Here is a 57,671-nt window from a genome sequence, read left to right on the forward strand (position 1 = left end):
CTAATATTTTGCGGAGAGTCAGGGATTCGAACCCCGGGACCTGTTACAGTCAACAGTTTTCAAGACTGCCGCAATCGACCGCTCTGCCAACTCTCCAGTGGAGTGCAAAAGTATAAAAGTGATTGTAAATCAAAAAATTTTTTTTCACTTTTTTCTTTAAACCCCTAAAAAGTTGAGACTCACGACCTACGGATCTAAGCGAATATCTATTTCCTGGCTTTCGATCTGGGCTATCCGGTTAATATTCCATGCTTTTACCCTTAGATCCGTAGTTCGCAGTCTTCTTTTTTATTTCCAACCGCCGCCCAAGGCCCTGTAGAAGTCTACCATCGCGCTTAAACGTTGACGGTCGATATCCGCCAGGGATAATTCGGCTTGTAAAGCCCTTCCCTGTGCCGTAATTACTTCCAAATAGGTGGCCATACCGCTTTTAAACAACATCTGCGCCTGCTGGATGGCTGTTTGGGCGGTTTGAACCTGGCGACGGGCAATTTCCTGCTGCGATTTCACTTTATCAAGCCGGATCAGGGCATCGCTCACTTCCCCGATCGCCTGGAGGGCCGACTGGCGGAAAGAGAGCACAGCCGATTCGCGGCGGATCTTAGCCACTTCCAACTGGGTTTTTAACTGCCTGCGCTGGAAAATTGGCTGGGTAAGACTACCTGCCGCGGTTCCGAACAGCGACGCCGGCATAGTGAACCAACTGCTGGCTTTAAAGGCATTTAAACCTCCGCTAGCGGTGATAGAGAGGCTGGGGTACATGCTACCCTGGGCAACTCCTACCCTCGCATTAGCGGCTACCAGGGCCATTTCCTGGGCCCTTACATCGGGGCGGCGACTGATCAGTTCAGCAGGAACCCCGGAAGGCAGGAAATCAGGAACGTTATAGTTGCTTAACTGGCTGGTACGGGCAACCGGGCCAGGCAACTCGCCCGTTAAAATACGGAGCGCATTTTCCTGGATAGCTATTCCCTGCTCTAACTGGGGAACCAATAATTCGGCCTGCTGGCGCTGGCTGATAGCCTGTTGAACGCCCAATTCTGTTACTTCGCCCGCAGCTTTCTGCAGCTGTATCATTTTTACAACGGTATCGCTAAGGGCTAAGTTCTTTTTTGCGATCTGCAACTGGTTATCCAGCATTAACAGGTTGAAATAACTGTTAGCTACCGAAGCAACCAACCCTGTCTGAACAGCATGCTGCCCTTCATAGGTTTGCAGGTAATCGGCCAATGCGGCTTCTTTCTGACGGCGTATCTTTCCCCATACATCTATCTCCCAGGAAAGACCTGCGCCCAGGTTAAAATCTTCCAGGTGATCGCCCAGGTTGTTAGCCGCCAGGTTAATTCCTGTGAAACTGTTCTTGGACGGGAAATTGGTACTTGCAGATGCAGTTCCGGTAATGGAAGGCAACCAGGCAGCTTTTGCCTGACGTAAGAACGATTGAGCCTCTTCTACCCTTTTAACTGCAATCAGCAAATCATAGTTGCTTGTCAGTGCCTTACCTATTAACTGTTGCAGCGTTGCATCGGTAAAGAACTGGTTCCAGGCAATACTGGCAATGCTACTATCTGATGGTGCTGTTGTGTTGTTATACTGTTCGGGTAGTGCCACCGGGGGCCGCTCATAATTGCGGCCAACCCGGCATGCTGCTAACCCTACAACTAAGGAGAACAACAAAAAGTAAAATGAGCTATATCTTGTTTTCATTTGTCTTTTTTCTAATTCTGGTAATGGATAATGCTAATATTTTAGTGTACCAGCTCTGCCTCATGTCCTGCTTTCACTTCCACCATTGGCTTACGGCTGATCTTCTCTTGCAGGAACTGGAAAATCACAAACAGCACAGGTATGATGAATACCCCCAGGATTACCCCGGTAAACATGCCACCTACAGTACTCCAGCCAATTGAATGGTTACCTTTGGCAGATGCGCCTTGTGTAAAGATCAATGGTAACATACCAACAATAAAGGCAAAGGAAGTCATCAATATCGGACGAAGACGAAGCTGTGCTGCTTCCAATGCTGCCTGAACAAGCTTATAGCCTGCCTTCCGCCGTTGTACGGCAAACTCCACGATCAGGATCGCATTCTTAGCCAATAATCCTATCAGCATGATCATACCTATTTGTACGTAGATATTACCCTCTATGCCGCTAAAGCCAATGAAACTATATACGCCCAATATACCTGTAGGTACAGTAAGAATTACTGCCAGCGGCAGGATATAGCTTTCGTACTGTGCAGCCAGCAGGAAGAACACGAACAATACGCTCAATAAAAACACGAACGCAGTTTGGTTACCCGCTCTTATCTCTTCCCTCGTAATACCAGTAAACTCATAGGCATATCCTTGTGGCAATGCTTTTTTCGATACTTCCGCAATGGCTTTAATTACGTCACCGGTACTATAACCTGGTTTGGGTGTAGCATTAATGGTAACAGCACTATACAGGTTGTTCCGCGTAACTGTTTCCGGGCCATATACACGTGTGAATTTGGCCACTGTGCTTACCGGTACCATTGTACCCAGGTTGTTCTTTACATAAATAGCATCCAACGAACTTTTATCCATCCGGTATGAAATATCAGCCTGCGCCATTACGCGGCTATATTTCCCGAAACGGTTAAAGTCTGAAACGAAACTACTACCGTAATAGGTTTGCAGCGTATTCAACAAATCGCCAACTGATACACCCAATTGTTTCACTTTCACATCATCTATATCAATTGTGTATTGTGGGTTACCTGTATTAAAAGTAGTGAACGCGCTTGCCACTTCCGGGCGCTGAGTTAATGCGCCAACAAAACCCCATGCCGTTCCCGCTAATTTTTCCAGCGATCCGTTTGTTCTGTCCTGCAACATCATTTCTACCCCGCTCACGTTACCGAAGCCCTGTATTGTTGGGAATCCAACAAAGAAAGTGAGGGCGTCATGTACTTGCGTTGATTTGCCTAACAAACCGCCTGCAATGGCAGTAGGGTCTTTTACAACGCCTCTCTCTTTACGATCTTTTAACCTTACAAATATTGCGGCATTAGGGGAAGCGTTCGCATTTGTTACGAAGTTCATCCCGTTTGCAGCCCATACATCGCTCACACCCTCATCGGTCATCGTAATTTTACTGATCTGGCTCGTTGCATTCTCCGTTCTGCTAAGTGAGCTACCTGGAGGTGTTTGAGTTATACCAACTACGAATCCCTGGTCCTCATCCGGAATAAACCCGGTAGGTGTTTTTTTGATCAGCCAAACTGTAGCCACCACCACCAGCAATAATCCGGTGATAGCCACCCACCTGTTCTTCAGCAGGAATCTGACGCTACGTATATACCTTGCCGTCATGGCATTGAAAGCGGTATTAAACGCATAGAAGAAGCGGTCGCCAAAGCCTTTTTTCTTTCCGCCTTCGCCTATATGCTGGTTCTTTAAGAATAAAGCACACAAGGCCGGGCTTAGCGTTAACGCATTTATCGCAGAAATAAAGATTGCAATGGCCAGTGTAAAGGCGAATTGTTTATAGAATACGCCCGCCGGACCTTGTACAAAGCTCACTGGTATAAATACGGCTGCCATTACCAACGTGATCGAAACAATCGCACCCGATATCTCACTCATCGTTTTAACTGTTGCCTCTCTTGCCGGCAAGTGCTCTCGTTCCATCGTCGAGTGTACGGCCTCTACAACCACAATCGCATCATCCACCACAATACCAATAGCCAGTACCAATGCGAACAAGGTAAGCAGGTTAATGCTAAAGCCGAATAATTGTAAGAAGAAGAAGGTACCTATAATCGAAACAGGAACGGCAATTACCGGGATCAATGTTGAGCGCAGGTCTTGCAGGAAAACAAAAACCACGATAGCCACCAGGATGAACGCAATGATCAGTGTTTCTTTTACCTGGTCTATAGATGCATCCAGAAACTCTTTCGAGTTGTACATTATCTTAAACTTCATACCCTCGGGTAACGCCTTGTCAAATTCGTCTATCTGTCGTTCCAGTTCGGTGAGAATTTCATTGGCATTGGAACCCGGTGTTTGCACGATACCAAAACCGGTAGCCGGTTTGCCATTGAGCAAATTCGAGGCAGTATAAGTATAGCCGCCAAGTTCAACCCTGGCCAAATCTTTAAGGCGAAGAACAGAACCATCGGTATTCGCCTTAATCACCATATTTTCATACTCTTCAGGCTTATTTAACTTTCCCTTGTACTTGATAATATACTCGAAAGATTCTTTACTACTTTGTCCCAAACGCCCTGGTGCAGCTTCTACGTTCTGATCTTTGATCGCATTCATCACTTCTGTTGTAGAAAGATTATTAGCAACAAGCCTGTCGGGCTTCAACCAGATACGCATTGAATAATCTTTTGCACCAAATGGCTGTACCTGTGCCACCCCTGGTATACGTTGTAACTGAGGGATGATATTAATTCTTGCGTAGTTGTTTAAGAACAGTTCGTTATATTTAACGCTATCCTCACTATATATCGCCACAAACATCAGGAAGCTGCTCTGTACTTTCTGTGTAGAAAGCCCTGCTTGTAATACTTCCGGGGGCAGCTGGCTATTAGCTTTTGATACGCGGTTTTGTACGTTTACTGCCGCAATATCAGGGTCCGTTCCCTGTTTAAAATAAACTGTGAGGATGTAGCTACCGTCGTTGTTGGAATTGGAGGTCATGTACGTCATGTTCTCCACACCGTTTACCGATTCTTCTATCGGGGTAGCAACTGTACGGGCTATCACCTCCCCGTTGGCGCCGGGGTAATTGGCTATCACCTGTACAGATGGCGGCGCAATCTCGGGAAATAAAGCCGTAGGCAGGGAGAATAAAGACAACCCTCCCAGTATAACCAATATAATAGAAATAACCGTAGATAACACCGGCCTTTCAATAAATCGTTTTAACATAAATAACAATTATGGGTTGCGGTATGCCCGCACGAACACAAACAGTGCATGTGTGTAACAACAACACTGCCTGCGTCGCGATTTGAATAATGTTTTGTGTAAACGTTTGTTCTTAGCGCCAGCGCGCTTTCCTGCTTAATTATATCAAAGCAGCGGCTTGGCTTTCAACAAACTATCTATAGATACCATTTGTGGCTGGATAACAACGCCATCTTTTAAACCGCCCATCATCAGGGTAGATTGAGAAGATAATACGATCTTATCCCCCACCTTTACGCCATCAGTAACAAAATAGTAATTAGGCGTTTTGCCGGAAATGGTGAGTGGTTTGGTAACGATTTTATTACTATCGGCCACTGTATAAACGAACACTTTGTCCTGCAGTTCGAATGTGGCTTCCTGGGGAACTACCAATGCTGCATCATGTAAAGTAGGTACTCTGACTTTACCGGTGCTACCGCTTCTGAGTATTCCCTGAGCATTAGGAAAGCTGGCACGTAAGCTGATTGCACCAATAGTTTTATCAAACTGTCCTTCCACTATTTCAACTTTTCCTTTTTCAGGATAAACGCTTCCATCTGCCAGGATTAATTCTACCGGTGGCATTCCTTTTACTTTTTCAGCAATGCTGTTACCCGGATATTTTTCCTTGAATTTGAGGAAATCGGTTTCACTCAAAGAAAAATAAACACGCATATCCTTTACTTCAGAGAGAGTAGTCAACGCGCCTGTCATTCCCCTGCTAACAAGGCTTCCTGTTTTAAAGGGGATACTACCTACATAACCATCGCTGGGTGCGGTAATATTTGTGAACCCAAGGTTGATACGGGCGGCTTCTACCTGGGCCTGTGCCTGGGCAACATTGGCTTTCGCTGAATTGTAATTTGCTTCGGCGGATTTTAACTGAACATCCGATACCACGTTATTACTAAGCAGCGGTTTCAATTTGTCGACGTTGATCTGTGCATTCTCCAATGCCGCTGTTGCAGCTTGTAAATTTGCGGTGGCATTGTTGAGTTGCTCTACATAAGGCCTTCTGTCGATAGTGAAAAGTGTTTGACCTTTTCTAACGTACTCACCTTCGTCTACTGAAATGCTCGTCAGGTAGCCGTCGACCTGCGGTCTGATTTCCACATCACGGGTTCCCTCTATGGAAGCAGGGAAATCCTGGAACGTTGTGGCAGGAATTACAGACGCCTTAATTACAGGTAAAGCTGCCAGTGGCGGCGCTTCAGTTTTAGCCTGGGATGCACTGCATCCTGACAGTACAGCGAGGATGATTGCGCTATAGAGTATGCCTGCTGGCAATTTTGTTAATGTTGATCTCAATGAATTCATACTACTTTTTTTAAAACATCTGAAACAATAAAAACCCAGATACGATTCATATACGGTTCAAAACGTGCATGTATCGCAGCAATCAATAAGTGACAGCAGTTGGGTGTTGTAAGAACGGAACGACAGTAGTTGATACGATACGCAACTACGGTATAATGTTACAGCACATTATACGTACAGGTATACTACTTTGTTACTTCCGTAAAAAAGAAATAGAAGATTTGCGGTTGGCCGCTAAAAAATTCTCATCGGTTTTCAATTTTTTAATGATGCACGGGCAGCATCATTAAATTAAATACAATGCAAAAATAGATATTTAAAGTTAACGGACGTTTAAATTATTACGGGTTTAATTGTACTTTTCACGGATACTCTTTTGAAAAGATGCGGGAGTATATCCTGAATGCTTTTTAAAGAAACGATTGAAGTAAGCATCATCCTCAAAATTCAACCTTGCAGCGATCTGCTTCACTGAATGCTCGCCCCAGTACAGCAGGCGTTTTGCTTCCATAATCCGTTTCTCGTCTATAAGAAATTTCGCATTCCTTCCAAGCAATTCTTTCACCGTATCATTTAAATGGCCAGGCGATACATACAACATTTCCGCATAATCAGAGACCTGTGTTTTCTCGTGATAATGGCGATCTACCAACATTTTAAACTGGCGTACCATATTGTGCCGGGTGCTTTCGCCTGCCATCCATTCGCCGGATGGTTCCCCGATGCGGGCCACTACAACAACAAATGCAGAGAGTAAAGAACGGATCACTACATCTCTTTTAAGATTATTGTTGTCTGATTCCCGCATCATCAACCGGGCATACGACAATACTTCTTCCAGTTGTGCATTGTTCAAAGGGATAATGCCGGAGGCAAACACACAACGCCAGCAGGAAATAACTCCCGCCATTTCAGGCACCATGAACTCTTCTTCAAAATAAATATCTATCAGTTCAACGCCCGGCTCCATCGTGTGCTGATGCACCTGGTTAGGCTCCATTAATATCAACGCCGGCGCTTTCACTTCATATTGTTTGAAGTCGAGCGTCTGCCTCATCTTTCCTTTTATCAGTATACCAATACTATAACCATTATGACGATGGGGTACATTCATTTCATTGGCGCTCAACTCACACCCTTGCCATTCTGAAACCAGGAACGGGGCGCCATCTGCATAGTCACAATTATAAACCTGTGTATCCGAAATACGCGTTGCAACACTCACTTCCTCTATCATGGGTGTATAACTTTTTGGGTAATTTAATGAGTAAAGTTAGCCGATATAATTATTCATACCATCTATAAGTATATAAATAATACTTATCCCTTCTGTTCATCCGCTTTTTCTACCGGTCTTTCTTTTACCTGTACAAGGTCGCTTAATTTCACGTTGATAGGAATGTTCCCGATCTTGACGATAGCGCGCTTGTCGCGCAATTCCAACACTGTTCCTACCTGGCGGTTGGTTTTGATCTTCACCTGCATGCCAACGGCAATATCGCCCGCTACTTCTTCAAACTTCTCCTGTACCTTTTTATTCAACTGTTCATTCTGCTGTTTCTCTCTTCGCCTGAAAAGCAGGATCTCAGCCAGTTTGATCACTTTGTTCTTATCGTCGTTGCGTTTCCATTCGACCACTATCTGTTTCAACTTGCGTTCCATGTCCTTCAGGTACTGAAGGTCATCTTCCTTGATCTTATTCTGCAATTTCAATAAAGTGTACTGCTGGTGCTTCCTTTCTTTATCGGCCAGTACTTCGTACTCTTTCTTCAGCCTTTCATTTTCTTTCAGCAGTTTTTGCAGTTCTTTTTCTTTCTGCTCAACAGCCTGCAGGTCCTGTTCTGCTTTGTTGAGTAGCTTATCCAGCTGGAAATGTCCTTCATCCACGAGTTTCTTTGCACGTGCGATGAGAGCTGGATGCAAGCCTATGCGTTCGGCGATGGAGAAGGTATACGAGCTGCCTGGTTTACCAACCATCAGTTTATACATTGGCATGAGTGTCTTTTCATCGAAGCCCATTGCGCCGTTGACGATACCTTTCACCTTATTGGCCATCACTTTCAGGTTCAGGTAGTGGGTTGTTACCACACCTACGGCGTGTTTCTTCGCCAGTTCTTCCATGATCACCTCTGCAAAGGCCCCTCCGAGATTAGGATCGGAACCGCTACCCAGTTCATCGATGAAGAAAAGCGTACGCCCGTTAGCGTTCTCCATGAAATACTTCATGTTCTTCAGGTGAGAACTGTAAGTACTTAGTTCGAATTCCAACGATTGTGTATCGCCTATATGGATCATTAACTGTTTGAAGATGCCTATCTGGGAGGTTGGATGAACGGGCACCAGCAACCCGGCCTGCACCATTAATTGTATCAGGCCTATTGTTTTCAGGGTAACCGTTTTACCGCCGGCGTTAGGTCCGCTGATCACGAGAATATGCGCGTCTTTGTTGAGGGTCACGCTTACCGGGATCGTTGGTTTCTGGTTCTTGCGGTTGTACAACAACAGCAAAGGATGGTAGGCCTGTACCAGGTTCAGTTCCGAATTCGCTACCAGGTTAGGATAATGCGCATCCATATCCAGGGCTAATTTAGCTTTACCCCTGATGAAGTCGAAAGTGCCGAGGATGTTGTAGTAACTGTTCAGCAAACCTGAATAGCTGCTGAGCTGCGCGGTCATTGCCTTGAGGATGCGGTATACTTCACGGTTCTCGTCACGTTCCAGCGATTGTATATCATTGTTCAGGTCAATGGTTTCTTCCGGTTCCAGGAAAGCAGTTTTGCGGGTATCGGATTCGCCGTGGATGATCCCCTTCACCATGCGTTTGTTTTCGGCGTAGATAGCCACTACCCTGCGGCCGTTGAGAAATGCTTCTTCCTGGTCGGCCAGGTAGTTGAGCTTCTGCAGCTTTTGCAGGATGCGGTCAAATACGCGGCGCAATTCCGTGCGTTTGCGGAAAAGGGAGATACGGATACGCGCCAGTTCCTGGGAAGCGTTATCCCTTACCTGTCCTATTTCGTCCAACACCTCATCAATAGTAGCGGTGATCTTTTTCTCGTAGTGGGTTTCTTTGATCACTTCATACAAACCGGCGTATTGCACGCGGCGGTCATGATCAAAGAACCGTACAATGGCATGCATGCTTTCTGCCAGTTTCCGGATCTGCATAGCCTGCTCACCGGTTAATACAGCTCCTTCAATTTCCAGTAACCTTAACTCTTTTTTCAGGTTAAGAATATGATCATTAGGGAAATTCTCCTGCAGGAGGGTGAGCTGTTTATATTCGTGCGCCTGTTGAAGGCTGCTTTTAACATAGTCTATATGCGTATGCAGGCGCAGGGATGCGGCCATCTCCTTGCCTAATTCTGTTTTGCAATGCTCTTGCAGCAATGCCTGAACTTTATCGAATTCCAACTGCATTAACGCAGACTCAGGAAAATATTTCAAGTTGATATTATTTAATGTAATACACACACCGCTGGGGTGTTGTTGTGCCAAGGTAATATTTGTTTACTATCAGGCGTGCGACGCCGTTGCCAACTCTGATTGGCGGGGAAGTAAATGCTGGAATGCGTTTCTTAATTCTTCATCGTTTTGTCATTATGTTTTTCAAACATATCCGTTTTACCGGTTTGTCTTATTGCTCCTGCTGCTGTGCTGATGTATTTTTTTGGCGGCTCCAGTTGCCTTTGGGTTCCTTCAAACTGCAAAAGAACGTTAAAGTTACTAACTTGTCTGCTCTTTTGCCTCATTTATTACGTAAATTATAAGTAAGAAAAATAGGACAAAGTACATTTAATCCTCTGCAATGTAGCCACAGTATTGAATTTGAACAGAAATGGACAGCCGTATTTTTTTTAAAATTAATTTTATGAGAAAGTATTTCATCTTTATGAGCCTGATCGCAATGGCATTATTTGCCTGCGCTCAGCAGAGCGACAAAGTACCAGACGATATGGAAGCAAAAGGAAAAACGGCAACGGCAGTATTCGGAGGAGGGTGTTTCTGGTGTACAGAAGCCCAGTTCCAGAGCCTCGACGGCGTATTGAAGGTAGAGTCAGGGTTCGCGGGCGGAAATGTTCCCAATCCAACCTACGAGCAGGTTTGTACCGGCACAACCGGGCATGCGGAAGTGATCCGTGTGACCTACGATCCGGATAAGATCAGCTATAACGAGCTATTGCAGGCATTTTACCTGAGCCACGACCCAACCCAGCTTAACAGGCAGGGCAACGACGTAGGTACCCAGTACAGGAGCGTGATCTTCTACGCCAATAAAGAACAAAAAGAGGAAGCCGAGTTCTATACAAAGAAACTGGACGAATCAAAAGCCTACGATAAACCTATCGTTACCCAGATCGCGCCGCTGGATAAATTTTATGTAGCGGAAGATTACCACCAGAACTATTACAATCAAAACGGTTCGCAACCTTATTGTATGATGGTGATCCGCCCGAAGCTGGAGAAATTCAGGAAGGCTTTTGCCAGCCATCTTAAAAAATAACAACCGTTTAAAGAGTGCAAAAATTTAATATAAAAGTATTTTATATTCGATTTTTGCACTCTTTTAATAGAATATGTCAGAATAGGGACTTTTTATGTTTATTCCGCCAATTTCCCGAATGTTTTTGTTAACTTATAGGCTGTTATAAAAAGTTCCACATATTAATGAGCACTGAACAATCATGCCCCTGGTGCGGCAGCGAAACATATTCCACACCCGGTACCAACGTACTTACAACTTCCTCTGTCTGCCCAACATGCAAAAGGGATCTCAGCAGCCTGACCGGCCCCGTTGCCGGCAAAATCGCCTCTACCCGGAAATCTATAGAAGAAAACACTATCCAGCTTTGTATCAATTCAGGCAAGATCAGCGCTATAAAATACTATCGCACAGAAATGAATAAGCTCCCAGGCGTCAATGTTTCCCTGAAAGAGGCTAAAGAAACCGTCGAATCCCTGCTGAAATCCAGGAACCTCGTTGCCCTGGTACGACCGCCCGGCCGGAATGGTTATGTAATAGCCCTATTCCTCCTGGCGCTTATCATTGCCAGCATCATCTATTTCTTTACGCATCGGTAATTTTTCAGTACCTTTGTACTGTAATAAAGTAAATTACAGTATGAACAACGGTCGGTTTCCCATATCCCTGCACATCCTCACGTTACTGGCAAGCGACGATAATGGCCTGAAATCGTCCGATTACCTGGCAGGAAGCATTAACATCAACCCTGTACTGGTACGGAAAGAACTCAGCAACCTGCGCAAACATGGTATAATCGAAAGCAAGGAAGGAAAGAACGGCGGCGCAACCCTGGCCCGGCCGGCAGGAAAGATATTGCTCTCCGAAGTTTACCATGCCGTTCAACAATCCTCCCTGCTGGGAAACAGCAAGAACAAACCTAACCCCGAATGTCCCATCGGCCGGCAGATCAACCAACACCTCGATAATCTCTACGATGAGCTGGAAGGCGTACTGTTGCAGAAACTGGCTGATATGACCCTGGAAGATTTTGTGAAACAGTTTGATAATAAGGACTAGTTATGCAGCTAAGCGATCTGAAAAACATTACCAGCGATTATAAAAGCACTGATGAAATGCCCGTGATGTTCATAGGTCATGGCAACCCTATGAACGGGATCAGTGATAATGCTTTCACCAGGGCCCTGGGCCAGATGGGAAAAAATGTTTCCCGGCGCCCAACCGCTATACTGGTGATCTCCGCCCACTGGCTCACCCGCGGCACCCATGTACTCGTATCTCCATACCCTCCTACCATACACGATTTCGGCGGCTTCCCCGAAGCCTTGTATGCCGTGCAATACCCGGCGCCAGGTTCCCCGGAACTGGCCAGGGAAACCAAAAACCTGATCACGTCTGTAAATGTTGTGGAAGATGAGAAATGGGGACTGGATCATGGCGCCTGGACGGTGCTCCGGCATATGTACCCGAACGCGGATATTCCTGTGTTCCAATTGAGCATCGATTTTTACCAATCGCCCGAGTACCACTTTAAACTGGCTGCAGAATTGAAAGCTCTCCGGAAAAAAGGCGTGCTCATAATAGGCAGCGGCAATATTGTACATAACCTCCGGCAGGTGGTATTTGCAGACAATGCCAAACCATACGACTGGGCCATCGCTTTTGACCAGACGGTTAAAGAGAAGTTATCTGAACATGCGTTCCACGACCTGGTCAATTACCAGCAACTGGGAAAAGAAGCGATGCTGTCGATCCCTACCAACGATCACTACCTGCCAATGATCTATACTTTAGGCCTGGTTAATAAAGGAGAAGATATTCAATTCACGTATGAAGAGATACAGAATGGCAGTATCAGTATGCGGTGTTTTCAAACCCTGTGATGCTTCGCCCGGGAACTCCCGCCAGGCAAGGTAAATGATCAACGCCGCAACTATTTAAAGTCATTGCTATATTTCTTCGGCTTCTTGCCTATATGTTTCTCGAACACCCGGGTAAAATGACCCAGGTTTTCAAATCCCATCCGGTAGCCGGCTTCAGATACTGACAACTTCTCCTCGCGCAAAAGCCGGGCAGCCTCTTTCATGCGTAAATGCTGGTAATAGTCATAGATCCCCATTCCGAAAACCTGCGTGAAGATCCTGCGCAGCTTAAGTTCGTTCATCCCCGCAATTCTTTTCAATTCATCAATGCTGGTAGGCTCACTCAATGAGGAAACCATTTTATCGCGTACCTGGTATACAGCTTTTATTTCCCGCTCGCTTAGCGGTTGGTGTGCAGCTTCCTCCCGCTTCCGCAGGCTTTCGAACAGGTAGAAAAGCAATTCCATCGCCTTCATCTTATAGTAATAACTTTTCAACGCACCTGGTTCCTCTTTTTTTACAATGTCGTTGACGGTGCGCAGGATGTCGTCGGTCATTAGTTCCTCCACCAGGAAGTTGTTGGTGCTGTCGAACAGGAACCGGAAGTATTCCGTTTCTTCTTTCAGGAAACTTTTCAGATAATCTGCACTGATGCTGATCGAAACATGCGTTACCCTGGCGTTCCTGACAAATTGGATCTTTTGGCTGATGGAAAATGGAAATATGCGTACAAAAGGCGGATCAGCTGGCGGCCTGGCTTTCTGCTTATCGGCCGCAGAGGGAGCGTTATCTTCAAAGATGTTGTAGAACAGGAATCCTATACTGTTATCAATGGCCGATGCACCCGTTTGGCGTACAAAATTCTTTTTCACAATAAAAGAACCGAAGTGCATAGCCATATCCGGGAAAAAGGTGAAGGCGTTAAAGAAGTTGACATCTAAATATTGCAACTCTTTTTCCAGCGACAATCCCACTCTGCCTGCATATCGAAGGATCCTTGGATCCATTTTCCTGCCCATGTTTTCCGACTATTTTTATTAGTTAATCGAATATTTTATTCATAAAACTACAACTACTTTTACATCATCATGGATTTTTTTACAGTTAAGCGCTAAAAAATGTAAAGCGATGAAAAAACAAGTGTTGATATCAGGTGCAAGTTTCGCGGGGTTGACGCTAGCCTGCTGGTTAAACAAATTCGGCTACCAGGTAACGGTTACAGAGTTAGGGAAAGAACTGAGAAAAGGAGGCTCTCCTATCGACGTTCGCGGCGAAGCCCTGGATATTGTCCGGGAACTTGGTATATACGACAAGATCAAGGCCGGTGAATTTGTGCATACCGATGAAATTGTAGATGCCAACGATAAAACATTAACCACGTTCTCATTAAATAAACAGGCAGAATACCTGGGCGATATCGAAATTCACCGGGGCGACCTGCTGGACATCCTTTATGATATTGTGCCGAAGGAGGAAGTCAGGTTTATTTTCGGCAACAGCATCGCCACGCTGGTTCAGCATAAAGACCAGGTAGAAGTTGGTTTTGAAAATGGAGAACGGGGTAGTTTTGATTTTGTGATCGGCGCAGATGGTACGCATTCCATCGTCCGGGAGCTTGTTTTTGGCCCTGAAGAAAATTTCAAAAAATTCTTCGGCGTTTACTTTGCTTTTGCCAAAGCCGATCATATTCAAACGGGCAGGCCAAAGAACACAGGATTAATATACCGGGAACTGGGAAAACAGGCAGTGATCTATCAATTCAAGGACGCAGCAAATGCCATACTGGTTTTCAGGGCGCCGAAACTGGATTGGAATTACCGGGATCATGAACAACACAAACAGATCCTGGAACAATACTTTTCCGGTAATACGAACTGGAAGATCCCTGAGATTTTAGATACCATGAGACACTCAGAGAACCTGTATTTCGATGAAGCCTGCCAGATCCATATGCCAACATGGACTAAGGGCCGTGTGGCCCTGGTTGGCGATGCCGCGCATGCCCCGAGCTTTTTCACCGGAATGGGTACCAGCCTGGCATTGCAGGGCGCAACACTCCTCGCAAAGGAAATGCAGGCCAACGAGGATTATAACATTGCGTTTGAAAAATATAACGAAACATTCAGGCCATTTGCAGAAAACATACAAGCCCGTATTCACCGGGGATTAAAAGTCCATCTGCCAGAAACAGAAGAGGAGTTGCAGGCCTCCATTGAGCGGTGGACCAACAACGACAAGTGAATTTGTGCCAACCCGGTTGATTGCAAGAGCGCATTAAAAAAAGCAGTCTGGCGTTTTAATCACCAGGCTGTTTCTTTTTATGCTTTGAGGAATTCTCCTTCTTCTGTTAATCTCTTTTCTTCTATACAATTATCAATCGTCTTCCCTATCTCCTCTTTAATATCTTCTGTTACCCTGTTAAAACCAAACATCCGGGCAGTCATTGTTATAGCGTCGTCCCGGTGAATAGCGATAGCATCTTTCACGATCCGCTCAAGCGCCAGGGCCATTTCTTCTGAAGCGATATAACCGATCTTCCTGGCAGCAGCCGGCAACTGGCTGCGGTTGCGGATAACCGGCGGGCGCTGGGCATTATCCCACAGGAACTGCCCTTTGATCTTGATCCTTTTACTGGCATCCGCATGGCGCACTGCATGACGCAATATCTCGCGGATCCTTGGCCCTACCCTGGTGATGCCTGCCGCTTCTACCATCCTCCGGGTCACTTCATCGAAATGCACCGGGCTTTCTACCGCCACCACCTGTTGCACCCAATCGCACAACTGCCCTATGCTATGCTGGTGAAATTCCTGCAGGCCGATCGCCGGGGGCAATATAGCGGTTTCATAAACCGGGATCGGGTCTTCATCGCTGAGCACCGTTTCCCTGGTGATATTTGCGATCTGTTCTTCCTCTATCGGCTGATCTTTAGTTTCATTGCTTTGTTGCCGCTCTGTTTCTATTGCGGCAACCAATTGTTGCAACGCCCTCACCGGGTCGCGCAGCCAATCGGCGCTCCATACCTGGTAGAGCTTCCATCCCATGGCGGTTAACACCTGGTGACGCAACCGGTCCCTGTCCCTCGCCGACCTCGCAGCATCATAGGCCGCTCCATCGCACAATATGCCAATAAGATATTTATCCGGATGCAATGGATCTACAACAGCCAGGTCTATATAAAAACCTTTGGAGCCTAACTGCCGCCTCACCGTATACCCCATTGCTTCCAGCTTGGCTGCAACATGCGATTCAAATGGCAGGCTATCGGCCTTTATACTGTCTTCCGATTCAAATAATTTTCCATGCTGGGCAAAGTAGAGAAAACTCTTCAGGGCCTTTATACCTTCGCTTTGGGTTTTACCCAGGTCAATATCATCTGCGGTAATGTTGGTGAACACAACGCAGCGGCTTTTTGCCCTTGTGATCAGTACGTTCAGCCGTCTTTCTCCTCCTTCATTGTTCAGCGGACCGAACGACATGGAAACATTTCCCGTTTCCGTACGCCCGTAACCGATAGAAATGAAGATAACATCCCTTTCATCTCCCTGCACATTTTCGAGGTTCTTTACGAAGAATGGCTCATCAGCATGTGCGGCAAAATAAGGTTCCAGCTCGGGTTGAGCCCTGCGCCGTTCTTCCAGCGCATCGGTGATGGCCTGTCGTTGTGCGGTACTGAAGGCTACTACTCCCAAACTCTGTTGCGGATATTTCTTTGCATGCTCCATCACCGCATCTGCCACAATCTCTGCTTCTTTAGGATTGGAGCGGGTTTTACCCCTGTCGTATATGGTATCTTTCAGGTGCCTGAACAGCAAACCTTTCTGATCGTTCGAGCCCGGACCTGGGAAGATCACCAGTTTTCCATCATAGAACTGCTGGTTGGAAAGCGCGATCAGCGATTCGTGCCGGCTGCGGTAATGCCAGCGCAGCATTCGTTGTGGCGCTCCTTGTGCATCGCAAAGCCCCAGGATGCTCTGCATATCTGCCGTTACGTTTTCCTCGTCATCTGTTTCCCGGGTAAGTGAATCAAAGAAGCTGGTTGGCGGCAACTGTTTATTATCGCCTACCACTATCAGTTGTTTCCCCCGCAAAATGGCGCCCAATGCGTCTACCGGCTTTACCTGGCTGGCCTCATCAAATACTACCAGGTCAAACTCCAGGGCTGCCGGCGGCAGGAAATTGGCAATAGACAAGGGGCTCATCATAAACACCGGTTTGATGGCCTGTATAGCCAGCCCCGCTTCCTGCATCAGCCTGCGGATAGGCATATGGCGGGCTTTCTTGTTAAATTCTGTACGCAGGATGTTCACCTGGCCGCCTGCGTCCATTGGCGGCAGCTCTTCCCAGTGTTTGAGAGCGGCGCGGGCGCGGTTGTATTGCAGGTTCAACTGGTCCAGTTTCCTGAATTCTGCGATCACGGATTCATGACTGCCTTTTTCGAATTGCCGCAATGGCGATTTTGTTTTAACTGCCGACTCAACCAGGTATTCATACCAGGTTTTCAGCAAAAGTGTTTTTAGCCTTTCCGCTGCTGCATTCCAGGACTCTGCAATATCGATCAGGAAGCCGCACTGTTCATTGAGCGCTGTTTCTTTCACATTGTTCCATGAAATGACATGGTGTATTTCCGGGAGCCTGTGTATCCATTTTTGCAGCAGCTGTTGCTGGGCCTCGAATGGTTTCGGGAAATCGGCAACCGGGAATTGCATGGCATTTAAAGCCGTTGCAAACGCCTCCTGGTATTGCCCCAGCATTTGTTGCAGTAATTGTATATCGGCAACCTGGATAATAGAAACCGGGTACCGGTTCATATAGGCGATCAGCGCTTCGGGGAACTGGCCCTCCCTGATCTGCTTATAGGTATCCAGGACATATGTTGCTGTTTGAAGCAATATTGCCCAATCGGTTTGCGATGGCTGGTATTTGCCGCCAAATAATGAACGGCCCAGGGCTTCCTGCGCTTTAACAGTTTTGTCGTGGCGCCTGAATTCCATGATCGCATCTACATACTGCAATTTCTCTTCATTGCTTTTAGGAAGTTTTTCTTTGCAGTAAGCAGCCAGCCTGCGGTTACTGCGCTTATAGGCTCCTATCAGGAATTTATACCATTTTTCGCCATGCGCCAGCAGGTCCTGGCGGATCTCCATCACATCCTGGTCCCAGGCTTCGGGGATAAAGATCTCTGCATATTGTTGCTGGATTGCAGCAGCAGCCTGACCGGCCTGCAGCCATTCCATCAGTTCCGCTTCCTGCAGTTTCCAGGCTTTATGGGTTACATCAATTTCCCGCAGGTCGGGTTGTTTGGCAAGCCAGTCGCAGATCTGCATCAGTTCATTCACGCCGTCTTCGCTCGCCGGTGCAGGAATGCCTATCTTCTCGCTGATGCCGGCGGATGTATCCAGCAACTGTTGCAGTTGCACGGCAAATGTTGCCAGTTTCTTTGCCAGCTGTTCCTGTTCATGAGGTAGAAGTACCGTCAGGTTACTACCCTTGAACAGGAGTGCATTGGGCAATCCTGTCTGTTGCAGGCAGGATTGTATGCGTTGGGCCATGGCAGCTGCTTTGGCCATAGTGGCCGAATTATAGGATTCGATCTGCGGGATGACCATCACCGGCATGGCAACGCCGGCAATTTCTTCGTTTAGCCGTAACAGGTACCCGATCAGTTGATGAACCGTTAAACCGCTGTCGGCTACCGGCCCGTTCACAGCCATGCAATAGTTGTTTAGCTCCGTTCTCAGGCTGTCCAGCAATTGCACTTCTTCCTTCAGTTGCTGGATAGTCGGTTTCCCCAGTTCCAGCACCCTTCGCAGCTCCTGGTGCAGTTCTTTTTTATTCGCCTTATGGCTGTGAAGCTCCAGGCAGGCGTCGCCCAGCTGGATGTTGTCGAGACGGCGTTTTACCACTTCCAGCGCCGCCAGCTTTTCGGCAACGAACAATACTTTTTTACCGCGGCCAATGGCATCGGCTATGATGTTGGTAATAGTTTGTGATTTTCCTGTTCCGGGAGGGCCCTGTATGATCAGGTTGCGGCCTTCCTGTACGGCCAGCATAGCCTGGATCTGCGAGCTGTCGGCATCCACTACCTGGAATAATTCATTTGCATGGGTGCTGTCCAGGAAAGCGTTTTCAGGAACGGCAGGCAACTGGTCTGCAAACCCGTCTCCAAAGAGGCCCTGCATAACAGGATGTGTAAGCACATCGCGGTCGTCTTGCCAGTTCTCGATTTCAAGATCGTTATAGATAAGGAATTTGCCGAACGAGAAAAATCCCAGTTCTATTGCATCCGGTTCTACTTTCCAGCGAGGCATGCCGTGAATAACGGCGGCAATCTGGTTGAAGTAGCCGGTGATATCCAGGTCTTCAGTTTCAGGAAGATCCGGTAACTGAAGATTAAAAGTTGATTTCATTTTTGCCTGTAAAGAAATATTGGCGCCTACCTCTTCCTGCGAGTATTTCAGCCGGAAACGGGTACGGGCATCAGATCTTTCCAGGGTAACGGGGATCAGCAGCAAAGGCGCCTGCCGAAGTTCCCTGCTATTATCTTCTTCATACCAATGCAGCATCCCCAGGGTCAGGTAAAGGATATTCACCCCCTGTTCCTCTATGCTCATCCTGGCGGCATAATAGGTATTCAGCAAACGGGTATGCAACCCTGTTTGAAGTTCGTTCGTCTGTAAACGTGTATCTGTTAAAGCTTCTTTTGTTACTGGTTCGTTGTAGGGCACAGTATCTTTTTCATCTGGTTTGGAAACCGGACGACCTAAAAAAGACATGGTTTTGTTTTCCCGTACAAGTATATCGTAAATCGCGGCAGCTTGCTCATCTACAATATGTAAACCCTTGCTGGCAGGTAACTTATAGTTTAACAATGGATTCCTAAGCCCCAGATCCAGCAACTCTTTACGAGAGGACTCGAGCCTGGCCAATATGGATGCATTCATAATTGAACTGATAAAAACGGCACAAATATACCCTTATAAACGCAGAACAGGGGTAAGAAGTATGGGGGTATACGAAAAAAGGCGCCGGGAAACCGGCGCCCCTGTCTTCACTCTTTACTGCTCTAAAATTTAATAAGCACAAGTTTTCCGTCCATTGTGCTGAACAGTACCTGTTTACCGCCAATTGGAAGCACGGTATTTACCAGGCAATTGGAAAGTTTATATTTCCAGATCAGCGAATGGGTATTACGGTCAATAGCATATACAACTCCCGAATGGGTCGGAATATAGATCACTCCTTCGTAGTCAACAGCCGGCGCGGGATCCAGTTCATACCCCATTTCAATACCAGCCTGCCAGTTGAACTGCATACTGTCGGCAGTACTGGATACGCCGTACAATCTGCCTTCCATGGTTTTTACCAGTACATCTGCGCCATCGGCCGACAGGCCTATCGATTCACGTACCCGGGTATCGGGAATGGTTTTCCGCCAGACCACCTTACCCGTTGCAGCGTCGAAAGCTGTCATATACCTGTCGGGCGCCACGATGAACACCCTGCCGTTGGCCGCAACAGGCCAGCAGGCGGCTGGAGAAAACATCCTGTTACTGGCTCCGTTGTTCCATTTCCATTTCAACTCGCCGCGCTTTGCGTCCAGTGCATAGAAATCATTTCCCCAGCTTCCGAAATAAATATTGCCCTGGTAGTAAAGCGGCTTGTCTTCTACGAAGCCTTTTACCTGATCGAAGTCCCATTCCAGTTTTCCCGTTTGTACATTTATTGCCCTAAAATGCCCGTCCGACGAGCCGGTATAGGCAATACCATTTACAATCGTGGTACTGGCTACAATGGGTTTATCTGTTTTAAAAATCCAGATCTTTTTACCGCTTCCGGCATTCAGGCAGTAGATATTGCCATCGGAAGAAGCAACAACTACCCGCTCTCCTTCCACTGCAGGCGTAGCGTATATTTTCCCTTTCGTACGGAATGTCCATTTCCTTTTGCCGTCTTTCAGCTGCAGGGCATATACTTCTCCCGCCGTGTTGGTAGTGATGGCCAGGTCTGCAAACCTTGCAATCCCGCTTCCCATATCGCTGTTATCCTGGTACACCCAGGCTGCCTTAACGTGGGGGAAAGAATCATTCACTGCGAAAGAAGGACGCGCGTATTCTCCCTGCTTCGGCTGCAACAGGCTTACTTCCGCCCATTGGCGGTTCTTCTGAACAAGTGGCGTCCTTTCTTCAAAAGTCGCTTTGCCATTGCTGACGGTAACAATATTGTAGCCGCCTATGCTGTCTTTCGCCCGCAGGTTCGACCGGCACATAACTCCGGGAATCCCGTCAAAATCATATTGCCTGTTGGTATGTCCGTGGCCGCAGATGATCAGTTGAATATTAAACTGCTTCAACCTGTCGATCGCTTCATACCAGTTGTTCAGATCTGCATTTTGTGGATAATGATTGATATAGATGATCGGTGTAGCTCTATCCGCTTTTTTCAACACTTTATCCAGCCATACAATATTCTCCCTGGGCACCTGTCCGGGCCCCATGCGCATGTTGGGCCCGCAGTTGGTTCCGATGAACTGGTAGCCGCCGTATTTGAATGCAAACGTTTCGCTGCCAAATACCTTGCGGAAAGTATTACCCCCGCTTTCAGACCATTTGGTATCATGGTTTCCGGGAACGATGTACCAGGGTTTCTTTAATCCATCGAGGATGGATTTCGCCAATCTCAATTCCGTATCAGCCCCAAACTCCGTGATATCCCCCGATACCAGCACGAATGCCAGGTCGGGTTGGCTATTGATATCTTCCACTGTTCTTTGCAGGTCTTCCTCCGAATTTTCACTTCCTATATGTATGTCTGTTACCTCTGCAAACTTAAAAAGCTGCTGGGCTGCCGCAGGCAGCGTAAAAGCTGCCAGCAGCAGTATTCCTGTTATTATTCTGAAATAGAACTTTATCATTACTTCCAACCAGGGTTTTGGGTGAGTGCCGGGTTCAATAATATTTCATTGGTAGGCAATGGGAATAAATAATTTTTCTCTTCTATGAATGTTTTCTTCACAGAAGGAAATACTACCAGGTTTCCTTTAGTGCCTTCGCTCAATTGTTTATCGTTCATGATATAATACTGCACATTGGGCTTGGTAACATCCGGTTTCTTATCTACGATGGCTACATCCGGGCTGCCATCGCCATCCAGGTCCATTTCTCCTTTAGCCGGGCAATACATGCCGTAAAAGGTTCTTGCCAGCAATGCGCCTTTCTTCCATCTCATCAGGTCCTGGTACCGGAAGCCTTCTGCGGCCAGTTCTATACGGCGTTCTCTTCTTACTTCCAGGATAACCGGCGGCAGGTTGCCATACAGGTCTACCAGTTGCGGATCGGATATGATATTATCCACCTTTAGCGGCGGCATGCCTGCACGTGCGCGGATCAGGTTAACTGATCTGTCGGCTTCGGCCTGGGTCAGCTCTCCCAGTTCCGCTTTTGCTTCTGCATAATTCAACAATACTTCCGCATACCTGAAAACAGGAAGATCGTTAGTATTTGTGTTATAAGCATCCTGGTCTGTACCGGTCACAAATTTAACGCCCTGGTAGCCGGTGAGCGAGACTGTAAAATCCGTTACCAGTTTGCGGGTAGTGCCTGTACGCATATAACCGGGAGTGCGGATGATCTGCGCCATACGCGGATCGCGGTTCTGAGTTTCTTCGAAGAATGTTTTGGTTGCATATCCCGGCTGTGCGGAGAACGGCGTTCCATCGCTCATCAGGAATCCATCAACAAACGATTTCGTATAACCGGGCAAAGCCAGCGTAGAAACAGTGAACACGCCGTTTGCAGCATGTCTTTTCTGTAAAGCATTATCATAAACTTCCGCCAGGATGAACTCATCGGTATTCGCTGCATCGGCTGCAAACAGGTTCAGGTAGTCTTTATCCGGCCTGCCGGTGCTGTATAATTTATACCCGCTGGTAAACAATGCGGAAGCCGCATCGGCGGCCTCTTCCAGCAAGGTTTTGGAAGAAGGGTCATTGAAATGGTATTTGCGGTAAGTGCCTTCGTACAGGCATACCCGTGCCTTGAGCGCCAATGCGGTCCATTTCGTTACACGGCTGATGCTGCGGGTAGCCGACAGATGATCTATCGCGTAATTAATATCAGCAATAATAGAATCCATCACCTGTTTACGCGGGGTTCTTGGATTGTATAATTCCGGGCTGCTTTCGTTCAGGGAAGTGCTGTACCAGGGAACATCTCCAAAACGTTTCACCTTATCAAAGTAAAAATTAGCCCTGAAGAACCTTGCAATGCCGGCATACCTGGCTTTTGTTTCCGCGGGAGTATTAGCGCGGGAGTAGTTTTCCAGGAAGAAGTTGATATTCCGTAGCCTGTCCCAGGTCCAACCGGCGTCGCCTGCGCTGGTAGGCAGCGTTAAACGGCCCGCTACCAGGTCGCTGTTCGATGACTCTACATTATCGCTGTTCCAGTCGTCGGAATATACAGAGGTACCCGGAAGGTAAGCGTAAAATCCATTTGTATAAATTTCCAGGTCTTTTTCCGTGTTGAAGAATTTCCCGGGCTCCACTTCCGTTTGCGGCGCCTTATCCAGGAAGTCTTTCTGGCAACTGCTCATCAGCGCTAATCCTGATAACAGTAATGGTATATAGTAAGATACTTTTTTCATATCTCTGGTCTGTTAGTGATTAAAAGTTAATGTCTATGCCAAACGTATAGGTACGCTGCATCGGGTATACGAAACCGTTACCGTTGGAACCTCCGTCGGGCTCGTCGCCGATCGCTTCGGGGTCAAAGGCTTTGGATAATTTTGTCCAGGTGAAAAGGTTTTGACCGGAGAAATAGATCCTTGCCCGTTCTACGCGCACTTTTTTCGTGATCAGCGAAGGAATGGTATACCCAATGCTGAGGTTCTTTAGTCTTAAATAAGCAGCGTTCTGCAGGTAACGGGTTTGTGCAACCGTTAGCGCATTGCCGCCGTTCAGCGCCTGGTAAGCGCGTAACCGCGGGAAGTAAGCGTCTGTATGCTCAGGCGTCCAGTAGTTATTAAAGATGTGTTCATACACCGGCTGGTTCCACCTGTTGTAAAAACCCCAGAAATTACCGGATTCGGAACCCGGCCAGAAATCCTTCTTCCCTATACCCTGGAAAAATACATTCACATCAAAGTTCATCCAGTTGGCGCCCAGGTTTACGCCATAGGCGTAGCGCGGCGTGGTATTGCCGATCAGCTCAAGATCGCCATGATCATCGAGGGTATATTGTCCCTGCCAGATCACGTTATCTCCATTCACATCTTTAAACTTAATATCGCCGGCCAGCGGATGCCCTGAAACCTTGTAAGGAATTGCCGATACTTTTTCCTGGTTGGCATGTTTCAGCGATTCATCGTCTGTCTGGAAGAAGCCTTCGGTAATATATCCCCAGATCCCGCCAAGCACCTGGCCTTCGTAATAATCGCCCAGGTATTTGCTTGGATTATCGTAGCGGGTAATGGTAGTGCGACTGTCAGACAACACCACGGCAACATTATACCCGAACGGTTTGCCTGCCAGTTGCAGTTCATCTCTCCATTTCAGGGAAAGCTCCCATCCCTTGGTGCTCAGGTCTGCGGCGTTGGTGCGTGGTTCTCCTGTTCCCAACACGGCTGGCAGGGATTTGCTTTTTGTAAGCATGTTGATGGTTTGGCGGTTATACCAATCGGCCCCCAACTCCAGGCGGTTATTAAACAATCCCATATCCATCCCGAAATCCAGCGTCCTTGCAGTTTCCCAGGTCAGGCTCTTGGCTACCAGTCCCGGCGCATAGGTGCCTAACGGCCTGTCGCCGTCCAGGATCGCGCCGATCTTGCTGATGCTCATCGTGCTGTAATAAGCGTAGTTACCTGTTTGCTGGTTACCCAGCGAGCCATAGGAAGCCCTTAGCTTTAAAGAGTTGACAGCAGGTTTTAATGCAGTAAAGAATTTCTCTTCACTCATCAGCCAGCCTGCGGAAACAGAAGGGAAAAATCCGAAACGGCTGCCGGAAGGGAAACGGGAGGTTCCGTCATAGCGGCCATTCGCTTCAATAAAATAACGGCGATCGAAGTTGTAGGAAGCACGGTAAAAAATGCCTCTCAGCGCCCAGTCGCTCTTATTGTCGGACACGGTTTTAGGACCGGAGGTAAGGTTCAGCGAAGCATAGTTATCGGTCATGTTGTTTTCGGCTGATGCAGAGAACCATTTGTAGTTCGACTGCTCCTGGTTATACCCGGCCAGCAGGTCGATATGATGTTTCCCCAGGTGTCTTTCATACTCGGCATACAGGTTAACAACGCTGTAAATATTTTCATCGAACGATGTATAGTAGAAATCCGGGTTGGAATAGGAAGCGATGTTTCCCGGCACATTTTCGTATTTCAGTTGCCTGGCCTTTCTTTCGTAACGGTTCTGGTTCTGCACCAGCGTGGCATCTCCGTTGATGCGTAGCGTATTGTCGAAGAAATTGGTTTTAAAGCCAACAGTATTGCGGAAAATCTGCCGGGTCTGGATCTCGCGGCCTCCGTCCAGCAGGCTGCCGAAAACCAGCATCCCTGCCTGGCTCCAGTTGCCGTTGGGAGTTTTAATCACTTCATAAGGGCTTGCAAAGAGGGAGAGATAACGGTAGGCGTTGAAGTTGCCGTTCACAAATTTATTAGGGGCGTCGTTCTTTCCCTGGTCATATTCACTGTTCGTATAGATCTTAATCCAGTCGGCAGCCTGCAACTCCAGGCGGGTGCGGAAATTATAGCGCCTGTATTTATCTGTGGCTACCCTGAATGTTCCGTCCTGCGATTGTGCGCCGCCGGAAATATAATAGTTCACTTTATCCGATCCGCCTGAAAGACTGAGGAAGTTCTTTGCAAAAGGCTGGCGGTCGTTGAAAAATTCTTTGTACCAGTCGGTATTTCCGCCGCGTATCCATTTGCCGTTGGCGTCGATGCCCATGGTCGGTAGAGAAGGATCGGCCTGGCGTTTTTTAAGATAGTCGATCACCAGCAGCATATCGGGATTATCGCCACCATAGTAGCCGCGGTATGCTTCATTCTGTATAGTAGCGGCTTCCAGCGGGTCTTTGATCACCTTGGGAATCCCCATAGGAGAACTGTACCCGAGGTTGTTGGAATAGTGAAGGCTTACCTTTCCTTTCGCTCCTTTTTTTGTGGTAACGAGGATCACGCCAAAAGCGGCCCTGGCTCCGTAGATGGCAGACGAGGCTGCATCTTTCAATACAGATACGCTTTCCACATCTTCAGGATTGATCAGGTTAATATCTCCTTCTACCCCATCTATCAGCACCAAAGGACCTCCTCCGTTGATAGAAGTAAAACCGCGAAGGTTGAATGTTCCTCCCCTATCGGCCCGGCCATCAGAAAAGGTGATGTTCAGGTTGGGGATAACGCCCTGCAACCCCTGCGCTACGTTGGTGATAGGGCGGCTCTGGAAAACTTCTTTTCCTGCCTGGTTCACGGCCCCTGTGATCTCTTCTTTTTTACGGGTGCCATAACCTACTACTACCACTTGTGACAGCAGCTTATCTTCCTGCTGCATTTTTACAGCCAGGGTGATATGGCTGTCTTTATCCACTTCATAACCGGTGTATTCTTTCTTTTCATAACCTATCAGGGAAAAAGAAAAGTTGTATTTCCCTTTAGGCAAAGCGGCAAAGGAGAATTTACCGTTTTCATCGCTCAGTGTTCCTGTTTTTGTTTTCTTCTCCACATCCATTGCCACTACAGTTACACCAATCAACGCGGCTCCTTTTTCGTCGTGGATCACGCCTTTTATCATAGGGGCGGCAGATTGCGCCTGGACGAATACAGGCAGTAAGCACATCAGGAAAAAGGCATGGCAATGCCGCAACAACGGCAATAGTTGTTTAGTAAACTTCATAAGTTTGTATTAATGGACTGTATTAAGTATTCAGACGACGCTACTTCGCTGGTTTTAAGATGATGGTACTATCGGTTCTTTCTATATTAAGATTATTTAAATCGGCTAATACCTGTAAAATGCTGATCAAAGAATCTGTTTTGCTGAACTCTCCTGTAAAAGTGGCTTTCTTTGATACATCAGGCGTAATGGTTACGTTCTGCTGGTAATGCGCTTTAAGCAGTACCAGTACATCCCGCAGTTTTTCGTTATGGAAACTGAACCCGGTTGCTGTAACAATGGTTGAATTTTCGGTTGTCCGTGTTTCATTGTTCTGCACTGGTATTGCCCTGGCAACCTGGATGCCGGGTATTTGTTGTTTAGCGCTGAAAACGTCTCCCGGCCGCAATATCACCGGTTTAAACGCTTGTTGCATATGCGTGCCCGTTACTTGCACTTTACCCTGCAGCAGCCGGACATTCACCGCGCCGCCTTCTCCTGTTTCTATTCCGAAACGGGTGCCCAGGGCGGTAGTAACAATATTGCTGGCCTGTACGCTGAACGGGTGCTTCATGTCTTTCGCCACATCAAATACCGCTTTACCTTTCAACAAGATCTGCCGATGGTTGCGGAAATCTGTTTTCATTTTCACTTCGCCGCCTGGCGACAATTTGATCCAGGAGCCATCTGCCAGCGTAAGTTGTTGCACTTTGCCGCTGGTATTGCGGATAGTGGTGTCCGTAGCCGGCTGATATGCCGCCGGTTTTGCATTTTCTTTTGCAGCCACAGGGCCTGGCTTGGTTGGTTGCTGCGCCAGGTACCAGGCTAAACCTGCGCCCAGCGCCAGTACAGCTGCCGCCGCCCACCATTTCAGGGTGGTGCGCCGGCGTATTGGCACAACCGGAGTAGTAGCACCGAGGATCACACGCTTCATTTTTCCCGCGGTTTCCGCATCTGGCAACCATTCCGGCGCATAACTTTCTTCCAGGCGATTGTCGAAAACCATGTTCAGCAAATCAGGGTCTTCTTCCAGCAGGCGCAAAAGTTCTGCTTTCTCGGAATCGGAACATTCCCCGTTAAAATATTTTTGCAATAATGATTTCAGATCGTGCATAGAAGAGATTTGCGCATTTAAAAGAGTATACGCTTGCACGTGATGTATCCCCTAGTCGGGTAAAAAAAATTATTTCAGGAGGTGGCGGAGTTGCTTAAGCGCCTGTGTGATATGATTTTCTACAGTTTTGGGAGAAATAGCCAATTCCAGGGCTATCTGTTTATGGGATAGGCCTTTATACCGGCTCAGGTGAAATACTTTTTTGCGGACAGGTGGCATAGCTTCCATAACCTTTTCCACGATCTGCAACTGGTCGTTGGTAATGGCTTCCTGTTGCTGGTCTTCATTAGTATGCACCACGTGCCGGTTGTATTCCTGGAAAGCTTTGGCATCGCGGAGTTCTTTCCGGAGCACATCAATAAGGGAGGTTTTCATGATACGGAGCAACTGTACTTCCAGGGGCCAGTCATCTGATAACAGGCGCCGGCTGTTCCATAGCTTAATGAAAGCAATTTGCACGAGTTCTTCTGACAGGTATTTAGAGCTGGTTTTTTTATAAAAATAGCCGTATAACCTGCCATGCCATGCATCGTACAACTGCTCCAATGCACTATGGTTGCCCGATCTGATTGCTGCCAACAAGTCTTCCATTGTCCGTGAATCAATTACTACACAAACCTACTGTATGTGTTAGTTGCTCGTATGTTATATTTCTGTGAACTGCCGGTTTGGTTGAGAACCGGGACGGAGGTCAAAGTACAAAAAAGGCGTTGCATACTTTACTAAAATCAGCAAAAAAATAACCAGGCATCGGGTGGAAACCTGGGGCATAACGTGAATTAAAGATATTTCTAATAGCTATAATATACTAGTTTAATCCTGTATTTAAATATTCTATAGTAGATATTGTGGACTTGGGAGATAGAAAATAAAAAAGGCTGCAAAATGCAGCCTAAAAAATGTTATTGATAAAAGTTATTTTGCTACTTCAGCGTTCTTAAGATATTGCTTTATCCTTTCAACTTTTTCAGGAAACAAGACCTTATTCTTGATCTTATCAGCCACTAAAGATAACACGCCGGCTTGCGGCACTTTTACCAATTTTTCGGTATTTTTCTCTTTAGTTTTCATATTACAAATATATGTTTCTTTTACAAAAAACCAAGTCATATAACCATCTATACTAAGGCATTATTTGCCCGGGACATTCCCTTGGATGAAATGTTACAAAGAAAATTTTATAAATCAATAAATCTGCCATTGGGTTGAACAGGTATATTAGAGTTACCCTCGTTTTACTAACTTAACGGAGCAATATTATTTACTTGAGATTTCTCCTGATCCGGCTAAGCGACTGTTGGGTGATGCCTAAATAGGAAGCGACATCGCTAAGGGGTACACGCAATGCAATATCGGGGTTACGGACCAGGAACTTTTTATACCGGGTACTGGCGTCTTCCCCTGTCAGTTCATTCCGCGTCTGGATCTTATCTAACAATCCTTGTTGCATAATTCCATCCAGTAATGATTTAAAATAGGGTATTGCTTTATTGAGCTTATCGAACGCGGCTCTTGAGATCACTATCAATTCGCTGTTGCAGGCGGCTGCAATGCCTTCTGCCGCCTGCGTGTTGCCGGTATAGCTCCTGAGTATGGTGCAGAACTGGTTCCTTCTAAGGAAAAACAATACCACCTCATTCCCTTTTTCACTGATACTGGTTATCTTCAACACACCATCTACCACAAAGAACAGTTCCCTGGCAATTTTGCCCTGGGCCAAAAGAATCTCCCCTTCGTTCACCCTCCGGAACTCCAGGTGCGAGGAGATCAACTCCTGCTCATCTTTACTTATGCTGGTAAAAAGATTTAGAAAATTGAAAAGTGGATTGAACAGCTCTTTCTCCATACCTGATTTTTGCAATACCCTAAGTTAATAGTTCTCCGGCTTATACCAATACACCGCCTCCGTCTACCACGAGGGTTTGCCCGGTACAATATTCCTGGGTCATAAGATAGATGTAGGTTTTAGCCAGGTCTTCTGCCTCTCCAACCCGTTTCACCAGTAAAGAATTGCCGGCCTGGCTGTACAGGGCGGTTCTTTCATCGGCCTCGAGGCTGTTCCAGAGGTTTGTTCTCACTATGCCCGGTGAAACAATATTCACTCTTACAGGCGCCAGTTCAACGGCCATAGCCCTGCAAAAGCCTTCCATGGCGCCACAGATGCCGGCGCCAAGCGCCCACCCGGAACCTGGCCGCTGGCTGGCGATACCGCTGGTTAAAGTAATACTTCCTTTTTCACGGATCAGTTGACTGCCATATTTAACCGCAGCAACAGCGCCCCAGTAACGAATGTTCAGGTATTCTTTGGCCCTGTCTATATCCGTTGCTGCAATTTTGCCTATACGGATATTTTCTCCGGCTGTGTACACCAGGTGATCAAATGCGCCTGCCTGTTCAAAAAAGGTTTTGATCTGTTGTTCCGAAGAAAGATCAACTACATAACCGCTGGCACTGGCAGGCAGTAAGGCCAGGGTATTGTTAATACGTTGCTGGTTGCTGGAGGCAATTTTAACTATTGCCCCCTCTTTGGCTGCTGCCAGGGCAACAGCGAGGCCTATACCGGAAGTGGCGCCCATTATTACCACTTCCTTGTTTTGCAGGCTTTTATTCTCATTACTCATACGGATTGTTTTAGACCACAAAACTCGCATGAGTGATGATGGAAGTATTTACCAAATGGTAAAAAACGAGTAAGATCATTTCCCGGCCATGATGGTCCTGTTCTTCGTGAAGAAATATACTTTGGGGGAAAACATAGATTTAATTTGTGCAAAGCTATAAAAAAGCTGAGAAAAGGCTGCCCCGGGATTGGAAACAGCCTTTCAGCTATTAAACATTTCGCCGAAGCTTAAACGAACCTGTTACCTGCTTGCTTTTGTTCTGGCATCCTTCACCACGGGTATAAACTGTAACGTTAAAATCACCTGATATAAATCCGTCTACGTTCTGGTATAAACTAATATTCAGCTTGCCTGCCCCATAGCGAGGTTTGGTATCGTTACAGTTATAATAGGTACTTTGGTAAACTACAGTTGATTGTGGAACGGAAACCTGCATACTATACTTATCGGGTTCCGCGGGGCCGCCTGCTTCAAAAGTCCCTGCTTTCGATGTATTAACGGTGATCCCTACCTGGCCTGTGGGTCCCGTGCCCATCAATACGGTTGATGTTCCAAGCAACGCTGCATCAACTGCGGTAGCAAAATGTTCAACTCCATCCATTTGCCAGATGAAGAATTCGTCGGGCACCAGTTTGAGCGCTATCTGTACTATAACCAATCCGCCAGTTCCTGGCCTGTCAGGATGCCGCTTATCCACCATGCCTTTGATCCTTATGCCAACGGCCACTTCTTTTGGCTCCTGGATTACATCAGGGGCAGTGTAGTATGTGGTGCTGGTTTTAGGATTATTAAAGGTCCCGGGGCCTGTAACAAACCATCCTTCTACATTCTCAGTCGGAACAATGTCGTGATAGATAATATCTGTACTGTCTTTCACGTCATCCACGTAGGCAATTAATCCTGTTTCTTCTTTGGCAAAGAGCCTTGTTTTATTATCCACATTTTTGATGTAAAAAATGCGTTCGATTGTCCAGTCGCTGAAATGCCGGGTATTGATGGTCAGCGTTTTAGTTGTTTTGTCAATCCACGTTAAGACCGCCCTTCTCCAATAACCCGCTGCATCCTGGTAAGCCAGGTAAAGGTCATTCTCATTAGCGCCTACCAGGTCTTCGTCTGTATACTGCATGGAGATCTTTATATCCTTTTTGAAATCTACATTCTCAGGCGTAAGCCGGTACGTGGTTCCCGTTGCCGATGGCAAGGTGCTGGTAACAGGTTGAATAGTGAAATTCGTTTCCCCGGTTACCGCGCCTGCGGGAATTTCAATTTTAATATTCCCGTCAGGAGTCGAAATTGTTCCGCCGGCTGCACCGATTGTTTTCGTTACCGGCGCTCCCGTAGCGGTTCCATGCTCCATAGGCACAGGTTTAGGACCAGGAGAAGGCTCATCTCCTGACTTTTTACAGGATAACAAAGCGAAGATCATAGCACCAAAAAGGCACAGTATTTTAAGGTAGTTGTTCATTGCATAATTTTTATTTATGATGAACAAAATTCGACGGTTAACGGAAGAGTAAAAAGCATCGGGGTTATAAACCGGGAAACTGTAGACAAAAGGCTCACGGCATCCTTTAACGGCAGGGAAACATCGACATACTATTGCCTGCCAAGAAACTTTGCAATAATTATTTACGCCAATTCTCAACTATATCAATACCACCAGCCGCTTGCCATCTCCTGTCTCCAGGTCCCAGATCCTTTCCGCTTCTTCTATTCCAACGGTTACGATATCAACTTTTATTTTTCCATCTACATACCATTGCAAAACTTCCGGAACGATCTCCTTCAGCAACAACTGCATTTCTTCCTTCGTCCAGCTGCCTAAACCGGAGCCGGAGATCTGCAGGTTTGCGCTTCTCAACACCTGGGAAGATACCTGTATTTTATCGCCAGCCAGCGCGCCCACAGACACATAACGGGTAGCCGCAGTAAACCCGCCTTTACCGGCGAACGATTCCAATAGTAACCCGGCGCTGTGCCCCCAGATATAGTCGATGATCACGTTAACAGGGGTAACGCTATGGATCTGTTTCACCTGTGCTATAAACGCAGCATCGTCCTGCTTCAGGGAAATGATCTCATCTGCCCCCAGGTCTTTCAGGGTTTCCAGCGTTGCCTGGTTCCTGCCGGTTGCAATGATCTTTCCTGCGCCATATTCGCGGGCTACCTGGATGGCGATCTTTCCTGTAAAACCAGTAGCGCCATTGATCAGCACTGTTTCACCGGCTTTCATACCAGCCCTGAAACGCAAGGCCATCACCGAACCGGCAATCGCGTTAGGCAAAGCCGCCGCCGTAGCGTTGTCTATCCCTTCCGGGAACGCTATCATCCTCTCTTTTGCGGCAATCGCTTTCCCTGCAAGCGTTCCGTTTGCTCCAATTATATAAAATCTTCTGCCATCGGGTAGTTCTCCCACGCCATCTCCGCCCACTATCCTGGCTTCGCCGGCTACTTCTGAAGAATAATGCCTGCCGCTGGCTATTGCCTTGTCGAGATGCTTAATTGCCACGGCTTTCATCGTGAGCAATACTTCGTTCTCCCCTGCTGTGGGTTCCTTAAAATCCGGAACATACCGGGGTCCTGCTCCCGGCGTCATTACTACTGCTTTCATTAGTACGTCAGTTTAAATTATCTGCCTTGTTTTTTAATACAAAGCAAAACTACAGCGGGCGTAAAAGGCGGGCAATAATATTTGTTATCAAATCGGGTCAACGGTTTTCCCTGGCTATACAGAAATCCATGCTTCTTCAGAATTTCTCCTGATTTCATTCACATCTTTATTTTAATAAATCCTACACTGTTATGAAGTCCATTATACAGATGATCGCCTTTATACTAATTTGCTATGCCAGCCTCGCACAAACAAGCGACAGCATCCCGTCTCCCTCCAGGCCTCATTTCTCATACCGCCAGTTAAATATTCCTATTATTCTCGGCGGCCTTGGCTTAGCCAGCAATGGCAATGGAAGAGAATCCCTGAAAAACGAAATAGTGGAGGAACGGAACGAACACATTCCCCGTTTTCATACCTCTATCGACAACTACCTGCAGTTTTCTCCTATCATTATCGCGTATACTTTGGATGCGGCAGGTATTAGCTCCCGGACAGATCTTCAGAATAGAACAGCTATCCTGGTTAAAGGAGAACTAATGATGCTTGCCAGCGTCATGGCGCTCAAAAAACTCACTCACCAGCTCAGACCAGATGAATCTTCATACAACTCGTTCCCTTCCGGGCATACTGCGCAGGCTTTTGCAGCAGCTACCTTTCTCAGCGAGGAGTATAAAGACAGGTTTCACTGGATGCCTTATGCTGCTTACGGGCTGGCTTCCGCAGTGGGAGGGCTCCGAATGGCCAACAACCGCCACTATATTTCTGACGTTCTGCTGGGCGCCGGCATAGGCATCCTTTCTACCAAAGCAGCCTACTGGACCCATCACTTTAAATGGGGAAAACATGGCAAGCAATTGCTGTAAATTACTTTTTATCGTTACTTTTGGCCCTATTCAGATTCTCCCACACAGAGATGTAACCCAAAAAAAACGCCATGAGCTTTTTTAAAAATCTATTTGGTAAAGAAGAACCATCAACAACCGGAACACCTGTCAATTTCCAGGAACCAGGAAGATCAGCGCAGGAACTCACAGAACAATATGCCGCATGGGGATTAGACAAACAACATAATCTTTCCGAAGTGATCGGCGACAACTCCTGGAATATAGACCTGGATAAAGGAGAGCTCAGCTTTGGAGACAACCTCTCTTTTCCTGTGCAGGTGTTGGGAACTTTTTCGCATAGTTCAGAAACCTGGTTATGGGCATGGGCCAATACCGGTTCAAATATACCTCCGCAATTACTGGAACAGGCATTACAGTTGAAAAAACATGGCGAACAGTATGACATCCCAATGTTTAAAAACCAGACCTTTGATGCTACGGTGAACGATCTGCACCTGATCGGCATGATCGCTTCCGGCATATTCAACTCCAGCGCTTATTATGCTGCAGATTACGGGCAAGGCATTTTGCTTGTTACCCTCAGATCCGAAATTATCGACAAAGCGGATCGCAGCGATGCCGCCAGGATAACAACAGTATTTCCGCAGATCATTTCTTTCTTTGAAATGAACCACCTGAACGCTTTTAAAAACTATGTAGAAAGAAGAGGGTATACAGTCAGCACCCGCGACAACCAGGTAACCGCCGTGAAAGACGGAACAACCATCACCGCCACATTCGATGAAGTGGGCAGACTTACTAACCTGAAAGCATAACCGGCGGTTGCACGCAAAGGCGCGAAGTTTCACGCAAAGGGGCATAAGAAGCAAAGACGCAAAGATTTTAAATAAGAAGCAAAGGAGTAAAGACTAGGTTTCGGTAATCTTTACTCCTTTACTTCTTAATATTCGCTTCGTTCAAATAATCTTTGCGTCTTTGCTTCTTATGCCCCTTTGCGTGAAACTTCGCGCCTTTGCGTGCAACCTCCGCTGCTGGCATTCGCTTTGATACACCTTGTTGCTGTATCGTTATACTACGTGCGCATTGTACATTAACCTTAAAACCGATTCGGATAGATGGAAACTACTACTTACCCGGGAAATCCCTTCCCAATGGGGGCGACCTGGGATGGAGAAGGCGTTAACTTTGCACTGTACGCAGAAAATGCCACCCGCATAGAACTTTGCTTATTCAGGGAACCATACGGAGAAAAAGAATATGAAACCATTCGCCTCGCAGAACGTACAGGCAATATATGGCATGTTTACCTGCCCGGCGCCAGGCCCGGTTTGCTATATGGCTACCGTGTCCATGGCCCTTATGCACCCGGAGAAGGACATCGGTTCAATCCTTCCAAACTGCTCATAGATCCTTATGCCAAAGCCATCGGCGGAACAATAAACTGGCATAATTCATTGTTCGGTTACGAAATAGGAAGCAGTGAAGAAGATCTCAGCTACAGCGAAACGGACAGTGCACCGTTTATTCCTAAAAGTGTAGTGATAGATCAACAGTTTGACTGGGGAGGCGACCGGCCGCCTAAAACTTCTTTCGTAAATACTATCATTTACGAAACACATGTAAAGGGATTTACTCAACTGCACCCCGATATCCCCGAAGAGATCAGGGGAACTTATAAAGGCATTGCCCACCCTGTAACAATCGAATACCTGAAAAACCTGGGGATAACAGCCATAGAGCTCATGCCCATACACCATTTCGTGGCCGATCGTCACCTTGTCGAAAAAGGACTTACAAATTACTGGGGATATAACAGCATCGGATTTTTTGCACCGGATGCCCGTTATGCCGCTACCGGCTGTTGCGGAGAACAGGTGAACGAATTTAAAGAGATGGTAAAGGCCCTGCATGCAGCAGGTATTGAAGTGATCCTGGATGTGGTGTATAACCATACTGCTGAAGGCAATCATATGGGACCAACACTCTCGTTCAAGGGGGTCGATAACTCCGTGTATTACCGGCTGACAGACGACAAACGGTATTACATGGATTATACAGGCACAGGGAATACGCTCAATGCCCGCCTCCCTAATGTGCTCCGCCTCATCATGGACAGCCTGCGGTACTGGATCACGGAAATGCATGTCGACGGTTTCCGTTTCGACCTGGCCGCAACCCTGGCGCGGGAACTTCACGAAGTGGATAAACTCAGCGCCTTTTTCGATATCATTCACCAGGACCCGGTTATATCGCAGGTTAAACTCATTGCCGAACCCTGGGACCTGGGAGAAGACGGTTACCAGATAGGTAAATTCCCTAACGGCTGGGCTGAATGGAACGGCAAATACCGTGATAGTATCCGCGACTACTGGAGAGGGGCCGACAGCACCATTGGTGAATTTGCCTCCCGCATCACAGGGAGCGCCGATCTCTATAAAGACGACTACCGGCGCCCCACTGCCAGCATTAATTTCATCACGGCGCACGACGGGTTTACCCTCCATGACCTCGTATCGTACAACGAAAAACATAACGAAGCAAACGGCGAGGACAATAACGACGGAGAAAGTCATAACCGTTCCTGGAACTGCGGGTTCGAAGGACCGACAGACGACCCTATGGTCAATGCACTGAGAAAAAAACAGAAGAAGAATCTTATTGCCACACTATTCCTATCGCAGGGTGTACCTATGTTGCTGGCCGGCGATGAACTGGGCAGAACGCAACAGGGGAACAACAACGCCTATTGCCAGGATAATGAAATAAGCTGGCTGAATTGGCAGCAAATGGATAATGACCTGGTAGAATTTACGAAGAGAGTTATCCGGCTGCGTCGCGAACATCCCGTATTTTCGCGCAAACGCTGGTTCAAAGGGCAGCCGATAGAAGGGCATGGCATAGAAGATATCGCCTGGTTCCTTCCTGAAGGCAGCCATATGGAAGAAGAACACTGGGATACCGACTTTGCAAGATCCCTGGCCGTTTACCTGAACGGGTTATGTTTAAGGACCCGCGATAATAAAGGAAAGCAGATCTTCGACGACAGCTTTTACCTGATCTTTAACGCCCATGATTCAGAATTGGAATTTAAGTTGCCGCCGAAGCAGTATGGCGATAAGTGGCAGGTTGTCTTAAATACCGCCGTAGATGATGACAACAGCATTTACGAAGCAGAAGGAACAATAAAAGCAACCGGCAGGTCATTGATCGTATTAATGAAAGAAGAAAATAAATCAGCCTGATACTGGCTCCAATAAAGCAACCGGGAAACTCTCCAATTCTGTTAACGGGAGTTTCCCGTTTTCGCTGCTGATAATAGCTCCTGTAAAGATATTCCGCCAACGGGTAGTCACTATTCCGCCAGGTAACTCCAGGTGGTCATGCTGGCCAAGAACCGGCAACGAAACGATTACAATACATATCTTTTCGTTTTGTTGACGGGCGTAAGCCATTACTGTATCTTCATCTTTGCTCAACGCAACATAATCGCCTTCCCTGAATAAATCGGCATGCTGCTTTCTGAATGCTAACGTCTTGTAACATACATATAACTTTTCCCATGCTTCCTCCCGTTTTTCATTCAATAGTTCTTTTAAGGCAATACCATCTTCTTCCACTTTCTTAACTGTAGAAAGAATATCCATCCGCTCCTTATAATCTACCGGGCGGCGATTATCAGGATCTACAAAGCTAAAGTCCCACAACTCGCATCCCTGGTAAATATCAGGCACTCCCGGGGCGGTCAGTTTAATTAAAAACTGGGCCACAGATAATTGAGGGGCGCGTTGCTGCACCTTCTCCATAAAACATATCACACTGCTGACAAACTCATGATCCGGCGTAAATAATCCTTTGACGAAATTCAGGCAGTGCTGTTCATATTCTTCATTAGGCGTTACCCAGTCGGTATGTTCTTTTGATTCCCTCAGCGCTTTTATCGTGTAGTCGGAAAGCCGCGTTATAAAATCCTCGTTCAGTTTATCCTGACCCGGCCAGCCGGAGATAACAGATTGATAGATCAGGTATTCGTCGTTCTCTGAAGGGGCATGGTCTGTTTTCAATGAACTGTTCATGGCATGCCACAGCTGTACCTGCTGTATCCAGAGGTCGGGCAACATGGTAAGGGTATTCAGCCGCATACGCCCGTCTTCACCGCGTTTGGTATCGTGCGTGGTAGTTGTATTCAGTGAACCCGGGAAAGCTAGCTGCCGTTGCAGGCACCAGGCATGGAACTGCGCGGGTGAACATTTTACACCGGATGGCGAATCACCAACATCATTATGCGATAACAATGCATTGTAAACATAGAACACGGTATCCTCTACGCCTTTTGCCGTTAACGGTCCGGTGAACTGCATTAATCGCTTCAGGAATTTCAATGCCATTTCAGGCTTTTCGGCAGCGGCCTTCCACCAGGAACAGAACAGCTCAAACTCTTCCGATAAGGCAGGGGCAAACTGTTTAGCCCTGGCAACTGCAAATTCCAGCACTTCCTGTTCCGGCGCTGATAAAGGCCAGTTTTGAGGGTATAGCCTGTATACAGGCATAGAGGCCATGATCAATCCTAACGCTTCCTTCACCTTTTGCCGGTGCGCATTTTCCGGCGCCAGTCCATACTGGAACAAGAGGCGCACAAGGTTTTCCCAGTCTGCTGCCAGTTGTGTTTGCAGTATAGCTACTTTCTTCTCCCTGACCACCCTTTCATATTTAGCCAGGGCGGGAAACTGCGTACGATAAAACCTGTCAATGGTTTCTTTGCCCAGGTGCCTGGTAAGCAGGTGGTTAACATGCGCCAGGAATTCGTATCCTGTTGTACCATCCAGGCCCCAGTTCTGCGGCAGTTCTTCTCCTTCTGCCAGTATTTTTTCAGCGATGATATAGCATTTATCGCCAAACAATTTCCTTAACCGCCCCACGTATTCGCCCGGGTCCATGAGCCCGTCTATATGATCTATCCGCAAACCCTGTATAATATCTTCTTCATATAGCTGGTGTACAAACCGGTGCCACACATCAAAAACCTGCTGATCTTCCATACGTAAAGTGATCAGGCCATTGATAGTAAAGAACCGGCGGTAGTTCAGGCGTTTGTCTGTTTCCTTCCAGTGAGTAAGAATATAATATTGCTCTTCCAGCAGAACGGCCAGGAAGTCGGGCGCTTCGTTCACCGGCTCGAGGATGGAAGATAAAGTTTGCCGGGTCTTTTTATCAGCAAACAACGCTTGTTTGTTTTGCCGCCAGCTTTCCAGGTCGGGCGACTGTTGCGCCTCCCTGCCAACCTTTCCTAACAGGTCCACAATCTCTGGCGGATGTTCTTTTGATTTATTCAGCAGGAAAGCGTAACCGGGAACAGAAAGCGGGAACTTAAGTCCGGCGGCTTCAACGCTGATCCCGTTTTCACCGGCAACCAGGCATACTTGTTTTGATTTTATTGCCTCTTCCAACGTTTCTCCCAGGAACGGGATCATCAACCGGCCATTCAATTGCGGATCGTGATGTTGCCAATCGATATCAAAGAAATTATAATAAGGGGAAGCCGGCCCTCTTTCCAACACATCCATCAGCCAGGCATTATCCGGATGCAGGGCCATGTGGTTAGGAACGATGTCCTGTATCCAGCTCATCCCACGCTTTTTCAGCGAAGCACTGATACGTCGCAGATCTTCCAGTGTTCCGATAGCAGGATTGATGCGGTGTAGATCCACACCATCGTACCCGTGCATACTGCCGGGAACAGCGCTGAAGATTGGCGAAGCATAAATAGTGGAGATACCCAGTTGTTCCAGGTAATCCAGGATTTCCTCCAGTTGTGCGAATGTAAACTGCTCATTGAACTGCAGGCGATAAGTACTAAGCGGGAAAAAACGATCAGTTTCCATAAGATCCAATTTCATAAACAACAACAGACATAGGAGGTACAGCTATTTCGCCACTGGCTGGGGGCTTTGCGGGTGCTGCGTCGACCGACGAATTCAGTATCTCCCGTAACCTTCCATTATTTTCATAAACAAAAGATTGAACCTCCGAGCCCAGGTTAAATGCCAGCAATAACCTCTCCTCTTTTGCACTTCTCTCCAGCACCAATAAAGATGATTGCTCCCTGAAATAAACCGTGGTCGCTTCTCTTGCCGTGTTCTGCAATGCAGGACGGGATTGCCGTAGTTGTAATAATGTTTTATAAAAAGAAAGTATTGCTGCAGAAGTTTCATCCTGGATATTCCAGCTTAGTTTGCTTCCGTTGAATGTTTCCTCAGCCTGTGGATCAGGCGCTGTTCCTTCGTGCGCAAACTCCTGCTGCCTTCCTTCTTTTACCGCTTTCACCAGGTCAGGATCTGAGTGGGAAGTAAAGAACCGGAAAGGATTTTTTTCTCCATATTCTTCTCCCATAAATAACAGTGGAATAAAAGGAGATAAAATTACGGCTGCAGCCGCCAGCTTCAGTGCAGCTACTGGCAGGTTAGCAGATAAGCGATCACCCAACAGGCGGTTGCCTACCTGGTCGTGGTTTTGGGAGAAAACAACAAATTGATGGAAAGGCAGGCCTTCGGGCTTTTTTCCGAACCGCCGCTTGCGATGAACGGAATATTGACCGGTATAAACGTATACATCACTAAAAGACCGGGCCAGCGCTTCCAGGCTGCCAAAATCCTCGTAATACCCTTGTTGTTCACCCGTCAGCAAGGCATGCAGTGCATGATGGAACTCATCTACCCATTGCCCGTCAAGACCATATCCGCCCTGCAGCGGCGGGCTTACATACCTCGGATCATTCAAATCAATTTCCCCTATGAGCAATTTCCTCCTTCCACACCTGGTTTCCAGGTCTCTTACCGCTGTTGCCAACTCTGCGGTGAAATGCACTGCACTGCTATCGAAATACGCATGCACTGCGTCCATGCGCAGGGCGTCTATATGAAACTCGTCCAGCCATCTTAAGGCATTCTGGATAAAGAATCCCCGAACAGCATCACAATATGGTCCGTCGAAATTAATAGCATCGCCCCAGGGTGTTTTATATTTATCTGTGAAGTAAGGTCCGAAGTCGCGCAGGTAATTCCCTTCAGGGCCCAGGTGATTGTATACCACGTCCAGGATCACGCCTAACCCGGCTTTGTGAGCCGCATTCACCAATGCTTTCAGGTCGTCGGGCGTTCCGTAACTGTTCTGCACGGCAAAGGGAAACACGCCGTCGTAACCCCAGTTCCTGTTGCCGGGAAATTGCGCTACCGGCATCAGTTCAATAGCTGTTATTCCCAGGTCTTTCAGGTAGGGAAGCCGTTGCCTGATACCATCAAAAGTTCCTTCGGGCGAAAAAGTACCTGTATGTAATTCGTAAATGACCAGTTTTTCGGGAGCTATCCCTTTCCAGTCATGATCCGTAAAAGTGAAGTTGGATGCGGCAATAAATGAAGGACCGTGTACGCCTTCCGGTTGCCAGTATGAAGCAGGATCGGGACGTCGCAGGTCTTCATCCAATATGTACCAATAAGGGGTACCGGGTTGTATATCTGTTACCTTCGCTTCCCAATACCCGTGTCCTGTTGCATTCATCGGTATATCGTTGTCCCCTAAACGAAGTGCAACAACCTGGCGAAAAGGCGCCCATACACGGAAAACAGTGGTTCCGTCCGGCTGCCTGGTTACCCCGGCATTTAGATAGTTTATCGGTTGTATAGTAGTGTCCATTTTTTTAATCTCTTCATTCTCTTTTTATCAAATGCCCCGGGTAACATTCTCCAGCTCCAATGTTGTCCTGCTCCTGCGGGCGTATTCATACGGGAAGCGGAGCCCAGGCCCAGCACATCCTGCATCGGCATAATTACATTGTCTGCAACGCTGGCGTAGAGCATCTTTCCAAGCAGGAGGTGTACTTTTTTCCCAACGGGTTTCACCCCGGCGTATTGCCGGAGGTTTTGCTTGGCGTTCATCCCGGCTTCTTCTTTCCACCAGCCTTTGGTAGTATTGTTATCATGCGTTCCTGTATAGGCATAACAATGCCTGGGATATTGATGAGGAATATGCGGGGATTCGGGCATATCATCGCCAAATGCAAACTGCAATACTTTCATTCCCGGCAGGGAAAATTCATCACGCAGGTCCAGCACCGGCTGGTCAATATCTCCAAGATCTTCCGCCACGAAGGGGTTTGATGGAAATGCATCTTTCATTGCTTTCAGCAAACTACCGCCGGGTCCGGGCTGCCAGGTACCTTCTTTTGCAGTAGGTTTGTCGGCAGGAATATTCCAGTATGCAGAAAAAGCCCGGAAATGATCCAGGCGCAGCAGGTCGAACCAGTGCATATTCCGTTTAATGCGCTTCAGCCACCATTCATAATTGGCAGCCTTCATCGCTTCCCAGTTATATACAGGCATATTCCAACGCTGCCCTTCCGCATTAAAATAGTCCGGCGGTACACCTGCAACAAAAGTCATGGCGCCTTTGGTGTCGAGATGGAACATCTCCTGTTCACTCCATACATCTGATGCGGTGTGACTGATATAAAACGGAAGATCGCCCAGCAATTGAATGCCTAATTGCTGGCAGTATTTTTTTAGAGAGGTCCATTGCCGGTCAAAGATAAACTGCCACCATTGCTCTTTCCGGGCAATGACGGCATGGTTGCCTGTCAGCTTCGCCGTTTTTTTGCGATCAGCTGCCGACCACTCCCACCAGGGTTTCCCTCCATATTTAACTGTAAGCGCTTTATGGGTTACATAATCCTGCAGCCAATCGCTTTCCTGTTTGCAAAATGTTTCGAAAGCTTCCTGCAATTCGGGGAACGACCTCCTGGTATATGTCTGCCAGGCGGTTTCCAGCATGGCGATCTTATGCCTTGCCGCAATATCAAAATCCACCCGGCTTGTAGAAGGGTGTTTGTATTGATCTAAGGTTTTCTCATCGAGCAGGCCGTCTTTTGCCAACAACTCCGGGCTGATCAGCAGTATATTTCCAGCCATTGCCGACAGCGCGCTGTACGGTGAGGCATTGGACGGATCTATCGGGTTAACAGGTAACATCTGCCAGATGCGCTGTCCACTTTTGTGCAGCTTCCTTGCAAATGCATAAGCTGCTGGTCCTATATCTCCCATTGCGAAAGGTCCGGGCAGGGAAGTTATATGCAAAAGTATACCTGCTTTCCTGGTAGCTAGCGACATACGGTGGATTTAGCAGTTGGTATCAGGCAGATAAACGATGAGGCGCCTTTGGTACAGGTTGCTGATGACGAAGCATCAGGGTCATTGTATCAGTTTCCTGTGGAGCATAGCTCTTCGTGAAGAGCGCAGACAATGCATCTCTTAATAAATAAATGTCCGGCTGCTTGCGAAGACTGTCTGTAAAGCCCGCCCCTTTCAGGTCTAGCGACGATACTTTACTGTTAGCATCTGCAAAATAGATAACGGGTACATTGGCCAGTCGTTTCGCCTGGCGTATAATCCTAATAAATTGCGCAGCAGCGTCAACGGGCATGGAAGAACTTATAAAAATGTAGTTGGGAGTAAAATCAGTTTTTTCCTGAAGGTATTCCAATGCATTTTTAAGGTTATCATGGCACACACAGGCACGGCTAACATTCAAAAGGTCTAAAGACAAATAAAATTGAATGCGTTGATCAGGCTTTTCATCAATTAGTAAGCTGGTAATCCGATTGTTCATACGACAAAAATGTTGGGATTTCACTAGATATCTAGATATCAATAGCAAAACAAACCAAGTGCCGGATAAAGATATGATAACATGAATCCCTTTACTGTGGCTGATTTCGTAATGTTTTTATTTTTTCTTAAAAAAGAATTCAATAAAACAGGCGTGTAAAAATGCAGCAGTGTGGAAATTAATGGAGAAGCTAATCCGCAGTGTGGAAGCGTTTTGCCGGCTTCATCCGAAGTTATTTTGGGGCTAAAAAGAAGACCGGGAAATATGTTCCCGGTCCTAACTATAATCCGTTAGCGTCGGAAGACAAGACTTCACTCATATAATCAAAGAAAGGCCGCATAGCTGCAAAGGCTTTACCGGCTTCCTTCCTGAACTGGGGCGACAATACCTCTTCATCGGTAAAACGGCGGATAAGGAGGTATTGTTTATGACGCAGCAGGTCTGCCGCTTCATGGGCGGCATCGTAGCCGCGCGGTATTTTTTTTAGCTGCTCGCCTTCGAGTGATCCGAAAGTGGATTTAAACAACTTGCTGTTGATGATTTTTTTTATGGGAGATGGATCAAAGGAGATATCGTCGCGCACCTTTTTCAGGTCGTCTGCCGACGGCCCCCAGAACCCGCCTCCGATGAAGCTGTTACCTTGTTCAATGTGAAAATAGTACCCGCCCCGGCGAGATGAAGTGGCTCGTTTAAAGCTGCCGCTCCAATGAGTTTTGTACGGCGTTTTATCTGCAGAAAAACGGGTATCGCGATAGATGCGGAAAAGACTTTGTTTGCCGGAAGCGGTTTCTATGACGTCATGGGCTGAAAGATCTTCCAATAACGCATCTGCAAATATTTCAATTTGTTTCAGCTCCCGCAGGTAATCGTCTTTATGCTCATTGAACCATTCCCGGTTGTTATGTTTCTTTAACGCGCCTAAAAAATCAAAACTCGACTTTTGTATACCTATCCCGCCTGTTGTTTTCTTAGCCATTTAGAAGATATTTTTTGAGGATAAAAAATGAATGATGCAAATGTAAAATAAATTTCACCTTTGCCCGGCCCCGGGGCTAACCGTTACCGGTTTTGCGGGATTCGCGAAAAAAACGCTAATTTGGCCCTGAGGCTTTACCGCAGGTATATTACGTTTATGAGGGATTATAACGCGATCAGCGATGCAGCATTGCTACCTTTAATTAAGGAAGGTGAAGTTCAGGCGTTTAATGAGTTGTACACCCGTTATTTCAGGATGTTGTACTCGTATGCCTGGAATATCCTGGATAATGAGGAAGAATGCAGTGATGCCGTGCAGGAGATATTCGTATGGCTGTGGGAAAACCGCGGCACCCTGCAGGTTACCACTACTATTAAAGGCTACCTGATGGCAGCCGTTAAATACCGCCTTGCCCGCATTATACAAACTTCCCGCCGCCGTGCGGCCATCCTGGCGGCCAATGTAACTTTACCTGCCGTTACTAATATTGAAGAAGATATTGAAGCAAAAGAACTGAAGAGAGTGATCACCGCTTTCTCTGAAACTTTGCCTCAACGCGCCCGGGAAATTTTCCAACTTAGCCGGGTACAACATCTTAGCAACAAGGAAATTGCCGCCCAGATGGGCATCTCCGAGAAAACAGTGGAAAACCAGATCACTATTGCACTGAAAAAACTCCGGTCGGACCTGAACAAAAAAATGCTTTCTTTCCTCCTGCTGTAAAATTTTTTCTTCCCTTTTGGGGGGAAGCCTCTTTTTATGTCCCTTAATTAGTGAACAAGTACTTAACAGGCGTTACATGGATCAATCACGCATTGCAGAAATTATAGATCGAATAGCGAATAATACCGCTACAGATGAGGATCTGGCGGTTTACAACGCCTGGTGCAATGCACAACAGAAAGGCAAACCCGGGTTAGGCGACCTGTCGGCCAGGGAAACGCTGGTACTGGAAAGGGTCCATCAACAGGCAGGCATCTCCCGGGGCCGGGTATTCCCTTGGCGCATGGCTGCGGCAGCCGCCCTGGCAGGCATCCTCGCAGGAGGGTATTTCTGGTCCAGGCAGGGTAACAAGCCAAAGGAGCCCTTGGCTGTTTCCATACCTGCGAAACAAAACGACGTAGCAGCGGGTAAAAACACCGCCACCCTCATCCTGGCCAACGGGAAGAAAATAATACTTTCGGGCGCCCAGGCGGGGAAGCTCACCAGCCAGGCTGGCGCTGAAGTGACCAAAACCGCAGACGGTTCACTGGCCTACCACTCTGTCAGCAACCCGGCAACCGTAGAGTATAATACGCTAACCACCGCGCGGGGAGAACAATACCAGATCACGTTGTCTGACGGCACAAAGGTATGGCTGAACGCTGCCACCAGTTTAACTTTTCCCGCATCGTTCGCCCAACTGGCTGAACGAACCGTGGAAGTCCAGGGAGAAGCCTACTTTGAAGTAGCCAGCGATCCTGCACATCCTTTCAGGGTAAAAACCGGCAAACAGCAGGTACAGGTATTAGGCACCAGCTTTAATGTGAATAACTATGCAGACGAACCGCTGGTCAGGACTACCCTGCTGGAAGGCGCTGTAAAGATCAATAACGCACAGGTGCTGAAGCCTGGACAACAAGCCATCAGCGCTCCGAACGGAGCATTAAAAATTGTGAACGTCGATACCAATGGCGCCATCGCCTGGAAAAACGGGTACTTTGAATTCAAAGACGAGAACATTTATGATGTAATGCGGAAAATAGCCCGCTGGTACAACGTGGAAATCATTTATGAGGGCGATATCCCTACAGATGAAATGGAAGGAACCATCTCCCGTTATGAAAACGTATCAAAAGTATTGGGAACAATTGAAAAAGCAGGAATATTAAAATTCAGGATAACCGGAAAGAAAATTTATGTAAGCAAGTACTAAGCAAAACAGTGAACAATAACTACAGTGAACATTTAAAGCCACGCCAATGAAGTAAAAACGCCAACGACAAAATTCTCCTTACAAAAAACGTGAAAGTGAGGAAGCACTTCCACGTCGGTAGTAAGGTTTCAATCAAAATCAAATTTTTCGCGCACCGAAAAACTAACATCGAATTTAAAACCAAACCTCGTAAAGGTATGACATTAAACCTTCTTCACAAAGGAGGCAGGGCGAGCTATTGCCGGCCTTCCAAAATTTTCGTTTTCATGCGGATAGCTACCACATTACTTCTAACAGCGTTCGTCAGCCTCAGTGCTGTTGCTAATGCGCAGAAAGTCACCCTTTCTGAGAAGAACGCTTCTCTGGCTACGGTCATCCGGCAACTGCGAAGCCAGACAGGCTATAATTTTTTCTACGTTAAAGATCATCTGAATACTGCCAAACCTGTAAACATTTCTGTCACGGATGTACCACTGGCGGAAGCGCTGAATATCATCTTTGCAGACCAGCCACTGACTTATGTCATAGATGGGAAGGAGATCATCCTCCGGAAAAAAACAAATGCCTCAACTCCCAGTCCTCTTACCGAAGTAACCGGTAAAGTGCTGGACAGCGACGGCGCCCCGCTGCCTTTCGTGAGCGTAGCGGTAAAAGGCAGCCAGAAAGGAGCTATCACCAAAGCGGATGGTAGTTTCAGCCTGAACGTTACGAAAGGAGATGTGCTGCTGATCAGGTCTATCGGCTTTGAATCACAGGAAATCGTTTATGCAGGTCAACCAACTTTGGATATCCGTCTGAAAAGAGCTACCAGCAGTTTGTCCGACGTGGTGGTGATCGGCTATGGCAGTGTAAAACAAAAAAACCTGACAGGCGCCGTAACCACCGTTAAAGGCAAAGACCTGGACATCAGCGCCAGCACCAGTTTCCAGGGCGCGTTGCAAGGTAAGGCAGCCGGCGTACAGGTAATACAGCCTACCGGGCAACCCGGTGCAGGCATCAGAGTACAGATCCGGAGCAACCCTTCTTTTGCTGTAGATGCAGGCGTATTGTATGTAGTAGATGGCATACCGGTAATGGACGCCGCTGAACAACCGGTAACAGGCACCAAGTACGGTAAAAATGAAACAGGAGGCGTTGATAAATCACCGCTCAACTTCATCAACCCGAACGATATTGCCTCCATAGAATTCCTGAAAGACGCCAGCGCCGCCTCTATCTATGGCGCCCGCGCAGGTTCCGGCGTTGTGCTGATCACTACTAAAAAAGGGATCAGCGGCAAACCGAAGGTCGACTATACAGGCTCCTACGGCATCCAGAACGCGGATAAAATGTATCCCGTTTACGAGGCCGCCGATTACATGATACAACGCAACCTGCTGAAAGAAGAAGTATGGTCGCGCGATAACCAGGTGGCTCCTTATTATGGCGCCAAAGATCCTTCAACCGTAACCAACCCTTTCATACCTGTTTACTCCCAGCAGCAGATCGATTCTGCCCGCGGCAACAGGGAAAAAGCTACAGACGCTATCACCCGCTCCGGCTACACGCAACAGCATAACCTGGCGCTCTCCGGCGGCAACGGCAAAACCAATTACTATGTTTCCGGCAACTACTTCGATCAGAAAGGCGTGATCATAGGCACCGACTATAAAAGATATAACGGCCGCCTGAGCCTCGACCAGATGGTATCCGACAAGATCAAACTCGGCGCCAGCATGATCCTTTCCAATTCTGCAGCCAACAACACTTTCACCGGCGGCGCCAACGAAAACGGCGGTATTATCACTTCCGCCATCTACTGGGCGCCTGTGCAACCGCTGCAACTTCCTAACGGCAGCTACCCAGTAAGTCCTTATTATCCCAATATCCCTAACCCTTTGTCGTATGGTACGGTTACCGACCTTACCAATATGACCCGCACGCTCAGCACCGCCTTCGCCGAGTGGACCATCATTCCTGAACTGAAGGCCAATGCCCGTTTCAGTTATGATAACTCCAACTCCAAAAGATCCACCTACCTGCCAAGAACTTTTTATCTCGGCGCCCAGGTGAACGGTTCTGCAAGTATTGCACAATCGGAAGCGAAATCCACGTTGCTGGAATACACCCTGGCATATAATAAAGCCTTTTCTGAAAAACACAGCCTCAGCGCAATTGCAGGCTACAGTTACCAGAAATCGGGTTGGGAAGGATTTAATGCCGCCAACCAGGGCTTCCTCGCAGATATTACCAAGTACTACGACCTGGGTTCAGGGCAGGCTATCAAACCTACTGTAGGTTCCAGCAAATCAGAAACCATATGGGCTTCTTACTTTGCCAGGGCTATCTATACCTACAAAGACAACATTACCTTGCAGGCGTCTCTGCGTCGTGACGGCTCCTCCGTATTCGCAGAAAATAAGAAATGGGGATACTTTCCCGGCGTTTCAGCAGGCTGGGTATTGTCTGAAGAAGCTTTCCTGAAAGGCTTTACAGCCCTTTCTTTCCTGAAAGCGAGAATTGGATACGGAGAAACAGGCAACAGCGCTTTCAGGTCGGCCGCCACGGTAGTATATAACACCGCGCAAAGCCCCTACTTCGGTACCGGCAATATCAACTCCGGCCTGGTGATGACCCGCGCCGCCAACCCGAACCTCACCTGGGAAACAGCGGGCGAACTGAATGCGGGAGTGGACTTTGCCTTTTTCAATAACAGGCTTTCCGGCTCATTTGATTATTATCGCAAAACCATCCGCAACCTTATCACCCAGATCCGCTTCCCTACAGGATTTGTGATCGACGATGTGTTTACCAATGCCGGTAAAACCCGTTCTACCGGTTATGAAATTGCTTTACACAGTAAGAATATCGCATCAAAGAGCGGCTTCTCCTGGTCGACCAGCCTGAACTTCTCCCATTATCTCAACTACTGGGTAGAACGCTCAGCGGCCGCCCTGGCAGTATTGCAGCCTTATGAAATTGCTACGGGTAAAGATGCATTGTTCAACCCGATCTTCGGGTATATTTCAACAGGTCTTTACAAAGGCGACAAAGGCGCCGCTCCTTCCTATATGCCAGGTATATTGCCGGGCGGACTTATCATCAAAGACATAAGAGGCTACGATGCCAATGGCAAGATCACTGATCCCGACGGCGCTATCACAGCGGCCGACAGAACTTACCTGGCCAACGGAGATCCCCGCTTTAACTTTGGTATCGGCAACCAGTTCTCTTATAAGAACTTCGACCTGAATATTTTCTTCTCAGGCCTGGTACAGAAAAAATGGTCGCCATACCTCTCGGGTCGCATCAGCGAAAGCACCACCAACCAGTTCGGGTTCAATGCCATGCCTGTTTCTTCCAGCCGCTGGACTTTCAAAAATCCGAACGGCGATTTCCCAACAGCGCTGACAGATGGTTCATATTCACAATTCCAGAACGCGTCCAGCTATTGGATCGCGGACGCTTCCTTCCTGCGCTGCCGCAACATCACGCTGGGATATGCGTTGCCGGCGAAAGTATTAGAGAAACAAAAACTTTTCTCCGGTATCCGCTTCTCGTTCGATGTACAGAATCCATTTACCATCACGAAGTACCCCGGCCTGGACCCGGAACTGGACCCGGATAACTTCTACCCGCTGGTAAAAAGTTATGTATTTGGTGTAAACGTATCCTTCTAATTATTTAACCGGACAATCATGAAACATATATATAACCGACTCGCTTTGCTGGGATGCCTCGCTGCTTTCAGCGCATGTGAAAAAGATCTGCAATACAAAACCTATGGCGACCTCTCCGACGTGGTAAGTACTACAGAAGGCGCCGTGGCAGCCGTGAATGCTGCATACACCGGTTTGGCCGGCGGTTCCGACTGGCAGGGCGGCTGGGATGCCGGTACCTATGCCTGGCGCACCCAGGCCATGATGACCACCGACGAAGGCATCTGCTCCTGGGGCGGCAATTGGATCCCGCTGCGGAACCTGAATTATACACCGGACTTCGACTGGGTAACACATAATTACGGACGGTACACTCCATATATCTCCCGCATTGCCATTTCGCTGGACAACCTGGAGAAACTGGACATCAACGCCGATCTGAAAAAACGTTACATAGGCGAACTGAAAGCATTGAGAGCGCACTATGCACAACTGCTGTATTTTAACTATGGTCCTTTTACCATTGTTACAGACGCCAAAGTAGCCGCTAATCCTGATGCGCCATACCTTCCACGTCCTTCAATTGAAACCGTGGTAGCGCAGATCGAAAAAGATTACAAAGAAGCAGCAGCAGCGTTGCCCGATAAATTCACCGGCAGCGATTATGGCCGCTTCTCCAAAGCTGCAGCCCTTACAGGTTTGATGAAGTTGTATATGCATGAGAAGAAATGGGCCGATGCAGTAACAGTAGGACAGCAGATCACCCAGCTGGGTTATTCGCTGCTGCCTAACTACGAAGATAATTTCAGCACTGTCAGCAAAGGAGGCAACTCGCCGGAAATGATCCTGGCAGTTGTTTGCTCTTCATCAGGCGGCGATCAGTATACGAATATGTGGCTGGCGCACGCTCTCCCGTCAGATTACAAGGATTCTACCGGCATCCCGCTGACAGCCTGGGGAGGTTATAAAATGCCATGGAGCAGCTACGATAAATTCGATAAGAAAGACAAAAGGCTCAAAGTATTGCTGGAATCCTATCCTACCGGTAAAGATGCGAATGGTAAGGTGATCTATAAAAACGCCAGGACAGCAGGCGAACTGGGAGCCATCCCTGTAAAATTTGCGCCGGATCCTTCCCGCGCCAACTCGCAGAACAGCGCGGTGGATTTTCCTGTCTACCGCTATGCAGATGTACTGCTGATGCTGGCCGAAAGCATTAACGAAGCAAATGGAGCGCCTAACCAACAGGCTTACGACGCAATTAACGCGGTAAGGGCAAGGGCCGGACTGGACAAGCTCCCAGCCGGATTGACCAAGGCGCAGTTCCTCGCCAAAATACAGGACGAACGCCTGTTTGAACTTTGGGGAGAAGGCTGGAGAAAAGATGACCTGATACGCTGGAACCTTTATATACAGCGCGCAGTAAAAGACGGTTCTACTACCGCCCAGGCATACAAGGTGCTGTTACCGTTACCAAGACAGGTGATCACCCAAAGCGGCGGCGTGATCAAGCAAAACGAGGGATATAATTAAGGATCATGAAGCGATTGTTCTATTTATTGTTTTTAATATCTGCAGGTTTGCAGGCGCAGGATCAGTCCTCGCCTGCAAACCTCCGGCTCAAAGGTACCCGCAGCTGGATCAGAGTATGTTGGGAAGGCGCTTCCAATACAAAAGGCTATCGCCTTTACTGGTCTGATAACGAACAGCAACCTGCTGCCCCGTTGGCAACAGTGGCTGCCGCCAACTGCTTTTACATACAGGGAGTCAAAGAAAATACTCACTACTACGTTTGGGTAGAATCATTAGATTCTAAAGAAACCTTCAGGGGCGCGGTAACAACATCCACGCACTGGAGCCTGGACACAACGGAGGCCCGGCAACTGGATATTCCAAGTTCCGCCGCCGTACCGGAAGGAATGAAGCTGTTCTGGCATGACGAGTTTAACGACTCGTTGCTGGACCGCAACAAATGGCATACTACCTATTATTCCAATATCGATTACCTGCGTAAAGACAACCTGGAAGCAATGCGCAACGGCGAGCTGCCGGAAGCGGCGTATAAGCTGAATGGGCGGACTATTAACATTTTCACCAACGATTCCCTGCCGGCTAAAGCATTTTACCCATCCAACGGCCGGAAAATATCTTCTATCCAAACCTACGACTGGCGTACTAACGAGAACCTGCTGGATAATAGTCGCGGCGGTTATTTCGAAGTTCGTGTAAAACGCAGCTTCACAGGCAAACCGCAGGGGCTTAACACCGCTTTCTGGTTCGACTCTCCGGGTCCTGACCTTAAATACTACCTCCAGGAGGGTACAACGCTCGATGGGGTTAAAGGTATACGGCCTAAAGGGCAGGTGTTTGAAATCGACGTTTTCGAGAACCTGGACGCACAATTTGTATTGCATGGCCATGTTGATGAGCATGGCAGGTTTGTACACAACCTGAACACGCATATTGCCAAAGGTTTTGAACACCGGGATCAATGGGTCACGCATGGCATATTATGGACGCCCAACAGCATCAAACATTACATCAACGGGCAGCTGATCAGGGCGTATACAGACAAGCACCAGATCTATTCGCCCAACCATGTGATGAATGTATTCCTGGGCGCCTATGGCGGCGGAGGGGCCGTGAACATGGAAGTAGATTATATACGCGGTTACCAGTGGCCGTTGGAAGATGGTAATGAGTTACCTAATCCCGGCTTCGACATCAATACAACTTTACTCCCCTGGGAAGGCAGCGGCGCCCTGACCAGCGGTCGCCAGGGCCAGGGAGTATTGCTAAAACCAGGGCAGGAAATTGAACAGTACGTGTACCTGGATAATGATAAGACCTACCAGTTAACCTACTGGCAACAGGGCAACGGTCAATTGCAGGCAACCGTGGAGAATATGAAGCTGGTAACAGGAGACTTGCAGCAAGCGGCTGCTCAGGCAACAGGAAGCAAAAATACCTTCACGGAACAGTGCCTGGATTTCAGAACAGGTAAAGAATACGACAGGAATATGAAAACTATTCGCGTTGCCTTTAAAAATACAGGCCGGCGCCCAATAGTGCTGGACGATGTAACGATCCGCAAAACGCATTAACGAAAACCTTACTACAGGAGGCTGCCGGTTTATAAACCGGCAGCTTTTTCTTTTTTAAAACCCTGCTGACATACTGTTGTCACTCCCCTGTCTTCTCTTTGCATAAAAAAGAATAACATTATGAATCTTGCATCTATCCGGATCATTACCACGCAGGTAAGGCAACTGGTTGAATTTTACGAATATGTTACCGGGCAGTCATTTACCTTTTACACAGAAGATTTTGCCGAACTGAGAACGGCTTCAGGCGCATTGGCGATTGGAAGCACCCGTACGCTGGAGCTGTTTGGGGGGCAGGCGGTTGCCTCAGCCGCCAGTAACCGGTCTGTTATTATTGAATTTTATGTAGATGATGTGGATGAACGGTACCAGCAGTTAACTGATATCGCACACAAAGATATTGTGCAGCCGCCAACCACTATGCCATGGGGAAACAGGTCGCTGTTATTCAGAGACCCCGACGGCAACCTGGTAAATTTCTTTACCCCTGTATCAGACGAGGCAAAAAAGAGGTTCAGTAAACAGGTTTAAGAGATAGCATCTGAAACGAGGCATAACGGGCATGCCTTGTTTCAGGTTATTCTCCAAACTGCTTTATTTTATCTTCTTCTGTATGAAAGCAAAAGATCCGCGCATCCAGTTTATCTTCTCCTATTTCTTCGTTAACGGGAGAGCAGTCATATAATCCTGAGCTTACCGGCATGTATATAACCAAAATAATGTTTTAATATTGAACAGAGTGAAACTATACACCATATGTTCGATATAGCAATACAATCCGCATTTACCCATTCTCCTGTTACCTATACAAACTGCAATGCTGAAAAAGCGATTACGCTGTACCAGGAAATAGACTGGGCAGGTATTTACAGGCAGATCGAGGAAAGCGGGAGCAGCCCCGAAAGCCCGTTTTATTATTATGAAATAAACCGGCGCAACCAGCTTGGGGAAAAAGAAACACTTTGCATTTCGGGAGATATAGGAGAGCTGGTAGGAATTGCGTACCAGCGACCGAAAATGGAGCGAAAAGGATTTTTCAGGAAGAAAGATGTGCTGAATCCTGAGTACCTCACGCAGATGAACGGTATGGACGCCGACCTCGCATTCTCCTGCCTGCAGGCGTTCATAAAAGGAGATACCGGTTTCCTGGAGCAGAACATGTACGATAAAGAGGAGAATTGACCGGGTATTGGTTCCCGGAAGAAGGATCTTTTACCTAGGGGCCATATTCACGGAAAAAGGCGCCTTAAGCGCCTTTAACACGGAGTTTAATGAACCTATTTATATGTGTATGGGAAGAAATGAGAACAAGTTAAAACTCGGCAGCCGAGCGATCTGATAAAGCTGCACTGGCGAAAGACAACAGGTTTTTGAACGAGCCATGCACCTTCCGGAAATAATCCATATTAGCAGCAATTTCCCGCCCCGATAATCTTTGCCGCCTGGAAAATTCGTTGAATGTTTCAAGTTTCCAGATAAGGCCATTGTTTTTCCTGTAACCGGAATCCGGCTCATAAATATTGCCCTCTATTGCCGCATCGCAAATAATAACCCGGGCCTTCCCGTTCCGGACGTAGATCTGCATCGTTATCCATATTTTCCGGTAGTCGGTTGAACTGGTACCGAAAGCCATAGGAGCATCCATGGGCAGATCAAAATAGGAAGAGAAAGCAATAATCCCTCCTTCCCTGTCCATTACCTGCGATGCGGGTAAGGTAGGCCTGAAATTACTGATTGCCCACACCTGCGCCCTGGTAAACAACTGGGAAGCGGGTATGCTATTAACATGGACAATGGTATCGTAGTACACTTTTCCATCTTTCGCCGGAAAAATATGATAGAGAGAATCCTGGGCATAGGTTTCGATACTGAGCATTAATAGCAGAACGGCGAGCAGTTTTTTCATAAACGGGATATTATCGGTACAGTAAAAGTCTTTAAGCCACTAAATCAAAAAGTACGCCATCCTGTTTATAGTTTCTCAAGCTACCTGCCATTCTACCGTGTGCTAAATGGAACGGCTATACTCCGGTTTACATCGATCCAATCCCTGAAAACATCTTTTTTAGAACAATAGACAACAAATTTGATGAATCGTTGGTTAGTATTACCTTCAGTTCCCAGAAATCTGGCTAGTTAAATTTTAAAATTAATAAATTGGTATCCAGGTTAAAACAATGACTTTCAGGATGATTTTAAATTGGATTAATAAACGATGGTAGCGAAACCCGATATCTGATATTTTTTCTTAGTTCTCCCCGAGCGCCAGACAGGCAAAAGGCATTTGTAAACGCCGGGCCTAATTAACGAGCTTCATTGTGCCACCACTTAAATACCGTTAAAAACACTAAAAGTGAAGAATTCCCTTGAGCATTTGCCTGCTGACAAGCAGGCCATCATTCATCGTACCTTGAACGACATAATCCGGATCATTGAACCGGAGATAGTCATTTTATACGGCTCCTATGCCACCGGCAACTGGGTGGAAGACAGGTATACAGAAGATCATGTGACCCTGGAATACAGGAGCGACTACGACTACCTGGTCATAACCAAAGACGATTGCGATAAATATGACATGTGGATCAATGCCATCCAAATGAAGCACCTGGCCAAATACCAGGTTGAGGTTAACATTATCTGCTACTCTGTCGACTATGTGAACAGCCGCCTCAGTGAAGGCATGTTCTTCTTCTCAGACATACAGCAGCAGGGCATTGTATTGTATGACACGAAACGTTTTTCTCTTACCAAAAAACGGCAACTGGCAGCATCAGAAAAAAAAGCAATTGCCCGTGAACATTTCGATATCTGGTTTCCCGCAGCACAAAGTGCCTGGAGAGGAGCTAATTTCTATCTCGAGGAAGGCGATCTTTACGAAGCCGACTTTATGCTGCACCGGTCAATGGAATCGGCCTATAATGCTATTTTGCCCATTTTCTGGGGTAACAGGCCTAAAACACACAACCTTGATAAGTTGCGGCAATTCGGCAAACCGTATTCCATTGAGCTGATGAAAGTATTTCCCAAGAACAGCGAATATGAAGTACACCTTTTCAACCAATTAAAAAAAGGCTATATACATGCAAGGTATAAAAGGAAATCGTTTGTCATAACCCAGGAAGAAGTACAGGAACTCATAAACAGGATGAAAACCTTCCTGGATATAACAGAGCGCATCTGTCTCGAAAAAATTGCCAGCTTTGATACAGAACAGCAGTAAGGATCTTAGCTTGTACGAATATGGATTGGTTGCTGCCGGAAATAAACACCGTGTCATTACTTATGGATCGCCCGGCTGTGACGGCCAGTTATATTGTACCTTTCCGTAATGGATAAAACCGGATGAAATATTATGATAAAAAAGCTGATCACATTGGCGGCGATATTGTTCTTTAATCAATTTTGCAGTGCACAGACCCAGGTGACTGTTACTTATAACTATACAGGAACGATAAGCAAATACCCCGTGGAAATGCAGTTGTTGGTAAACCGGGCAACTGATACCCTGGAAGGCGAATACTATTACCTGAAAAGCGGCATCGATGCCAAGTTATGGGTACGCGGCGTAAAAGGTCCGGGCAACTCAATTAACCTGACAGAAAAAGATTTCCGGCAACGCGACAAGGATGATCAATTTCGTATTACCGGGTTGTTTACGCTTACGGGTACGGATACCCTGTCGGGCAACTGGAAAAATCCCAACACCGGCGCTGTTCTTCCGGTAAAATTAGCGATGCGGGAAAAATTGAACGGGTTGCAACCTGCTGATTACAAATTCAAACTGCGGACCTATAAAGGGGAAATGACAGATGCAGGCAACCATCAGCGGATGTATACAAAGATCAACCAGCTGGACATTTATTACCAGGATAAGCTGCATCAGCGGATCGGGGGATTTGATCAATGTGTCGACAATAACCGGCCGGAAGTTATAATGGAAGACCTGAACTTCGATGGATACCTGGATCTGAAGGTCCCTGTGTACTTCCCTGAGCGGGTAAAATATGATGGTTCTTTCCTCTATTTCATCTATAATAAAACATCCCGCCAGTTTGAAATGCATCAGCAACTGATTGAACTTGAATACCTGACATTTGATCCTGTGAAGAAGGAAGTATCGCGTTACGACCAGGGAGCCGAAGGATTTATCATTAATTATTATAAATGGAAAGACGGAAAGGTTTATTTAGCCAGAACAGAGAGGGAGGAGCAATAGTATTCACAATTTAAAACATGATCTTATGATCAGAGAAAGCTTGTGGAAACAATTTGGCGCCAGCATTGATATGCTTATCAATGCTGTTTCTGCCTATCCTGAAAACCGCTGGTACGAGGAAAAGAAATTCTTTTATAATGCCTACCATGTGGCCATTTTTCTCGATTACTACCTCAGTATCCCCGCCGCCCCGCTTTCGTCGCCCCTCCCGTTCACGATCAGTGAAGAGATCCCTCCCCGTTGCATAGATGATATTGTTCCTGACAGGATCTATAGCCAGGCCGAAATACTGGCCTATTTGCAGGCAAGCAGGAAGAAATGCCACGATCTCATATTTAACCTGACAGACGCCGAATTTGCCATGGAATGGATCGAAACAGACGGAAACAAAAAAATGCCGGTTTTTGAACTGTTCTTATACAATATGCGACATGTGCAGCACCATGCGGCGCAGTTGAATATGATGCTGAGAACGGATACCGGTGATGCGCCCGGATGGATAAGAGCGGCCCGTTAA

42 protein-coding genes and 1 tRNA gene are annotated in these 57,671 nt (G+C 47.2%); 18 read left to right on the forward strand and 25 right to left on the reverse strand.

All coding sequences use genetic code 11. The features are described 5' to 3' along the window. Positions 1–11 precede the first annotated feature (11 nt). The 6 genes from BLV62_RS00260 to BLV62_RS00285 form a co-directional block, all read right to left on the reverse strand. Positions 12–96, reverse strand: a tRNA-Ser gene (locus tag BLV62_RS00260). A gap of 192 nt (positions 97–288) precedes the next feature. Then, positions 289–1,707 (reverse strand): efflux transporter outer membrane subunit, encoded by a 1,419-nt coding sequence (locus BLV62_RS00265; protein ID WP_089757425.1) that lies wholly within the window; start codon positions 1,705–1,707, stop codon positions 289–291. Positions 1,708–1,748: 41 nt separating this feature from the next. Next, on the reverse strand, positions 1,749–4,913 hold the full coding sequence (locus BLV62_RS00270) for an efflux RND transporter permease subunit (RefSeq protein WP_089757428.1): 3,165 nt from the start codon (positions 4,911–4,913) through the stop codon (positions 1,749–1,751). 144 nt (positions 4,914–5,057) lie between these two features. Beyond that, positions 5,058–6,251, reverse strand: coding sequence for an efflux RND transporter periplasmic adaptor subunit (locus tag BLV62_RS00275; protein WP_089757430.1), 1,194 nt, complete (start codon positions 6,249–6,251; stop codon positions 5,058–5,060). Between the two features lie 349 nt (positions 6,252–6,600). After that, positions 6,601–7,488: a helix-turn-helix domain-containing protein gene (locus BLV62_RS00280; protein WP_089757432.1), complete on the reverse strand. Its 888-nt coding sequence runs from the start codon at positions 7,486–7,488 to the stop codon at positions 6,601–6,603. Positions 7,489–7,571: 83 nt separating this feature from the next. Next, positions 7,572–9,695 (reverse strand): endonuclease MutS2, encoded by a 2,124-nt coding sequence (locus BLV62_RS00285; RefSeq protein WP_089757434.1) that lies wholly within the window; start codon positions 9,693–9,695, stop codon positions 7,572–7,574. A gap of 424 nt (positions 9,696–10,119) precedes the next feature. Between BLV62_RS00285 and msrA the strand changes: the two genes are divergently transcribed. From msrA to ygiD, 4 genes are all read left to right on the forward strand, one after another. Then, positions 10,120–10,752: a peptide-methionine (S)-S-oxide reductase MsrA gene (gene msrA / locus BLV62_RS00290; RefSeq protein ID WP_211117735.1), complete on the forward strand. Its 633-nt coding sequence runs from the start codon at positions 10,120–10,122 to the stop codon at positions 10,750–10,752. Positions 10,753–10,916: 164 nt separating this feature from the next. Beyond that, positions 10,917–11,330, forward strand: coding sequence for a hypothetical protein (locus BLV62_RS00295; RefSeq protein WP_089757436.1), 414 nt, complete (start codon positions 10,917–10,919; stop codon positions 11,328–11,330). A gap of 40 nt (positions 11,331–11,370) precedes the next feature. Then, a complete protein-coding gene (locus tag BLV62_RS00300) occupies positions 11,371–11,790 on the forward strand; it encodes an Rrf2 family transcriptional regulator (protein ID WP_089757438.1) in 420 nt (139 codons plus the stop codon). A 2-nt stretch (positions 11,791–11,792) separates the two neighbouring features. Further along, entirely contained in the window at positions 11,793–12,614 is an 822-nt protein-coding gene (gene ygiD / locus BLV62_RS00305; RefSeq protein ID WP_089757440.1) for a 4,5-DOPA-extradiol-dioxygenase, read from the forward strand. A 50-nt stretch (positions 12,615–12,664) separates the two neighbouring features. Here ygiD and BLV62_RS00310 read toward each other — a convergent pair whose 3' ends face one another. Then, positions 12,665–13,612 (reverse strand): helix-turn-helix domain-containing protein, encoded by a 948-nt coding sequence (locus BLV62_RS00310; RefSeq protein ID WP_089757442.1) that lies wholly within the window; start codon positions 13,610–13,612, stop codon positions 12,665–12,667. A 109-nt stretch (positions 13,613–13,721) separates the two neighbouring features. On the opposite strand from BLV62_RS00310, the gene BLV62_RS00315 reads away from it, so the two are divergent. Beyond that, a complete protein-coding gene (locus BLV62_RS00315) occupies positions 13,722–14,834 on the forward strand; it encodes an FAD-dependent monooxygenase (RefSeq protein ID WP_089757444.1) in 1,113 nt (370 codons plus the stop codon). Between the two features lie 77 nt (positions 14,835–14,911). On the opposite strand, the gene BLV62_RS00320 is transcribed toward BLV62_RS00315, so the two are convergent. The 11 genes from BLV62_RS00320 to BLV62_RS00365 form a co-directional block, all read right to left on the reverse strand. Continuing rightward, positions 14,912–19,537, reverse strand: a complete 4,626-nt coding sequence (locus BLV62_RS00320; RefSeq protein WP_089757446.1) for a DUF3320 domain-containing protein — start codon at positions 19,535–19,537, stop codon at positions 14,912–14,914. A 122-nt stretch (positions 19,538–19,659) separates the two neighbouring features. Then, positions 19,660–21,507 carry an outer membrane protein assembly factor BamB family protein gene (locus tag BLV62_RS00325; RefSeq protein ID WP_089757448.1) on the reverse strand — a complete coding sequence of 616 codons (1,848 nt, stop codon included), beginning with the start codon at positions 21,505–21,507 and terminating at the stop codon, positions 19,660–19,662. Next, entirely contained in the window at positions 21,507–23,234 is a 1,728-nt protein-coding gene (locus BLV62_RS00330) for a RagB/SusD family nutrient uptake outer membrane protein (protein ID WP_089757450.1), read from the reverse strand. The genes BLV62_RS00325 and BLV62_RS00330 overlap by 1 nt, the downstream gene beginning before the upstream one ends. A 19-nt stretch (positions 23,235–23,253) precedes the next feature. Continuing rightward, positions 23,254–26,475, reverse strand: a complete 3,222-nt coding sequence (locus tag BLV62_RS00335; RefSeq protein WP_089757452.1) for a SusC/RagA family TonB-linked outer membrane protein — start codon at positions 26,473–26,475, stop codon at positions 23,254–23,256. 40 nt (positions 26,476–26,515) lie between these two features. Next, positions 26,516–27,568 carry a FecR family protein gene (locus BLV62_RS00340; RefSeq protein WP_089757454.1) on the reverse strand — a complete coding sequence of 351 codons (1,053 nt, stop codon included), beginning with the start codon at positions 27,566–27,568 and terminating at the stop codon, positions 26,516–26,518. 69 nt (positions 27,569–27,637) lie between these two features. Further along, positions 27,638–28,159 carry an RNA polymerase sigma factor gene (locus BLV62_RS00345; protein WP_089757456.1) on the reverse strand — a complete coding sequence of 174 codons (522 nt, stop codon included), beginning with the start codon at positions 28,157–28,159 and terminating at the stop codon, positions 27,638–27,640. A gap of 324 nt (positions 28,160–28,483) precedes the next feature. Next, positions 28,484–28,639: a hypothetical protein gene (locus BLV62_RS28230; protein WP_168927837.1), complete on the reverse strand. Its 156-nt coding sequence runs from the start codon at positions 28,637–28,639 to the stop codon at positions 28,484–28,486. Positions 28,640–28,829: 190 nt separating this feature from the next. Further along, a complete protein-coding gene (locus BLV62_RS00350; RefSeq protein ID WP_089757457.1) occupies positions 28,830–29,414 on the reverse strand; it encodes a Crp/Fnr family transcriptional regulator in 585 nt (194 codons plus the stop codon). Between the two features lie 40 nt (positions 29,415–29,454). After that, positions 29,455–30,189: an SDR family oxidoreductase gene (locus BLV62_RS00355; RefSeq protein WP_089757459.1), complete on the reverse strand. Its 735-nt coding sequence runs from the start codon at positions 30,187–30,189 to the stop codon at positions 29,455–29,457. Between the two features lie 208 nt (positions 30,190–30,397). Next, complete coding sequence (locus BLV62_RS00360; RefSeq protein WP_139169860.1) at positions 30,398–31,654, reverse strand: hypothetical protein; 1,257 nt, start codon at positions 31,652–31,654, stop codon at positions 30,398–30,400. A 180-nt stretch (positions 31,655–31,834) separates the two neighbouring features. Beyond that, a complete protein-coding gene (locus BLV62_RS00365; RefSeq protein WP_089757463.1) occupies positions 31,835–32,800 on the reverse strand; it encodes a quinone oxidoreductase family protein in 966 nt (321 codons plus the stop codon). A gap of 191 nt (positions 32,801–32,991) precedes the next feature. Here BLV62_RS00365 and BLV62_RS00370 point away from each other — a divergent pair, with 191 nt between their 5' ends. From BLV62_RS00370 to glgX, 3 genes are all read left to right on the forward strand, one after another. Next, entirely contained in the window at positions 32,992–33,666 is a 675-nt protein-coding gene (locus tag BLV62_RS00370; protein WP_089757465.1) for a phosphatase PAP2 family protein, read from the forward strand. Positions 33,667–33,737: 71 nt separating this feature from the next. Then, positions 33,738–34,463 (forward strand): DUF6882 domain-containing protein, encoded by a 726-nt coding sequence (locus BLV62_RS00375; protein WP_089757466.1) that lies wholly within the window; start codon positions 33,738–33,740, stop codon positions 34,461–34,463. A 300-nt stretch (positions 34,464–34,763) separates the two neighbouring features. Next, the gene (gene glgX / locus BLV62_RS00380; RefSeq protein ID WP_089757468.1) at positions 34,764–36,890 is read left to right on the forward strand and encodes a glycogen debranching protein GlgX; all 2,127 of its coding nucleotides are present in this window, start codon (positions 34,764–34,766) and stop codon (positions 36,888–36,890) included. Here the strand turns inward: glgX and treY are convergent. From treY to BLV62_RS00405, 5 genes are all read right to left on the reverse strand, one after another. Beyond that, positions 36,882–39,527, reverse strand: coding sequence for a malto-oligosyltrehalose synthase (treY, locus tag BLV62_RS00385; RefSeq protein WP_168927836.1), 2,646 nt, complete (start codon positions 39,525–39,527; stop codon positions 36,882–36,884). The two genes, glgX and treY, sit on opposite strands and share 9 nt — an antisense overlap. Next, entirely contained in the window at positions 39,517–41,334 is a 1,818-nt protein-coding gene (treZ, locus tag BLV62_RS00390) for a malto-oligosyltrehalose trehalohydrolase (protein ID WP_089757473.1), read from the reverse strand. Before treZ ends, treY begins: the two co-directional genes overlap by 11 nt. Then, on the reverse strand, positions 41,310–42,803 hold the full coding sequence (malQ, locus tag BLV62_RS00395; RefSeq protein WP_089757476.1) for a 4-alpha-glucanotransferase: 1,494 nt from the start codon (positions 42,801–42,803) through the stop codon (positions 41,310–41,312). The genes treZ and malQ overlap by 25 nt, the downstream gene beginning before the upstream one ends. 22 nt (positions 42,804–42,825) lie before the next feature. Beyond that, on the reverse strand, positions 42,826–43,302 hold the full coding sequence (locus BLV62_RS00400) for a response regulator (RefSeq protein ID WP_089757479.1): 477 nt from the start codon (positions 43,300–43,302) through the stop codon (positions 42,826–42,828). Positions 43,303–43,582: 280 nt separating this feature from the next. Next, complete coding sequence (locus tag BLV62_RS00405) at positions 43,583–44,278, reverse strand: DUF2461 domain-containing protein (protein ID WP_089757481.1); 696 nt, start codon at positions 44,276–44,278, stop codon at positions 43,583–43,585. Between the two features lie 156 nt (positions 44,279–44,434). Here BLV62_RS00405 and BLV62_RS00410 point away from each other — a divergent pair, with 156 nt between their 5' ends. The 6 genes from BLV62_RS00410 to BLV62_RS00435 all read left to right on the forward strand — a co-directional run bounded on the left by BLV62_RS00410 (position 44,435) and on the right by BLV62_RS00435 (position 53,466). After that, positions 44,435–45,001, forward strand: coding sequence for an RNA polymerase sigma-70 factor (locus tag BLV62_RS00410; protein WP_139169862.1), 567 nt, complete (start codon positions 44,435–44,437; stop codon positions 44,999–45,001). Positions 45,002–45,077: 76 nt separating this feature from the next. After that, the gene (locus BLV62_RS00415) at positions 45,078–46,193 is read left to right on the forward strand and encodes a FecR family protein (RefSeq protein ID WP_089757486.1); all 1,116 of its coding nucleotides are present in this window, start codon (positions 45,078–45,080) and stop codon (positions 46,191–46,193) included. A 197-nt stretch (positions 46,194–46,390) separates the two neighbouring features. Continuing rightward, positions 46,391–49,852 (forward strand): TonB-dependent receptor, encoded by a 3,462-nt coding sequence (locus BLV62_RS00420; protein ID WP_089757488.1) that lies wholly within the window; start codon positions 46,391–46,393, stop codon positions 49,850–49,852. A gap of 18 nt (positions 49,853–49,870) precedes the next feature. Continuing rightward, on the forward strand, positions 49,871–51,364 hold the full coding sequence (locus tag BLV62_RS00425) for a RagB/SusD family nutrient uptake outer membrane protein (RefSeq protein ID WP_089757490.1): 1,494 nt from the start codon (positions 49,871–49,873) through the stop codon (positions 51,362–51,364). 5 nt (positions 51,365–51,369) lie between these two features. Then, a complete protein-coding gene (locus BLV62_RS00430) occupies positions 51,370–52,935 on the forward strand; it encodes a glycoside hydrolase family 16 protein (protein ID WP_089757492.1) in 1,566 nt (521 codons plus the stop codon). Between the two features lie 120 nt (positions 52,936–53,055). Further along, complete coding sequence (locus tag BLV62_RS00435; RefSeq protein ID WP_089757494.1) at positions 53,056–53,466, forward strand: VOC family protein; 411 nt, start codon at positions 53,056–53,058, stop codon at positions 53,464–53,466. Between the two features lie 46 nt (positions 53,467–53,512). Here BLV62_RS00435 and BLV62_RS28735 read toward each other — a convergent pair whose 3' ends face one another. Then, positions 53,513–53,638 (reverse strand): hypothetical protein, encoded by a 126-nt coding sequence (locus tag BLV62_RS28735; protein ID WP_258522403.1) that lies wholly within the window; start codon positions 53,636–53,638, stop codon positions 53,513–53,515. Positions 53,639–53,691: 53 nt separating this feature from the next. On the opposite strand from BLV62_RS28735, the gene BLV62_RS00440 reads away from it, so the two are divergent. Continuing rightward, on the forward strand, positions 53,692–54,117 hold the full coding sequence (locus BLV62_RS00440) for a hypothetical protein (protein ID WP_089757496.1): 426 nt from the start codon (positions 53,692–53,694) through the stop codon (positions 54,115–54,117). 130 nt (positions 54,118–54,247) lie between these two features. Here BLV62_RS00440 and BLV62_RS00445 read toward each other — a convergent pair whose 3' ends face one another. Further along, a complete protein-coding gene (locus BLV62_RS00445) occupies positions 54,248–54,841 on the reverse strand; it encodes a DUF4468 domain-containing protein (RefSeq protein WP_089757498.1) in 594 nt (197 codons plus the stop codon). Positions 54,842–55,288: 447 nt separating this feature from the next. Between BLV62_RS00445 and BLV62_RS00450 the strand changes: the two genes are divergently transcribed. The 3 genes from BLV62_RS00450 (at position 55,289) to BLV62_RS00460 (ending at position 57,671) form a co-directional block, all read left to right on the forward strand. Continuing rightward, positions 55,289–56,158: a HEPN domain-containing protein gene (locus BLV62_RS00450; RefSeq protein WP_089757500.1), complete on the forward strand. Its 870-nt coding sequence runs from the start codon at positions 55,289–55,291 to the stop codon at positions 56,156–56,158. A 132-nt stretch (positions 56,159–56,290) separates the two neighbouring features. Then, positions 56,291–57,154 carry an XAC2610-related protein gene (locus tag BLV62_RS00455; protein WP_089757502.1) on the forward strand — a complete coding sequence of 288 codons (864 nt, stop codon included), beginning with the start codon at positions 56,291–56,293 and terminating at the stop codon, positions 57,152–57,154. A gap of 25 nt (positions 57,155–57,179) precedes the next feature. Beyond that, positions 57,180–57,671, forward strand: a complete 492-nt coding sequence (locus BLV62_RS00460; RefSeq protein ID WP_089757503.1) for a DinB family protein — start codon at positions 57,180–57,182, stop codon at positions 57,669–57,671.

The sequence above is a fragment of the Chitinophaga terrae (ex Kim and Jung 2007) genome (assembly GCF_900107795.1).
Lineage (GTDB): Bacteria > Bacteroidota > Bacteroidia > Chitinophagales > Chitinophagaceae > Chitinophaga > Chitinophaga terrae.

Excerpts from the sequence above, each read along its gene's own strand:
- BLV62_RS00265 (WP_089757425.1), bottom strand. The coding sequence starts at position 1,707 with ATGAAAACAAGATATAGCTCATTTTACTTTTTGTTGTTCTCCTTAGTT.
- BLV62_RS00270 (WP_089757428.1), bottom strand. The coding sequence starts at position 4,913 with ATGTTAAAACGATTTATTGAAAGGCCGGTGTTATCTACGGTTATTTCT.
- BLV62_RS00275 (WP_089757430.1), bottom strand. The coding sequence starts at position 6,251 with ATGAATTCATTGAGATCAACATTAACAAAATTGCCAGCAGGCATACTC.
- BLV62_RS00280 (WP_089757432.1), bottom strand. The coding sequence starts at position 7,488 with ATGATAGAGGAAGTGAGTGTTGCAACGCGTATTTCGGATACACAGGTT.
- msrA (WP_211117735.1), top strand. The coding sequence starts at position 10,120 with ATGAGAAAGTATTTCATCTTTATGAGCCTGATCGCAATGGCATTATTT.
- BLV62_RS00295 (WP_089757436.1), top strand. The coding sequence starts at position 10,917 with ATGAGCACTGAACAATCATGCCCCTGGTGCGGCAGCGAAACATATTCC.
- BLV62_RS00300 (WP_089757438.1), top strand. The coding sequence starts at position 11,371 with ATGAACAACGGTCGGTTTCCCATATCCCTGCACATCCTCACGTTACTG.
- ygiD (WP_089757440.1), top strand. The coding sequence starts at position 11,793 with ATGCAGCTAAGCGATCTGAAAAACATTACCAGCGATTATAAAAGCACT.
- BLV62_RS00310 (WP_089757442.1), bottom strand. The coding sequence starts at position 13,612 with ATGGGCAGGAAAATGGATCCAAGGATCCTTCGATATGCAGGCAGAGTG.
- BLV62_RS00315 (WP_089757444.1), top strand. The coding sequence starts at position 13,722 with ATGAAAAAACAAGTGTTGATATCAGGTGCAAGTTTCGCGGGGTTGACG.
- BLV62_RS00320 (WP_089757446.1), bottom strand. The coding sequence starts at position 19,537 with ATGAATGCATCCATATTGGCCAGGCTCGAGTCCTCTCGTAAAGAGTTG.
- BLV62_RS00325 (WP_089757448.1), bottom strand. The coding sequence starts at position 21,507 with ATGATAAAGTTCTATTTCAGAATAATAACAGGAATACTGCTGCTGGCA.
- BLV62_RS00330 (WP_089757450.1), bottom strand. The coding sequence starts at position 23,234 with ATGAAAAAAGTATCTTACTATATACCATTACTGTTATCAGGATTAGCG.
- BLV62_RS00335 (WP_089757452.1), bottom strand. The coding sequence starts at position 26,475 with ATGAAGTTTACTAAACAACTATTGCCGTTGTTGCGGCATTGCCATGCC.
- BLV62_RS00340 (WP_089757454.1), bottom strand. The coding sequence starts at position 27,568 with ATGCACGATCTGAAATCATTATTGCAAAAATATTTTAACGGGGAATGT.
- BLV62_RS00345 (WP_089757456.1), bottom strand. The coding sequence starts at position 28,159 with ATGGAAGACTTGTTGGCAGCAATCAGATCGGGCAACCATAGTGCATTG.
- BLV62_RS28230 (WP_168927837.1), bottom strand. The coding sequence starts at position 28,639 with ATGAAAACTAAAGAGAAAAATACCGAAAAATTGGTAAAAGTGCCGCAA.
- BLV62_RS00350 (WP_089757457.1), bottom strand. The coding sequence starts at position 29,414 with ATGGAGAAAGAGCTGTTCAATCCACTTTTCAATTTTCTAAATCTTTTT.
- BLV62_RS00355 (WP_089757459.1), bottom strand. The coding sequence starts at position 30,189 with ATGAGTAATGAGAATAAAAGCCTGCAAAACAAGGAAGTGGTAATAATG.
- BLV62_RS00360 (WP_139169860.1), bottom strand. The coding sequence starts at position 31,654 with ATGAACAACTACCTTAAAATACTGTGCCTTTTTGGTGCTATGATCTTC.
- BLV62_RS00365 (WP_089757463.1), bottom strand. The coding sequence starts at position 32,800 with ATGAAAGCAGTAGTAATGACGCCGGGAGCAGGACCCCGGTATGTTCCG.
- BLV62_RS00370 (WP_089757465.1), top strand. The coding sequence starts at position 32,992 with ATGAAGTCCATTATACAGATGATCGCCTTTATACTAATTTGCTATGCC.
- BLV62_RS00375 (WP_089757466.1), top strand. The coding sequence starts at position 33,738 with ATGAGCTTTTTTAAAAATCTATTTGGTAAAGAAGAACCATCAACAACC.
- glgX (WP_089757468.1), top strand. The coding sequence starts at position 34,764 with ATGGAAACTACTACTTACCCGGGAAATCCCTTCCCAATGGGGGCGACC.
- treY (WP_168927836.1), bottom strand. The coding sequence starts at position 39,527 with ATGGAAACTGATCGTTTTTTCCCGCTTAGTACTTATCGCCTGCAGTTC.
- treZ (WP_089757473.1), bottom strand. The coding sequence starts at position 41,334 with ATGGACACTACTATACAACCGATAAACTATCTAAATGCCGGGGTAACC.
- malQ (WP_089757476.1), bottom strand. The coding sequence starts at position 42,803 with ATGTCGCTAGCTACCAGGAAAGCAGGTATACTTTTGCATATAACTTCC.
- BLV62_RS00400 (WP_089757479.1), bottom strand. The coding sequence starts at position 43,302 with ATGAACAATCGGATTACCAGCTTACTAATTGATGAAAAGCCTGATCAA.
- BLV62_RS00405 (WP_089757481.1), bottom strand. The coding sequence starts at position 44,278 with ATGGCTAAGAAAACAACAGGCGGGATAGGTATACAAAAGTCGAGTTTT.
- BLV62_RS00410 (WP_139169862.1), top strand. The coding sequence starts at position 44,435 with ATGAGGGATTATAACGCGATCAGCGATGCAGCATTGCTACCTTTAATT.
- BLV62_RS00415 (WP_089757486.1), top strand. The coding sequence starts at position 45,078 with ATGGATCAATCACGCATTGCAGAAATTATAGATCGAATAGCGAATAAT.
- BLV62_RS00420 (WP_089757488.1), top strand. The coding sequence starts at position 46,391 with ATGACATTAAACCTTCTTCACAAAGGAGGCAGGGCGAGCTATTGCCGG.
- BLV62_RS00425 (WP_089757490.1), top strand. The coding sequence starts at position 49,871 with ATGAAACATATATATAACCGACTCGCTTTGCTGGGATGCCTCGCTGCT.
- BLV62_RS00430 (WP_089757492.1), top strand. The coding sequence starts at position 51,370 with ATGAAGCGATTGTTCTATTTATTGTTTTTAATATCTGCAGGTTTGCAG.
- BLV62_RS00435 (WP_089757494.1), top strand. The coding sequence starts at position 53,056 with ATGAATCTTGCATCTATCCGGATCATTACCACGCAGGTAAGGCAACTG.
- BLV62_RS28735 (WP_258522403.1), bottom strand. The coding sequence starts at position 53,638 with ATGCCGGTAAGCTCAGGATTATATGACTGCTCTCCCGTTAACGAAGAA.
- BLV62_RS00440 (WP_089757496.1), top strand. The coding sequence starts at position 53,692 with ATGTTCGATATAGCAATACAATCCGCATTTACCCATTCTCCTGTTACC.
- BLV62_RS00445 (WP_089757498.1), bottom strand. The coding sequence starts at position 54,841 with ATGAAAAAACTGCTCGCCGTTCTGCTATTAATGCTCAGTATCGAAACC.
- BLV62_RS00455 (WP_089757502.1), top strand. The coding sequence starts at position 56,291 with ATGATAAAAAAGCTGATCACATTGGCGGCGATATTGTTCTTTAATCAA.
- BLV62_RS00460 (WP_089757503.1), top strand. The coding sequence starts at position 57,180 with ATGATCAGAGAAAGCTTGTGGAAACAATTTGGCGCCAGCATTGATATG.